This is a genomic window from Streptomyces sp. NPDC096105 (assembly GCF_044763335.1).
In the GTDB taxonomy this organism is placed as follows: domain Bacteria; phylum Actinomycetota; class Actinomycetes; order Streptomycetales; family Streptomycetaceae; genus Streptomyces.
Genome location: NZ_JBIWGC010000001.1, coordinates 112,089 through 169,654 on the forward strand (window position 1 = coordinate 112,089; position 57,566 = coordinate 169,654).

The 57,566-nt window shown below is 72.7% G+C and carries 49 protein-coding genes (1 of these 49 only partly in view); 15 read left to right on the plus strand and 34 right to left on the minus strand.

From position 1 onward, the window contains the following. The 6 genes in view from priA to hisD are tightly spaced (at most 4 nt apart) and all read right to left on the minus strand, a layout consistent with a single transcriptional unit that may run on beyond the window. Nucleotides 1–402: the 5' portion of a bifunctional 1-(5-phosphoribosyl)-5-((5-phosphoribosylamino)methylideneamino)imidazole-4-carboxamide isomerase/phosphoribosylanthranilate isomerase PriA gene (gene priA / locus ACIQ8B_RS00520; RefSeq protein ID WP_290007142.1), read on the minus strand. It extends 321 nt beyond the left edge of the window; the window shows 402 of its 723 coding nt (coding positions 1–402); the start codon lies at nt 400–402; its stop codon lies beyond the left edge, outside the window. 4 nt (nt 403–406) lie between these two features. Further along, nucleotides 407–1,048: an imidazole glycerol phosphate synthase subunit HisH gene (hisH, locus tag ACIQ8B_RS00525; RefSeq protein ID WP_106414667.1), complete on the minus strand. Its 642-nt coding sequence runs from the start codon at nt 1,046–1,048 to the stop codon at nt 407–409. 4 nt (nt 1,049–1,052) lie between these two features. Continuing rightward, nucleotides 1,053–1,211, minus strand: a complete 159-nt coding sequence (locus ACIQ8B_RS00530) for a hypothetical protein (protein WP_403544176.1) — start codon at nt 1,209–1,211, stop codon at nt 1,053–1,055. Then, complete coding sequence (gene hisB / locus ACIQ8B_RS00535) at nt 1,208–1,801, minus strand: imidazoleglycerol-phosphate dehydratase HisB (RefSeq protein ID WP_106414666.1); 594 nt, start codon at nt 1,799–1,801, stop codon at nt 1,208–1,210. Before hisB ends, ACIQ8B_RS00530 begins: the two co-directional genes overlap by 4 nt. Further along, entirely contained in the window at nt 1,798–2,910 is a 1,113-nt protein-coding gene (locus ACIQ8B_RS00540) for a histidinol-phosphate transaminase (RefSeq protein WP_403544178.1), read from the minus strand. The genes hisB and ACIQ8B_RS00540 overlap by 4 nt, the downstream gene beginning before the upstream one ends. After that, complete coding sequence (hisD, locus tag ACIQ8B_RS00545) at nt 2,907–4,232, minus strand: histidinol dehydrogenase (protein WP_290007139.1); 1,326 nt, start codon at nt 4,230–4,232, stop codon at nt 2,907–2,909. The genes ACIQ8B_RS00540 and hisD overlap by 4 nt, the downstream gene beginning before the upstream one ends. Nucleotides 4,233–4,424: 192 nt before the next feature. Here hisD and ACIQ8B_RS00550 point away from each other — a divergent pair, with 192 nt between their 5' ends. From ACIQ8B_RS00550 to ybaK, 4 genes are all read left to right on the plus strand, one after another. After that, nucleotides 4,425–6,002: an oxidoreductase gene (locus tag ACIQ8B_RS00550; RefSeq protein WP_403544179.1), complete on the plus strand. Its 1,578-nt coding sequence runs from the start codon at nt 4,425–4,427 to the stop codon at nt 6,000–6,002. A 211-nt stretch (nt 6,003–6,213) separates the two neighbouring features. Next, on the plus strand, nt 6,214–7,290 hold the full coding sequence (locus ACIQ8B_RS00555) for a hypothetical protein (RefSeq protein WP_403544181.1): 1,077 nt from the start codon (nt 6,214–6,216) through the stop codon (nt 7,288–7,290). Between the two features lie 11 nt (nt 7,291–7,301). After that, entirely contained in the window at nt 7,302–8,042 is a 741-nt protein-coding gene (locus ACIQ8B_RS00560) for an LON peptidase substrate-binding domain-containing protein (RefSeq protein WP_403544183.1), read from the plus strand. Between the two features lie 22 nt (nt 8,043–8,064). Then, the gene (gene ybaK, locus ACIQ8B_RS00565; protein ID WP_403544185.1) at nt 8,065–8,565 is read left to right on the plus strand and encodes a Cys-tRNA(Pro) deacylase; all 501 of its coding nucleotides are present in this window, start codon (nt 8,065–8,067) and stop codon (nt 8,563–8,565) included. Nucleotides 8,566–9,098: 533 nt separating this feature from the next. Here the strand turns inward: ybaK and ACIQ8B_RS00570 are convergent. The 4 genes from ACIQ8B_RS00570 to ACIQ8B_RS00585 all read right to left on the minus strand — a co-directional run bounded on the left by ACIQ8B_RS00570 (nt 9,099) and on the right by ACIQ8B_RS00585 (nt 13,240). Continuing rightward, a complete protein-coding gene (locus ACIQ8B_RS00570) occupies nt 9,099–9,812 on the minus strand; it encodes an AAA family ATPase (protein ID WP_403544187.1) in 714 nt (237 codons plus the stop codon). Between the two features lie 34 nt (nt 9,813–9,846). Beyond that, nucleotides 9,847–10,674, minus strand: coding sequence for an ABC transporter permease (locus tag ACIQ8B_RS00575; RefSeq protein WP_403544189.1), 828 nt, complete (start codon nt 10,672–10,674; stop codon nt 9,847–9,849). An 86-nt stretch (nt 10,675–10,760) separates the two neighbouring features. Then, nucleotides 10,761–11,735: an ABC transporter ATP-binding protein gene (locus tag ACIQ8B_RS00580; protein WP_290007285.1), complete on the minus strand. Its 975-nt coding sequence runs from the start codon at nt 11,733–11,735 to the stop codon at nt 10,761–10,763. A 299-nt stretch (nt 11,736–12,034) separates the two neighbouring features. After that, nucleotides 12,035–13,240, minus strand: a complete 1,206-nt coding sequence (locus tag ACIQ8B_RS00585) for an NYN domain-containing protein (RefSeq protein ID WP_403544191.1) — start codon at nt 13,238–13,240, stop codon at nt 12,035–12,037. Between the two features lie 221 nt (nt 13,241–13,461). Here ACIQ8B_RS00585 and ACIQ8B_RS00590 point away from each other — a divergent pair, with 221 nt between their 5' ends. Further along, a complete protein-coding gene (locus ACIQ8B_RS00590; RefSeq protein WP_290007129.1) occupies nt 13,462–13,629 on the plus strand; it encodes a hypothetical protein in 168 nt (55 codons plus the stop codon). A 92-nt stretch (nt 13,630–13,721) separates the two neighbouring features. On the opposite strand, the gene dnaE is transcribed toward ACIQ8B_RS00590, so the two are convergent. Beyond that, the gene (gene dnaE / locus ACIQ8B_RS00595) at nt 13,722–17,261 is read right to left on the minus strand and encodes a DNA polymerase III subunit alpha (RefSeq protein WP_290007128.1); all 3,540 of its coding nucleotides are present in this window, start codon (nt 17,259–17,261) and stop codon (nt 13,722–13,724) included. 260 nt (nt 17,262–17,521) lie between these two features. Here dnaE and ACIQ8B_RS00600 point away from each other — a divergent pair, with 260 nt between their 5' ends. From ACIQ8B_RS00600 to ACIQ8B_RS00615, 4 genes are all read left to right on the plus strand, one after another. Beyond that, the gene (locus tag ACIQ8B_RS00600; protein ID WP_403544193.1) at nt 17,522–18,868 is read left to right on the plus strand and encodes a DUF2252 domain-containing protein; all 1,347 of its coding nucleotides are present in this window, start codon (nt 17,522–17,524) and stop codon (nt 18,866–18,868) included. 68 nt (nt 18,869–18,936) lie between these two features. Then, nucleotides 18,937–19,644: a hypothetical protein gene (locus tag ACIQ8B_RS00605; protein ID WP_403544195.1), complete on the plus strand. Its 708-nt coding sequence runs from the start codon at nt 18,937–18,939 to the stop codon at nt 19,642–19,644. Between the two features lie 98 nt (nt 19,645–19,742). Further along, the gene (locus tag ACIQ8B_RS00610; protein WP_403544197.1) at nt 19,743–20,555 is read left to right on the plus strand and encodes a DsbA family protein; all 813 of its coding nucleotides are present in this window, start codon (nt 19,743–19,745) and stop codon (nt 20,553–20,555) included. 89 nt (nt 20,556–20,644) lie between these two features. Then, complete coding sequence (locus tag ACIQ8B_RS00615) at nt 20,645–22,327, plus strand: alkaline phosphatase (protein WP_290007124.1); 1,683 nt, start codon at nt 20,645–20,647, stop codon at nt 22,325–22,327. Between the two features lie 21 nt (nt 22,328–22,348). Here ACIQ8B_RS00615 and ACIQ8B_RS00620 read toward each other — a convergent pair whose 3' ends face one another. Continuing rightward, nucleotides 22,349–22,942, minus strand: a complete 594-nt coding sequence (locus ACIQ8B_RS00620; protein WP_290007123.1) for a dienelactone hydrolase family protein — start codon at nt 22,940–22,942, stop codon at nt 22,349–22,351. Nucleotides 22,943–23,049: 107 nt separating this feature from the next. Here ACIQ8B_RS00620 and ACIQ8B_RS00625 point away from each other — a divergent pair, with 107 nt between their 5' ends. Then, nucleotides 23,050–24,171, plus strand: a complete 1,122-nt coding sequence (locus ACIQ8B_RS00625; protein WP_403544200.1) for a mechanosensitive ion channel family protein — start codon at nt 23,050–23,052, stop codon at nt 24,169–24,171. Nucleotides 24,172–24,178: 7 nt separating this feature from the next. On the opposite strand, the gene ACIQ8B_RS00630 is transcribed toward ACIQ8B_RS00625, so the two are convergent. The 6 genes from ACIQ8B_RS00630 to ACIQ8B_RS00655 all read right to left on the minus strand — a co-directional run bounded on the left by ACIQ8B_RS00630 (nt 24,179) and on the right by ACIQ8B_RS00655 (nt 29,636). Then, nucleotides 24,179–24,922 (minus strand): SDR family NAD(P)-dependent oxidoreductase, encoded by a 744-nt coding sequence (locus ACIQ8B_RS00630; protein WP_403544202.1) that lies wholly within the window; start codon nt 24,920–24,922, stop codon nt 24,179–24,181. Nucleotides 24,923–24,973: 51 nt separating this feature from the next. Then, complete coding sequence (locus tag ACIQ8B_RS00635) at nt 24,974–26,566, minus strand: Na+/H+ antiporter (RefSeq protein ID WP_403544204.1); 1,593 nt, start codon at nt 26,564–26,566, stop codon at nt 24,974–24,976. A gap of 82 nt (nt 26,567–26,648) precedes the next feature. Further along, the gene (locus tag ACIQ8B_RS00640) at nt 26,649–27,116 is read right to left on the minus strand and encodes a GNAT family N-acetyltransferase (RefSeq protein ID WP_403544206.1); all 468 of its coding nucleotides are present in this window, start codon (nt 27,114–27,116) and stop codon (nt 26,649–26,651) included. Further along, nucleotides 27,113–28,057, minus strand: coding sequence for an RluA family pseudouridine synthase (locus ACIQ8B_RS00645; RefSeq protein ID WP_290007118.1), 945 nt, complete (start codon nt 28,055–28,057; stop codon nt 27,113–27,115). Before ACIQ8B_RS00645 ends, ACIQ8B_RS00640 begins: the two co-directional genes overlap by 4 nt. A gap of 53 nt (nt 28,058–28,110) precedes the next feature. Then, nucleotides 28,111–28,749 (minus strand): signal peptidase II, encoded by a 639-nt coding sequence (lspA, locus tag ACIQ8B_RS00650; protein ID WP_403544209.1) that lies wholly within the window; start codon nt 28,747–28,749, stop codon nt 28,111–28,113. 65 nt (nt 28,750–28,814) lie between these two features. Then, nucleotides 28,815–29,636 (minus strand): TraR/DksA family transcriptional regulator, encoded by an 822-nt coding sequence (locus tag ACIQ8B_RS00655; protein WP_403544211.1) that lies wholly within the window; start codon nt 29,634–29,636, stop codon nt 28,815–28,817. 583 nt (nt 29,637–30,219) lie between these two features. Between ACIQ8B_RS00655 and ileS the strand changes: the two genes are divergently transcribed. Next, nucleotides 30,220–33,363: an isoleucine--tRNA ligase gene (gene ileS / locus ACIQ8B_RS00660; RefSeq protein ID WP_403544213.1), complete on the plus strand. Its 3,144-nt coding sequence runs from the start codon at nt 30,220–30,222 to the stop codon at nt 33,361–33,363. 215 nt (nt 33,364–33,578) lie between these two features. Here the strand turns inward: ileS and ACIQ8B_RS00665 are convergent, their stop codons facing one another. From ACIQ8B_RS00665 to rsmH, 16 genes are all read right to left on the minus strand, one after another. After that, the gene (locus tag ACIQ8B_RS00665; protein ID WP_403544215.1) at nt 33,579–34,736 is read right to left on the minus strand and encodes a DivIVA domain-containing protein; all 1,158 of its coding nucleotides are present in this window, start codon (nt 34,734–34,736) and stop codon (nt 33,579–33,581) included. Between the two features lie 52 nt (nt 34,737–34,788). Then, nucleotides 34,789–35,079 (minus strand): YggT family protein, encoded by a 291-nt coding sequence (locus tag ACIQ8B_RS00670; RefSeq protein ID WP_106414640.1) that lies wholly within the window; start codon nt 35,077–35,079, stop codon nt 34,789–34,791. 48 nt (nt 35,080–35,127) lie between these two features. After that, nucleotides 35,128–35,769: a cell division protein SepF gene (locus ACIQ8B_RS00675; RefSeq protein WP_106414639.1), complete on the minus strand. Its 642-nt coding sequence runs from the start codon at nt 35,767–35,769 to the stop codon at nt 35,128–35,130. A 128-nt stretch (nt 35,770–35,897) separates the two neighbouring features. Further along, a complete protein-coding gene (locus ACIQ8B_RS00680; RefSeq protein ID WP_403544218.1) occupies nt 35,898–36,617 on the minus strand; it encodes a YggS family pyridoxal phosphate-dependent enzyme in 720 nt (239 codons plus the stop codon). 6 nt (nt 36,618–36,623) lie between these two features. Next, nucleotides 36,624–37,352, minus strand: coding sequence for a peptidoglycan editing factor PgeF (gene pgeF / locus ACIQ8B_RS00685; protein WP_290007104.1), 729 nt, complete (start codon nt 37,350–37,352; stop codon nt 36,624–36,626). After that, complete coding sequence (ftsZ, locus tag ACIQ8B_RS00690; RefSeq protein ID WP_106414636.1) at nt 37,349–38,545, minus strand: cell division protein FtsZ; 1,197 nt, start codon at nt 38,543–38,545, stop codon at nt 37,349–37,351. Before ftsZ ends, pgeF begins: the two co-directional genes overlap by 4 nt. A gap of 288 nt (nt 38,546–38,833) precedes the next feature. Further along, nucleotides 38,834–39,628, minus strand: coding sequence for a cell division protein FtsQ/DivIB (locus ACIQ8B_RS00695; RefSeq protein ID WP_290007102.1), 795 nt, complete (start codon nt 39,626–39,628; stop codon nt 38,834–38,836). 25 nt (nt 39,629–39,653) lie between these two features. Then, on the minus strand, nt 39,654–40,748 hold the full coding sequence (gene murG, locus ACIQ8B_RS00700; protein ID WP_403544221.1) for an undecaprenyldiphospho-muramoylpentapeptide beta-N-acetylglucosaminyltransferase: 1,095 nt from the start codon (nt 40,746–40,748) through the stop codon (nt 39,654–39,656). Between the two features lie 6 nt (nt 40,749–40,754). Next, nucleotides 40,755–42,107 carry a putative lipid II flippase FtsW gene (gene ftsW, locus ACIQ8B_RS00705; RefSeq protein ID WP_290007100.1) on the minus strand — a complete coding sequence of 451 codons (1,353 nt, stop codon included), beginning with the start codon at nt 42,105–42,107 and terminating at the stop codon, nt 40,755–40,757. Between the two features lie 86 nt (nt 42,108–42,193). Then, nucleotides 42,194–43,612 carry a UDP-N-acetylmuramoyl-L-alanine--D-glutamate ligase gene (gene murD, locus ACIQ8B_RS00710; protein WP_403544223.1) on the minus strand — a complete coding sequence of 473 codons (1,419 nt, stop codon included), beginning with the start codon at nt 43,610–43,612 and terminating at the stop codon, nt 42,194–42,196. Further along, entirely contained in the window at nt 43,594–44,667 is a 1,074-nt protein-coding gene (mraY, locus tag ACIQ8B_RS00715) for a phospho-N-acetylmuramoyl-pentapeptide-transferase (RefSeq protein WP_106414631.1), read from the minus strand. The genes murD and mraY overlap by 19 nt, the downstream gene beginning before the upstream one ends. Continuing rightward, nucleotides 44,664–46,094, minus strand: coding sequence for a UDP-N-acetylmuramoyl-tripeptide--D-alanyl-D-alanine ligase (gene murF / locus ACIQ8B_RS00720; RefSeq protein WP_403544226.1), 1,431 nt, complete (start codon nt 46,092–46,094; stop codon nt 44,664–44,666). Before murF ends, mraY begins: the two co-directional genes overlap by 4 nt. Nucleotides 46,095–46,098: 4 nt before the next feature. Next, the gene (locus ACIQ8B_RS00725) at nt 46,099–47,619 is read right to left on the minus strand and encodes a UDP-N-acetylmuramoyl-L-alanyl-D-glutamate--2,6-diaminopimelate ligase (RefSeq protein WP_290007096.1); all 1,521 of its coding nucleotides are present in this window, start codon (nt 47,617–47,619) and stop codon (nt 46,099–46,101) included. 219 nt (nt 47,620–47,838) lie between these two features. Continuing rightward, nucleotides 47,839–49,797: a penicillin-binding protein 2 gene (locus ACIQ8B_RS00730; protein WP_290007095.1), complete on the minus strand. Its 1,959-nt coding sequence runs from the start codon at nt 49,795–49,797 to the stop codon at nt 47,839–47,841. A gap of 5 nt (nt 49,798–49,802) precedes the next feature. After that, nucleotides 49,803–50,297 carry a hypothetical protein gene (locus ACIQ8B_RS00735; protein ID WP_403544229.1) on the minus strand — a complete coding sequence of 165 codons (495 nt, stop codon included), beginning with the start codon at nt 50,295–50,297 and terminating at the stop codon, nt 49,803–49,805. A gap of 89 nt (nt 50,298–50,386) precedes the next feature. Continuing rightward, on the minus strand, nt 50,387–51,391 hold the full coding sequence (gene rsmH / locus ACIQ8B_RS00740) for a 16S rRNA (cytosine(1402)-N(4))-methyltransferase RsmH (RefSeq protein ID WP_290007093.1): 1,005 nt from the start codon (nt 51,389–51,391) through the stop codon (nt 50,387–50,389). Nucleotides 51,392–51,803: 412 nt separating this feature from the next. Here rsmH and ACIQ8B_RS00745 point away from each other — a divergent pair, with 412 nt between their 5' ends. The 4 genes from ACIQ8B_RS00745 (at nt 51,804) to ACIQ8B_RS00760 (ending at nt 57,425) form a co-directional block, all read left to right on the plus strand. After that, on the plus strand, nt 51,804–52,352 hold the full coding sequence (locus ACIQ8B_RS00745) for a carbonic anhydrase (RefSeq protein WP_106414626.1): 549 nt from the start codon (nt 51,804–51,806) through the stop codon (nt 52,350–52,352). 260 nt (nt 52,353–52,612) lie between these two features. Then, a complete protein-coding gene (locus tag ACIQ8B_RS00750) occupies nt 52,613–53,680 on the plus strand; it encodes a MoxR family ATPase (RefSeq protein WP_241911323.1) in 1,068 nt (355 codons plus the stop codon). Next, nucleotides 53,680–55,041 (plus strand): DUF58 domain-containing protein, encoded by a 1,362-nt coding sequence (locus tag ACIQ8B_RS00755; RefSeq protein ID WP_403544232.1) that lies wholly within the window; start codon nt 53,680–53,682, stop codon nt 55,039–55,041. Before ACIQ8B_RS00750 ends, ACIQ8B_RS00755 begins: the two co-directional genes overlap by 1 nt. Beyond that, nucleotides 55,038–57,425, plus strand: coding sequence for a DUF3488 and DUF4129 domain-containing transglutaminase family protein (locus tag ACIQ8B_RS00760; RefSeq protein WP_403544234.1), 2,388 nt, complete (start codon nt 55,038–55,040; stop codon nt 57,423–57,425). The genes ACIQ8B_RS00755 and ACIQ8B_RS00760 overlap by 4 nt, the downstream gene beginning before the upstream one ends. The last annotated feature ends 141 nt before the right edge of the window (nt 57,426–57,566 follow it).

A 57,566-nucleotide genomic window follows, 5' to 3' on the forward strand; every position in this document is an offset into this window, starting at 1 on the left:
GGTGCCGCGCACGTCGAGGCCGACGGCGATCTTGTCGCCGTGCTCGGCGATGACCTTGGCGACCCACTCGGGGGTCTCCAGGGCGGCCGTGCCGAGGTTGACCCGGGTGCAGCCGGTGGCGAGGGCGGCGGCGAGGGTGTCGTCGTCGCGGATGCCGCCGGACAGCTCCACCTTGATGTCCATCGCCCGGGCCACCTCCGCGATCAGCTCGCGGTTGTCGCCGGTGCCGAACGCGGCGTCCAGGTCGACCAGGTGCAGCCACTCGGCGCCGGAGCGCTGCCAGGCGAGCGCGGCCTCCAGCGGCGAGCCGTAGGAGGTCTCGGTGCCGGACTCGCCGTGCACGAGGCGGACGGCCTGGCCGTCGCGGACGTCGACGGCGGGGAGGAGTTCGAGCTTGGCCATGTCTCTACAGGGTTCCGATCCAGTTGGTGAGGAGCTGGGCGCCGGCGTCGCCGGACTTCTCGGGGTGGAACTGGGTGGCCCACAGGGCGCCGTTCTCCACGGCGGCCACGAAGGGCTTGCCATGGGTGGTCCAGGTGACGAGCGGGGCCTCCATGGCCGGGTTCGCGGTCTCGAACGTCCAGTCGTGGACGGCGTAGGAGTGCACGAAGTAGAAGCGCGCGTCCGCGTCCAGACCGGCGAAGAGCCGGGAGCCCTCCGGGGCGTCCACGGTGTTCCAGCCCATGTGGGGCACGACGTCGGCCTGGAGGGGCTCGACCGAGCCGGGCCACTCGTCGAGGCCCTCGGCCTCGACGCCGTGCTCGATGCCGCGGGCGAAGAGGATCTGCATGCCGACGCAGATGCCCATGACCGGGCGGCCGCCGGCCAGGCGGCGGTCGACGATCCAGTCGCCGCGGGCCTCCTTGAGGCCCGTCATGCAGGCGGCGAAGGCGCCGACGCCGGGCACGAGCAGTCCGTCGGCGTTCATCGCCGTGTCGAAGTCGCGGGTGATCTCGACGTCGGCCCCGGCGCGCGCGAGGGCGCGTTCGGCGGAGCGGACGTTGCCGAAGCCGTAGTCGAAGACCACGACCTTCTTGGTGGCGCTCAAGGGCTCACACCTCCAGTTGCAGCAGGCCCGTGACGATGCAGAGCGCGGCGCCGATGGACAGCAGCACGATCAGGCTCGGCGGCATCTTCTGCTTGGCGAAGGAGATGATCCCGCCGACGAAGAAGAGGCCGAGGACGATCAGGACGGTGGACAGTCCGTTCACAGCGCGCCCTTCGTGGAGGGCAGGATGCCGGCCGCGCGCGGGTCGCGCTCACAGGCGTAGCGCAGGGCCCGGGCGAGGGCCTTGAACTGGCACTCCACGATGTGGTGGGCGTTGCGCCCGTAGGGCACGTGCACGTGCAGCGCGATCTGCGCCTGGGCGACGAAGGACTCCAGGATGTGCCGGGTCATCGTCACGTCGTAGGAGCCGATCATCGGCGCCATGTTCTCGGGCTCGGTGTGCACGAGGTAGGGGCGGCCGGAGAGGTCGACGGTGACCTGGGCGAGCGACTCGTCCAGCGGGACCGTGCAGTTGCCGAAGCGGTAGATGCCCACCTTGTCGCCGAGCGCCTGCTTGAAGGCGGCGCCGAGCGCGAGGGCGGTGTCCTCGATGGTGTGGTGGGAGTCGATGTGCAGGTCGCCCTCGGTCTTCACGGTCAGGTCGAACAGACCGTGCCGGCCGAGCTGGTCGAGCATGTGGTCGTAGAAACCGACCCCGGTGGAGATCTCCGTCCTCCCGGTGCCGTCGAGGTCGATCTCGACGAGCACGGAGGTTTCCTTGGTGGTGCGTTCCACGCGTCCTACGCGGGTCATGCGCTCTGCTCCTTCTTGATCTCACGTACCGCGTCGAGGAACGCGTCGTTCTCGGACGGGGTGCCCGCGGTGACCCGCAGCCATCCCGGTACGCCGTTGTCCCGGACCAGGACGCCCCGGTCGAGGATCCGCCGCCATACGGCGTGGGAGTCGGGGAAGCGTCCGAACTGGACGAAGTTGGCGTCGGAGTCGGTCACCTCGTAGCCCAGGGAGCGCAGTTCGGCGACCAGCCGGTCGCGCTCCGCCTTGAGCTGCTCGACGTAGCCGAGCAGGGTGTCGGTGTGCTCCAGGGCGGCCAGCGCGGTCGCCTGGGTGACCGCCGACAGGTGGTACGGCAGCCGCACCAGCTGGACGGCGTCGACGACCGCGGGGTGCGCGGCCAGGTAGCCGAGGCGCAGGCCGGCCGCGCCGAACGCCTTCGACATGGTGCGGGAGATCACCAGGTGGGGGCGTCCGTCGAGCAGCGGCAGCAGCGAGTCGCCGTGGCTGAACTCCACGTACGCCTCGTCGACGACCACGATCGAGGGCCTGGCGGCCTGGGCGGCGTCGTACAGCGCGCGCACCGCGTCGGCGGGGACCGCGGTGCCGGTGGGGTTGTTGGGGGTGGTGACGAAGACGACGTCCGGCCGGTGCTCGGCGATCGCCTTCTCCGCGGCGGGCAGGTCGAGGGAGAAGTCCTCGCCGCGCGGCCCGGGGATCCAGCCGGTGCCGGTGCCGCGCGCGATCAGACCGTGCATCGAGTACGAGGGCTCGAAGCCGAGCGCGGTGCGGCCGGGCCCGCCGAAGGTCTGCAGCAGTTGCTGGATGACCTCGTTGGAGCCGTTGGCCGCCCACACGTTCTCCAGGGCGACCGGGTGGCCGGCGGTCTTCGTCAGGTACGCGGCCAGCCGGGTGCGCAGCTCGACCGCGTCCCGGTCGGGGTAGCGGTTGAGGTCCCGGGCGGCCTCGCGGACCCGCTCGGCGATCCGCTCGACCAGCGGCTCGGGCAGCGGGTAGGGGTTCTCGTTGGTGTTCAGCCGTACGGGGACGTCCAGCTGGGGCGCGCCGTAGGGGGACTTGCCGCGCAGCTCGTCCCGCACGGGCAGATCGTCGATGCTCACGTCGCTCACTTGTCCTCGGGCACCTTCCAGCCGAACCTGGCCTTGATCGCCGCGCCGTGCGCGGGCAGGTCCTCCGCCTCCGCCAGCGTCACCACGTGGTGCGCGACCTCGGCCAGCGCGTCCTCCGTGTAGTCGACGACGTGGATGCCGCGCAGGAAGGACTGCACGGACAGGCCCGAGGAGTGGCAGGCGCAGCCGCCGGTGGGCAGCACGTGGTTGGAGCCGGCCGCGTAGTCGCCGAGGGAGACCGGGGACCAGGGGCCGACGAAGATCGCGCCGGCGTTGCGCACCCGGTCGGCGACCGCGGCGGCGTCGGCGGTCTGGATCTCCAGGTGCTCGGCGCCGTAGGCGTCGACGACCCGCAGGCCCTCGTCGACGCCGTCGACCAGCACGATGGCGGACTGCCTGCCGCCGAGGGCGGGCGCGATCCGCTCCTCGACGTGCTTGCTGGCCCTGACCTGAGGCTCCAGCTCCTTCTCCACCGCGTCCGCGAGGTCCGGGGAGTCGGTGACCAGGACGGCGGCGGCCAGCGGGTCGTGCTCGGCCTGGCTGATCAGGTCGGAGGCGACGTGCACCGGGTCGGCCGTGGCGTCCGCGAGGATCGCGATCTCGGTCGGACCGGCCTCGGCGTCGATGCCGATCCTGCCGGTGAAGTACCGCTTGGCGGCGGCGACCCAGATGTTGCCCGGGCCGGTGACCATGTTGGCGGGCGGGCAGGACTCGGTGCCGTACGCGAACATCGCGACGGCGGTGGCGCCGCCGGCCGCGTAGACCTCGTCGACGCCGAGCAGGGCGCAGGCGGCCAGGATGGTCGGGTGCGGCAGGCCGCCGAACTCGGCCTGGGCCGGCGAGGCGAGCGCGATCGACGGGACGCCGGCCTCCTGGGCGGGCACCGCGTTCATGATCACGGAGGACGGGTAGACGGACCGGCCGCCGGGCGCGTACAGCCCGACGCGGTCGACGGGCACCCACTTCTCGGTGACCGTGCCGCCGGGCACGACCTGGGTGGTGCGGGTGGTGCGGCGCTGCTCGCGGTGGACGAGGCGGGCGCGGCGGACGGACTCCTCCAGGGCGGCGCGCACGGCCGGGTCGAGCTCCTCCAGGGCGCGCTCCAGCGCGGCGGCGGGCACCCGGACCTGGTCCAGCTTCACGCCGTCGAAGCGCTCGGCGAAGTCGATCAGCGCCGCGTCGCCGCGATGATGCACGTCCTCGCAGATGGGCCGCACCTTCTCCAGGGCGGCCGCGACGTCGAAGTCGGCACGGGGCAGCAGGTCACGCAGGGCGGAGCCCTCGGGGAGGGCGTCGCCGCGCAGGTCGATTCGCGAGATCACGTGCTCAATTCTCTCAGACCCGCTCCGGAGCACGTCCGCCTGTTCCAGTGGCTGATACGTCACCCTTCTCGTGACGGTCCGCGCTCGCTTTCGAGATCCTCTTCACTTTCCGTGTTCAACACGTCACCGTACCGGGCATGAACGGCTGTACGAAGCGATGAACCCGTGAGTAATGAGGAGGAGGGGAGTTCCGTGGCCGAGGGGGTGAGATCGCAGGACGGCGAGCCGCCGGAGCACCTGACCGCCGCGGAGGCAGGGATGTGGCAGGCCTTCCGTAACGGCAGCGTGTACGACCTGAGCTGCGGCGACGCGCTGGTCGACGACCCCCACGGAGGGCACCCCTGGGGGCCCGAGCGCACCGTCCGGGCCCGGGTGGTGTGCTGGCTGCTGCTGGACGGCCCGCCCCCGCTGGCCGGCCGCGTCTCCTCGCTGAAGCTGGTGGGCGTGCGGATCAGCGGCCCGCTGGACCTGGCCGGGGGCACGGTCGAGCCCTACGTGGAGATGCGCGGCTGCCGTTTCGAGCGGGACGTGCTGCTGCCGGAGGCGCGGTTCACCACGTTGCGGCTGGTGGACTGCTCCGTACCCCGGCTGGAGGCCGCCCGGCTGAGCACCGAGGGCGATCTGCACCTGCCGCGCTGCCGCTTCCTGGGCGGCATCCGGCTCACCGACGCCCGGATCGGCACGGACCTGCTGCTCAACCAGGCGGTCGTGCACCGCGACCGCAGCGGCCGCTCCATAGCCGGCGACGGGATGAGCGTCGGCCAGGACCTCCAGGCGGAGATGCTGGAGTCGTACGGCGAGCTGAGCCTGCGCGGCGCCACCGTCGGTGTGTCCATGAGCCTGCGCGGCGCACGGCTGGTCAACCCGCACGCCCGGCTCGCGCTGAACGCGCCGCAGCTGACCGTCGAGCGCTCGCTGTACCTGACACCGGCCGGGGTGGGGGCGCACGCCCGCAGCGGCATGACCCCCGCGCGGGGCACGCGCATCCAGCGGTTCACGTGCGAGGGCGGGATCCGGCTGGACGACGGACGGTTCGGGGACGCGGTCGACTTCGAGGGGGCCTCGTTCACCTTCATCGACGAGCAGGAGCTGTCGCTGCGCCGGGTGCAGACGCCGGAGCTGCGCTTCCTCGGGCAGCGGCCGGCGCGCGGACGGGTGGTGCTGTCGGGGGCGCGGGTGGTGAACCTGGTGGACCGGGCGGACAGCTGGCCCGGACCCGGCCGGCTGCACATGGGCGGCTTCGCCTACGAGAACCTGGTGCCGCGCGGCCCGTTCCCGCTGGCGCTGCGGCTGCGCTGGGTGGACGTGGCGAGCGCCGAGTACACCCCGGAGCCGTACGAGCGGCTGGCGGCCGTGCTGCGGGGGAGCGGGGCGGACGAGGACGCCCGCGAGGTGCTGCTGGCCAAGCAGCGGCGGCGCCGCGAGAGCCTGCCGCTCGCCGCGAAGCTCTGGGGCTACGCGCAGGACTGGACGGTCGCCTACGGGTACCGCCCGGGCCGGGCGGCGGTGTGGATGGCGGTGCTGTGGGCGGCCGGTTCGGTGGTCTTCGCACGGGCGGACCATCCGCCGCTGAAGGCCGGCGAGCACCCGGCCTGGAACCCGGCGCTGTTCGCCCTGGACCTGCTGCTCCCGGTGATCGACCTGGGGCAGGTGGGGTTCTGGCAGCTGCGCGGCGGCTGGCAGTGGCTGTCGGCGGCGTTCATCCTGCTGGGCTGGGTCCTGGCGACGACGGTGGCGGCGGGGGCGACCCGCACGCTGCGGCGTACGTGAGTGACCGCGCCCCTCCGGGGCGCGGGGGACTGCGCGGCGTCCGAGCGGACACGCGGCGCCTCGAGACCGGGGATGCGTGCGCCGGGTGGGGCCGCCGAGACCCTGGTCACCTGCGGAGCCGTCCGCTTTTTACCGGCCCTTGACCGGCGCCCGTACAACTTTCCATGAGTTCCGCGTGGGGTCTGGCGCGGCCATGACCTGCGGTCTTTCAATGGTCGACACCATGGCTCTGCTGCACGCGTTCACCCGCACGTCACGGGTGCGAGGAAAGCGGACGGGCGCCGCGCCCCCCGCTCCGGTCACGCTGCCCGCCGATGACGAGGTGCTCCTCGACGTGCCGGACGACGCCCTGGGCCGGGCGCTGGTCGGGGCCGCGGCCGGCGACCACGCGCCCGCCGCCGGACTCCTCGTCGCCACCCGCCGCCAGGCCGCCTGGGAGCACCGCGACCGCTACGTGCGCCGACTGGCCGCGTTCGCGCGGTCGCGGCCCGAGTGGCTGGACGCCTGGCGGGCCCGCGCCCCGCGCGACCCGGACGCGCTGCTGGTGGACGCCCAGCGGGCGGTGGACCGGGTCTGGGACTCGCCGGCCCGCGCCGAGCTGCTGCGCGAGGTGAGCCCGCTGATCACCACGGCCGCCCGCGCCGACCACCGCGACCCGGTGCCGTGGCGGCTGGCCCTGGACCACGCGCGCGGCGCGCGCGCCGGACACACCTACTTCGAGGAGCTGTGGGAGGCGGCGGTGCGGCGCGCCCCGCACCATCACGGCTGCCATGTGGCGGCCCTGCGCTACCTGGCGTCCTCCTGGCACGGCTCGCACCGCGAGTGCTTCGACTTCGCCGACACGGCCGCGCAGGACGCGCCGGAGGGCTCGCTCACCCAGGCGCTGCCGCTGCGGGCGGCGTTCGGCTACCTCACCGACGGCTGCGGCCCGGCCGTGGAACGGGCCCGGCTGGACGCGGCCGCCGACCGGGCGGCCGCCCTGTCGGCGCGGCTGCCGACGGCCCAGCCGTGGCCGGCCGAGCTGCGCAATCTGCTGGCCTACGTCCTGGTCCGGCTGGGGCGCCGGCGGGACGCTCTGGAGCAGTTCCGGCTGACCGGCCCGTACGCCACGTCCCTCCCCTGGGACCGGGACGCGGACGACCCGCTGGGGCGGTTCCTGGAGGTCCGTCAGGACGTGCTGCGGGCGGTCGCGTCGGGCGCCGAAGCGACCGGAACGGACGTCTCCAGCGCCGTCCCCGGGCGTCCGGGGAGCGAACGGCGCGGACGGCCGGGCCCCGGCGGCCGTTAGGCTCTTGCGACGTGACCACCGTCCGGCTTCCGCTCTTCCCCCTGAACACGGTGCTGTTCCCGGGGCTCGTGCTCCCGCTCAACGTCTTCGAGGAGCGTTATCGCGCCATGATGCGCGAGCTGCTGAAGACCCCGGAGGACGAGCCACGGCGGTTCGCCGTGGTGGCGATCCGGGACGGCCACGAGGTGGCGCCGAGCGCCCCCGGCCTGCCCGACCCCACGGCCGTGCCCGAGCGGGGCCCGGCGGCCGGCTTCGGCGCGGACCCGCTGCGCGCCTTCCACAAGGTGGGCTGTGTCGCCGACGCGGCGACGATCCGCGAGCGGCCCGACGGCACCTTCGAGGTGCTGGCGACCGGCACCACCCGGGTGCGGCTGCTGTCGGTCGACGCCTCCGGCCCCTTCCTCACGGCCGGTCTGGAGCCGCTGGAGGAGGACCCGGGCGAGGAGGCGGGGACGCTCGCGGAGGGCGTGCTGCGGGCGTTCCGGCAGTACCAGAAGCGGCTGGCCGGGGCGCGGGAGCGGTCGCTGTCCTCCGACACGGAGCTGCCGGACGAACCCAGCGTGGTGTCGTACCTGGTCGCCGCCGCGATGATGCTGGACACACCGACCCGGCAGCGGCTCCTCCAGGCGCCGGACACCGCGTCCCGGCTGCACGACGAACTGAAATTGCTGCGCACCGAGACGGCGATCATCCGTAATCTTCCGTCGTTGCCCGCGTCGGATCTGACGCGGGCGCCGACGAGTCTCAACTGACGCTTACGGAGCGGCGACCGGTATGGCCAAGAAGTCCAAGAAGCAGCAGTCGGGCGGCACGCCCGCCACGGTGGCGCTCACCGCGGCCGGGGTGCCGTTCACGGTGCACTCCTACGACCACGACCCCTCCCACCCGAGCTACGGCGAGGAGGCCGCCGAGGCGATGGGCGTCTCCCCCGGCCGGGTCTTCAAGACGCTGGTGGCGGACGTCGACGGCGCCCTGACCGTGGCGGTGGTGCCGGTCGCGGGCCAACTGGACCTCAAGGCGCTCGCCTCGGCGGCCGGCGGCAAGCGGGCGACGATGGCCGACCCGGCGCTGGCGGAGCGCACCACCGGCTATGTGCGGGGCGGCATCTCGCCGCTGGGCCAGCGCAAGAAGCTGCCGACGGTGCTGGACGAGTCCGCGCGCCGGCACGAGACGATCTGCGTCTCGGCGGGCCGCCGCGGCCTGGAGGTCGAACTCGCCCCCGACGACCTGGCGCACCTGACGTCGGCGACCCTGGCGCCGATCGGCCGGGTGTAGCGCGGCCCCGCGCCGGGCGGGGCCCGACGCCGTCCGGTCCCCGGCCCGTGCGCGGGCCCCGCACGACGACGTCACGCCCGAGCCCGCGACCGGGACGCCCACGCACGGCGACGGCGTCCCGTCGGGCCCGCACGGCGCTCCCCTCGGACCCGGGACGGCACACGCACCCGTCGCGACCGCGACACGCTCCGCGCGCCGAAGCCCTTCACGACAGCGGCCCGTCGAGCCGGACGGCATCCACCGGGCCCGCCGACGACGTCACGCACGGGCCCGAACCGGGCGCCCGGGCCCCGCGAGGGCGCCCCGCCGGCCCCGCACGGCGCGTCGGTCGGGCGCGGCCGCGGACACCACGGGGCGGCGTGCCGCCCGTAAGGCCGCGGCGCGGCCTGTTCCGTACGCGGCCGGCGGCACCCGTGCCCTCGGCCGGGTGCGGAAGGCAGCGCGAAGCGGACGCGCGAGCGCAGGCGGCGGACCAGGGAGCGGCGGCGGACCACGGGTCCGGCCTGGCGAAGGCGCGGTGCCGGGCGGCGCCCTTACGCGGTCCGCTGCGGCTGCTGCGCGTTCGGCGGCGGCCACTCCTCCGGGTCGCGCGGCCCGAACAGCGCCGTCAGGCCGAGGTGGAACACCAGCGCCGCGAACGGCCACGCCAGCAGCGCGCCCTTCGCGTTCAGCTCCAGCGGGGCGTCGAAGGTGACGCCCTTCCCCGCGCTCCTGGCCTGCGCGATCACGTCCTGCGAGGGGCCGAGCCACACCCCGAGCCGCCACGCCAGCACCGACCCGAGCAGCCCGCCGACCGCCAGCGCCACCACCAGCGGGACGCCGCCGCGCCGCCGCACCAGGAACACCGCCAGGGCGCTCAGCGCGCCGCAGGCCAGGGCGAGGAGCGTGAACGTGCCGTCCACCCCGATGCTCTGCTCGCCCTCGGAGTCCCGGAGATAGACCACCCAGGCGTCACCGGACGCGTCGCCCACCAGCGGCACGCGCGGCGCCAGCCACCACCACAGCACCCCGAGCAGCACTCCGCCGAGCGCCACCGCCACGGCCGCCACGGCCGCCTCCCGGATCTCCTTCGCCGTCCCGATGCCGTCCTCGTCGTGCCGCCGGGGGTGCGCGGCGTCGCCGGGCTTCCCATCGTAGCGGTGCGCGCCGGCGGCGGGAGCGCCGGACGGCGGCTGCCACGGGTCGTGCGCGGAGGAGTGGTGCGCGGAGGGGTCGTGCGGTGGCGGGGGTGTCAGAGGTGCGCTCACCCTGCCATCGTGCCAGGCGTGGCTGTGCGGCGCGTCACCGGACGGCGGCCCTGCGGTACGCCCAGGTCGCCACGGCCAGTGAGATCACCCCGACCATTCCGCACACGGCGAGGTCGCCGAGCACGTGGGCCCAGTCGGGGTGCGGGGCGAAGGTCCGGGCGAAGGCCTCGACGCCGTACGTCGACGGCAGCAGGTCGCGGGCGAGGCGGACCGCCTCCGGCATCCGCTCCGGCGGCAGCACGCCGAGCAGCAGCGCCGCGGACATGCCGAGCTGGCCGAGCAGGGTGGCCAGCTCGGGGCGGGGGGCGAGCAGGCCGAGGGCCGCGCCGAGCCCGGCGAGCGCGGCGCCCGCGAGGGGGATGACCGCGCCCAGGATCCACAGGTGGGCGAGCGGCAGCCCGAACAGGGCGCATCCGAAGACGGCGGTCACGACGGTCCCGGGGACGGTGAACGACGCGTAGGCGCCGGCCGCGCCCAGCACCACGGCCGCGGGCGGCACGGGCAGGGTGGCGTAGTGGTCGAGCCCGCCGCTCGCGCGGAGCTGGCCGAAGTACTGCGCGAGCAGGTTGAGCGCGACGAAGGCGACGACCAGCACGGACGAGCCGGCCACCACGGCCCGCGCCTCGCCGCCGCCGTCGACGACCCCGCGCATCAGGATCATGATCCCGACCGACTGGAAGGTCGCCACGAAGAGCAGCGGGATCCGCGCCACCCGGGCCCGGGACAGCTGCGCCCGGTACACGGCCGCCAGGGACGGCCACAGCCGCGCACGGGGGCCGAGCGCGGCGGGTCGCGGCGCGACGGCCTCCTCCTCCGCGGTCAGGACGCCGGCCGGCAGGGCGCCGGCGGGTACGACACTCACGTCGTGCTGCTCCCCTTCGCTCGGGAATCCGTCCGGAGCCGCTCCGGAGGTCGCCCCGTTCCGTACGGATGACACGGCCCGTGTGCTCACGCCTTCACCAGTCCCTGTCGCACGGCGCCGCCCAGCGCCAGGTACACGTCCTCCAGGCTGGGCGTGGCCAGCGTGAAGTCGTCGAGGGCCGCGAAGGCGGCGCCGCCGGTGACGGTGGCGACGACGGTGCGGGCCTCCTCGGGCGCCAGCCGCAGGGTCCAGCGCCGGCCGGACTCGACGGCCCGGTCGCGCAGCGCGGCCACCTCGGGCACGTGCAGCGGCGCGGCCTCGCGCCACACCAGCTCGACCCGGACCTCCCCGGCGACCTGTTCCTTCAGCCCGGCCGGGGTGTCGCAGGCGATGACCCGGCCGCGGTCGAGCACGGCGACCCGGTCGAGCACGGTCTCGGCCTCGATGACGTTGTGGGTGACCAGCAGCACCGTGGTGCCGTGCTCCGCGCGCCGCCGGTCGACGGCGGACCACACGGCGCGCCGCGCCACGGGGTCCATGCCGGTGGTGGGCTCGTCGAGCACCAGCAGGGGCCGCTCCCCCACCAGCGCGGCGGCGAAGCAGGCGAGCCGGCGCTGGCCCCCGGAGAGTCTGCGCAGCGGGCGGGAGGCGATCGTGCCGAGCCCCAGCTCGCCGAGCACGGCGTCGCGCTCGGCGCGCGCCCGCCGGGCGTCGAGCCCGCGCAGCCGGCCGGTGGTCTCGGCGGCCAGGGACACGGTCAGCTCGTCCAGGGCGCTGGACTCCTGCCCGAGGTAGGCGAGGATGCGGGAGGCCCGCTCGGGGTGGCGGACGATGTCGTGGCCGAGGATCTCGACGCTGCCGCTGTCGGGCCGCATCAGGCCGGTCATCTGCCGTACGAGGGTGGACTTTCCGGCGCCGTTCGGGCCGAGCAGGCCGAAGATCTCACCGCGCCCGATGTCGAGGGCGACGTCGTCGGTGGCGCGCACCTCGGGCGTCGCCGGGACCCCGCGCCGTCCGCGCACCGCCGGATAGGTCTTGGTCAGCCCGCGCACCGCGCACACGACGTCACCACCGTGCCGATGTCCCTGTGCCGCGCGCGTACTCACAAGGGACGAGCCTACGGGGTCGCCCCCGTCCCCCCGCCCTCGGGTCACCCCTCCGCCCCGCCCCGGCCGGGGGGACGCACGGGACATCAGGGGAGGGATCGCCCCCCTGGACGGAACGACCGCCTGAACACCGGGCGGGGCGGCGGGCAGCGGGGTCCCGTCCTCCTCGGCCCCGCGCACCCGGCGCCTGACGGGTCGGCACACCGGTGGTCGGCGCGGAACCCGCTGAACCGGCGACGGGAGGCGCCGGGCGCTCACTCCCCCGCGGAGGCCCGTTCCGTGCCGGTGCGGGTGTCCAGCTCACGCCAGAAACCCGCCCGGATGGCGTAGCGGTCGCGTTCGTCGATCTGGTCGTCCTTGTGGGCGAGCAGACCGAAGCGGGCCGCGTAGCGCAGCAGCTCGCCGTCGATGCGGTGCGGGATGCGCGGGTACATGGCGGACAGCTTCCGGACGTGGCTCTGGTCGCCGAGCCGTTCCACCCAGCGGCGGGCGAAGACCTGGCCCACCTCGAACGGGTCGCCGCCGACGGTGGTGATGTCCTCCTCGCGGTCGGCCCAGCGCTGCTCGGCCGTGGTGAGCTGGGCCAGCGTCGGCATGGACGCGGCCTCCGGCGGCTCGGCGACCGGGCGGTCCACCCAGCCCTTGTCGGAGGACCAGCGCAGGGTCGCGGAGGCCGGCTGCTGCGGCTGGTGCGGGCCGGGGTGGCGCAGCGCGGCCAGGTCCTTCGGGGTGGGGACGCCCTTGACGGCGGGCGCGCGCTCGGCCGTGCCGTTGTGCGCGGCGGCCGGGTGGCGCGGCTCGGGCGGGGTGCGCTCGGCGGCCGGGGCGAGGGCGGAGTCGGGCAGCGGGGCGGAGAGGATCGCGGCGATCTCGGGCCGGGGCACGGGCGGCGGGGCGCACACCCCGCCGATCTCCCTGGCGCGGACGGCCTGGGTGATCCACGCCCGGTCCAGCACCCGGCGCTCGTCGGCCTCGGCGACCAGGTCCTCGGACTGGTTGTAGTCGCCGTCGGCGGCCTGCACGGCCCACAGGTGCACGGCGACGCCGTGCTCCTTGGCGGCCATCATGCCCGGCAGCAGATCGCCGTCGCCGGTGACCAGGACGATGTCGGAGCAGGCGCGGTTGCGGGCGAGTTCGGTCAGTTCGGCGTGCATCGCCGCGTCCACGCCCTTCTGCGCCCAGCGCCCGTCGCTGCGGGTCAGCGCGCCGAGCCGGACGGTGACCCGGGGCATCACACGCAGCCGGCGGTGCTCGGGCTGCGGCACGCGGTCGGGGGCGCCGTCGAACCAGTAGATGCGCAGCAGCGGCCGGCGCGTGTCGCCCTCGGCGCGGTCACGCAGTCCCTGGATCAGGGCGGCGTGGTCCACGGTGATGCGGGACCGCGAGGGCTCCCCGGCGAGGAGACTGGCGGCGGCCCCCAGCAGATACCCGGCGTCCACCAGGACGATGCAGCGGTCCACGCGATCCACCCTCTTTCCGGGAGGTTTGGCTTCGGGCTTCTTTCGAGTCTGCCCGACCCCGCCGGTCTTAACGGCCCGAACTCGATCTTCGGCGTGGCGTTTCCACACTTCCTCCCCCGACCACGCCCGTCACGGACGGTAATTGTCCGACATGCGTGGGTCATCGGCTTATGTGAATCTGAATCCGGCCCTGGCCCCTAGTCCCCACAGGAGGCACCACCATGGCCAAGAACAAGAACCGTGACCGTAAGCAGCCCCAGGCCGAGCGCACTCCGCGCGCCGCGCAGACCTCCACCCTGGAGATCCCGGACGAGCAGCTCACCACGCAGGCCGTGCCCGGAGAGGCCGGCCGCGGCAAGGGCCGGCAGAAGCGCTTCGGCCACAACTGACACCGGTGCGAAGGGCCGTTGCGGCCCGGCCGTACAGGAAGAGGGGCGCACCCGGCGCGGGTGCGCCCCTCCGGCGCGTCGGCGGCCGGCGCCTAACCGGTCAGGCAGGACGGGCCGAGCAGCACCTTCAGGTCGCCGAACAGCGCGGGATCGGGCTTGACCCGGTGCCGGTCGAGCCGCAGCACCGTCGTCCTCGTCGGCCCCTGGAGCTTGATGCGGACCTCGCTGTCGCCCTTGTGGTGGGTGAGGATCTCCCCGAGCCGGCTGACCATGGGCGGGGTCACGCGCGTCGCCGGGATGGTCAGCACGACGGGCGCGTTGGCGCCCGCGTTGGACAGGTCGGGGACCATCAGCTCCATGGCGACCAGCCGGGGCACGTCCTCGCGCTTGTCGAGCCGCCCCTTCACGAACACGACGGCGTCCTCGACCAGTTGCGTCGAGACGAGCTGGTAGGTCGCCGGGAAGAACATGCACTCGATGGAGCCCGCGAGGTCCTCCACGGTGGCGATCGCCCAGGCGTTGCCCTGCTTGGTCATCTTGCGCTGGAGGCCGGAGATGATGCCGCCGATGGTGACCACCGCGCCGTCGCCGAAGTCACCGCCGGTGAGCTGGGAGATGCCCGCGTCGGCCTTGTCGGACAGCACGTGCTCCAGTCCGAACAGCGGGTGGTCGGAGACGTACAGGCCGAGCATCTCGCGCTCCTGCGCGAGCAGGTACGTCTTGTCCCACTCCTCGTCGGTGAACTGCACGTCGAGGCCGAAGCCGGGCTCGTCGCTCTCCTCCTCGCCCATGCCGCCGAAGAGGTCGAACTGTCCCTCGGCCTCCTTGCGCTTGACCGCCACCACGTTGTCGATCATCGGCTCGTACTGGGCGGTGAGGCCCTTGCGGGTGTGGCCCAGGGAGTCGAAGGCGCCGGCCTTGATCAGCGACTCGGTGGTGCGCTTGTTGCAGACGACCGCGTCGACCTTGTCGAGGTAGTCCGGGAAGGACGTGTACTTCCCCTTGGCCTTGCGGCACTTGATGATCGACTCCACGACGTTGGTGCCGACGTTGCGCACCGCGGAGAGGCCGAAGAGGATCACGTCGTCGCCCTGCGCGGCGAAGTTGGACTCGGACTCGTTGACGTTCGGCGGGAGCACCCGGATGCCCATGCGGCGGCACTCGTTGAGGTAGACCGCGGACTTGTCCTTGTCGTCCTTCACCGAGGTGAGCAGCGCCGCCATGTACTCGGCGGGGTGGTTCGCCTTGAGGTAGGCGGTCCAGTAGGACACCAGGCCGTACGCGGCGGAGTGCGCCTTGTTGAAGGCGTAGCCGGCGAACGGCACCAGCACGTCCCACAGCGCCTGGATCGCCTCGTCGCTGTAGCCGTTCTTGCGGGCGCCGGCCTGGAAGATGACGAAGTTCTTCTCCAGCTCCTCCGGCTTCTTCTTGCCCATCACGCGGCGGAGGATGTCGGCCTCGCCGAGCGAGTAGCCGGCGATGATCTGGGCGGCCTTCTGCACCTGCTCCTGGTAGACGATCAGGCCGTAGGTGACGTCCAGGACCTCCTTGAGCGGCTCCTCCAGCTCGGGGTGGATCGGGGTGATCTCCTGCTGGCCGTTCTTGCGCAGCGCGTAGTTGGTGTGCGAGTTCATGCCCATCGGGCCCGGCCGGTACAGGGCCGACACGGCGGAGATGTCCTCGAAGTTGTCCGGCTTCATCAGCCGGAGCAGGGAGCGCATGGGGCCGCCGTCGAACTGGAAGACGCCGAGGGTGTCGCCGCGCTGGAGCAGTTCGAAGGTCGTCGGGTCGTCCAGGGGCAGCGACAGCAGGTCGATGTCGATGCCCTTGTTCGCCTTCACCATCTTGACGGCGTCGTCCATGATGGTGAGGTTGCGCAGGCCCAGGAAGTCCATCTTCAGCAGGCCGAGCGACTCGCAGCTCGGGTAGTCCCACTGCGTGATGGTGACGCCGTCGGTGTGCCGGACCCAGACCGGGACGTGGTCGGTGATGGTCTCGCTGGACATGATCACGCCGGCCGCGTGCACGCCCATCTGCCGGACCAGGCCCTCGACGCCCTTGGCGGTGTCGATGACCTTCTTCACGTCCGGCTCGTTCTCGTACATCGACCGGACCTCGCCCGCCTCCGAGTAGCGGGGGTGGTTCGGGTCGGTGATGCCGGACAGCGGGATGCCCTTGCCGAGGACGTCGGCGGGCATCGCCTTGGTGATGCGGTCGCCCATCGCGTACGGGTAGCCCAGCACGCGCGCGGAGTCCTTGATGGCGTTCTTCGCCTTGATGGTGCCGTAGGTGCCGATCATGGCGACCTTGTCGGCGCCGTACTTCTCGGTCACGTAGCGGATCACCTCGACGCGCCGGCGCTCGTCGAAGTCGATGTCGACATCCGGCATGGAGATGCGCTCGGGGTTGAGGAACCGCTCGAAGATCAGGCCGTGCGGGATCGGGTCGAGGTCGGTGATGCCGAGGGCGTAGGCGACGATCGAGCCGGCCGCGGAGCCACGGCCGGGGCCGACCGCGATGCCCTGCTTCTTGGCCCACATGATGAAGTCGGCGACCACGAGGAAGTAGCCCGGGAAGCCCATCGAGATGATGGTGTCCATCTCGTACTCGACCTGCTTCATGCGGTCGTCCGGGATGCCGTCCGGGAAGCGGCGGTGCATGCCGCGCATGACTTCCTCGCGGAACCAGCTGACCTCCGTGTACCCCTCCGGGATGTCGAACTTGGGCATCAGGTCGCGCTTTTCGAACATGCCCGTGGTGTCGACCATCTCGGCGATCAGCCGGGTGTTGGCGCAGCCCTGCTGCCAGGCGTCCGAGGAGTCGATGGCGTACATCTCCTCCGTGGACTTCAGGTAGTAGCCGGTGCCGTCGAACTTGAAGCGGTCGGGGTCGGAGAGGTTCTTGCCGGTCTGGATGCACAGCAGCGCGTCGTGCGCCGCCGCCTCGTGCGCGTAGGTGTAGTGCGAGTCGTTGGTGACCAGCGGGGGGATGCCGAGCTTCTTGCCGATCTCCAGCAGGCCGTCGCGGACCCGGTGCTCGATGTCGATGCCGTGGTCCATCAGCTCCAGGAAGTAGCGGTCCTTGCCGAAGATGTCCTGGTAGTCGGCGGCCGCCTTGAGGGCCTCGTCGAAGTGGCCGAGGCGCAGCCGGGTCTGCACCTCGCCGGAGGGGCAGCCGGTGGAGGCGACGATGCCCTCCGACCACTGGGCGATGGTCTCCTTGTCCATCCGGGGCCACTTCTGCAGCCAGCCCTCGGCGTAGGCGTCGGAGGAGAGCCGGAAGAGGTTGTGCAGACCGGTGCTGTTCACCGCCCACATGGTCTTGTGGGTGTAGCCGCCGGAACCGGAGACGTCGTCCCGCTTCTGGTGCGGCTGGCCCCACTGGATCTTGCGCTTGTTGCGCCGGGACTCGGGGGCGACGTACGCCTCGATGCCGATGATCGGGGTGACCCCGGCCTTCTGCGCGGAATGGAAGAAGTCGTACGCCCCGTGCAGGTTGCCGTGGTCGGACATGGCGATGTGCGTCATGCCCATCTCGTTGCAGGCGTCGAACATGTCCTTCAGCCGCGCGGCACCGTCCAGCAGCGAGTACTGGGTGTGGACGTGCAGGTGCGTGAACGGCGGCTTCGACACGGTGCGGCCTCCAGGTGCTGCGGGCGGCAGAGGGACGGACGGGGACAGCCTCGAAGTCTATGCCCCGGCACTGACACCCGACGCCCGTCCCCGCGTGCCTCCGGGCGGGTCGCGGGCACTCCCGCGGCCCGCCGCGCGTTGGGCCTTTCGTCCGGGTCGGGCCGGATCAGGGCCCGCGGGCCCGGCATGATCCGCACAGCACACCTAGGCAGGGGACGGAGCAGCCGTCCCCGGGATTCCGCACCAGGAGGCACCCAGCGATGTCGGTCCCGCAGCTCAACGACGAGCACCGCGGCGAGGAGATCCTCGCCGTCCTCGACACCGCGTTCGGCGAGCTCCTGGCCGCCGACCCGGCCGCGTTCCGGGTGAAGTTCCGGAAGATGGCGGCGTCGGCGTTCGCGTTCTACCGCGGGACGGCGAGCCTCTTCTACCACGACCTGTCCGCCGAGCACGCCGGGCACGGCGCCGACGCGCACAGCGGCCCGTACCTGGACGAGCGCACCTCGCGCGTGTGGATCCACGGCGACCTGCACGCGGAGAACTTCGGCACGTACATGGACTCCAACGGCCGCCTGGTGTTCAACGTCAACGACTTCGACGAGGCGTACGTCGGCCCCTTCCTGTGGGACCTGAGGCGCTTCGCCGCCTCCATGGCGCTGATCGGCTACGCGAAGGCGCTCAGCGACGAGCAGATCACCGGCCTGGTGTCGGTGTACGCGGCCGCCTACCGGGAGCGGATCCACGCCCTGGCGACCGGCGCGAAGGACGAGGAGGTGCCGCCGTTCACCCTGGACACCGCGCAGGGGCCGCTGCTGGACGTGCTGCGCGACGCCCGCTCGCTGACCCGTTTCTCGCTGCTGGACTCGATGACCGAGATCCGTGACTTCGAGCGCCGTTTCGCGCCCGGCGGCGGCGCGATCGAGCTGGACGCCGCCACCCGCTACAAGGTCCTGGCCGCCTTCGACGGTTATCTGGAGACGCTGCCGGACTCCTCGCTGGCCCGCCCGGACTCCTACCGCGTGAAGGACGTCGTGGGCCGCCGGGGCATCGGCATCGGCTCGGCCGGGCTGCCGTCGTACAACATCCTGCTGGAGGGGCACAGCGACGCCCTGGAGAACGACGTGGTGATCTACGTCAAGCAGGCGCAGACCCCCGCGGTCTCCCGGCACATCACGGACCCGGCGGTGCGCGCGTACTTCCTGCACGAGGGGCACCGCACGGTGATCTCCCAGCGGGCCCTGCAGGCGCACGCCGACCCGTGGCTGGGCTGGACCGAGCTGGACGGCGCCGGGCAGCTGGTCGCCGAGGTCTCGCCGTACGCGGTGGACCTGGACTGGAGCGACCTCGACGACCCGGAGGAGATGGCCCAGGTGGTCGCCGACCTGGGCCGGGCGACGGCGGCGATGCACGCGGCGGCGGACGACACCTCCGGCGAGTCGCTGGTGCCGTTCTCCACGGAGCGGGCCATCGACGCGGCGATCGCGGCCGACGAGGACGGGCTGGCGCCGCTGCTGGTGGACTTCGCCCACGACTACGGGGCGCGGGCCCGCCGCGACCACCAGATCTTCCTCGACCTGTTCCGCAACGGCAGGATCCCGGGACTGTGACCTTCCGCACATTCACAGGACCCCTTTAGGGACCCCTTAACGGAGCACGTGCCACACTCGTAGCCGCCATGGACATATCCGGACCCCAGCTCAGAGCCGTTCGCGCGACGCTGTTCACGGCTGTCGTCGTGACCCTCAGCACCGCGTCGCACGTGCTGCTGTCCGGGGCCCCGCTGCCGCTGAACACGGTGGCCGCGATCGGCGCCGCCGTGTTCCTCCTGGCCTACGCGCTCGCCGGACGGGAGCGTTCCTTCGGGCGGATCGCCGCCCTGCTGATCCCGCTGGAGCTGGCCGCCGACACGGTCTTCACCACCGGCCAGCACGTCTGCTACGGCCGGATGGGCGGCCCGGTGGCCGGTCCGCTGCGCTCCGTCGGGTTCGACGTGCTGTGCGGCGACGGCACCGGTGTGGGCGCGCCGCTGGCCCGGGTCACCGGGCACACCGCGGAGGGCGGCGACCAGGTGGCGGCGGTGCTGGCCGAGGCCGGCCCGGCGACCGCCTGGCTGCTGCTGGGCGCGCACATCGGGGTCGGCCTGTTCGCCGCCGCATGGCTGCGCCGCGGGGAGCGGGCGCTGGCCCAGCTGCTGAGCGCGGTCGCGGCCACGGCCTCGACCGCGGTCCGTCCGCTGCTGCTGGCCGTCGCGGTGGTGACCGTGCGCCGGGCGCCGAAGACGGGCCGCCCGGTCCGCACCCCGCACCGCGCCGCCGTGGCGCGCACCCTGCTCCTCGCGCACTCCCTGGGACGGCGCGGACCGCCGTGCCCCCTCGCCGTCTGAGGCCGGTCGCGCCCCGGGCGGTCGTCCGAGCACCAGCAGTCCCCCCCCCCGTACGAACCGAGCACACGACCGTGTGCGTCCCCTGTGGAGACATCACCATGAGCAAGCGGAACAGCCAGGCGGCCAAGACGGCGGCGCGCGAGCGGCTGCGCCAGGAGCGCGAGCGCCAGGCGAAGAAGTCGAAGGTCAAGCGGCAGCTCGTCGTCGCCGCGACGGTGGTCGGTGTGCTGGCCGCGGCCGGCGGCATCGGCTACGCGGTGGTCCAGGCGAACAAGCCGGACCACTGGGAGGCCGCGAAGGACGCCGAGCTGGTCAAGCCCGCGAACACCAGCGGCAAGGACGGCACGACCGTCGTCATCGGCAAGGCCGACGCGAAGAAGACCCTCGAGGTGTACGAGGACCCGCGCTGCCCGATCTGCGCCTCCTTCGAGCAGGCCGTCGGCGAGACGATCGAGAAGGACGTCGAGGAGGGCAAGTACAAGGTGCAGTTCATAGGCGCCTCCTTCCTGGACCGCAACCTCACCGGCGAGGGCTCGAAGAACGCGCTGAGCGCGCTGGGCGCCGCGCTGGACGTCAGCCCCGAGGCGTTCCTGGCGTACAAGGCGGCGCTCTACTCGGCGGAGTTCCACCCCGAGGAGACGGACGACAAGTTCGCGGACGACGCCTACCTGATCGAGATCGCCGACACGGTGGACGCCCTGAAGAACAACAAGGAGTTCCAGGCGGACGTGAAGGACGGCACCTTCGACCGCTGGGCGCTGGAGATGTCGGACAAGTTCGACAGCAGCGACGTCCAGGGCACGCCGACGGTGAAGATGGACGGCAAGAAGGTCACCGGCTCCGACGGGCAGAACGCGCCCATGACGGCGGCCGAGTTCACCACGGCGGTCGACAAGGCGCTGAAGGGCTGACGCGGAAGGCCGACGGCCGGCTGAAGAGCGGGCGAACTTTTCCCGGGTTCGCCCGCTTCCGCATGTACATGTCAGTAACCTGTTCGGCTGTGACCAGTCGACACAGATCAACCGAGAGCGCCGTCCCCGCCACCGCGGACACCGCCCCCCTCACCCCGCGCCGCCGTACGGTCGTCAAGGCGGCCGCCGCCGGCGCGGTGCTGGCCGGCCCGCTCGCCGCCGCGCTGCCCGCCCGCGCCGCCCGGCAGGCCCCCGCCTTCCTGCACGGCGTCGCCTCCGGCGACCCGCTGCCGGACGGCGTGCTGCTGTGGACCCGGGTGACGCCCACGCCGGACGCCCTCCCGGGCTCCGGCGCCGGCCCCGACACCGAGGTGCGCTGGACCGTCGCCCGCGACCGGGCGTTCACCGACGTCGTCGCGCGGGGCTCGGTCCTCGCCACCGCCGCCTCCGACCACACCGTCAAGGCGGACGTCCGCGGCCTGCGGCCCGCCACCGACTACTGGTTCCGCTTCTCCGCCGGCGGCGCCGACTCCCCCGCGGCCCGCACCCGCACGGCGCCCGCCGCCGACGCCGCCGTGACCGGACTGCGCCTCGGGGTGGTCTCCTGCGCCAACTGGGAGGCCGGGCACTTCGCGGCGTACCGCCACCTCGCGGCCCGCGGCGACCTGGACGCCTGGCTCCATCTGGGCGACTACATCTACGAGTACGGCACCGGCGACTACGGCACCCGCGGCACGGTCGTCCGCCCGCACTCCCCCGCCCACGAGATCGTCACCCTCGCCGACTACCGGGCCCGGCACGCCCGCTACAAGACCGACCCCGACCTCCAGGCGCTGCACGCCGCCGCCCCGGCGATCGCCATCTGGGACGACCACGAGTTCGCCAACGACGCCTGGTCCCAGGGCGCGGAGAACCACACCGAGGGCGCGGAGGGCGCCTGGGCCGCCCGCCAGGCCGCCGCCAGGCAGGCGTACTTCGAGTGGATGCCGGTCCGCCCGGCGGTCGAGGGCACCACCTACCGCCGGCTGCGCTTCGGCAGGCTCGCCGACCTGTCGCTGCTGGACCTGCGCTCCTTCCGGTCGCGGCAGGTCCCGCTCGGCGACGGCGACGTCGACGACCCCGGCCGCACCCTCACCGGCCGCGCCCAGCTCGACTGGCTGAAGGCGGGCCTGTCGGCGTCGGACACCACCTGGCGGCTGGTCGGCACCTCGGTGATGATCTCGCCGTTCGCGCTGGGCTCCCTGCCCGCGAGCCTGCTGAAGCCGCTCGCGAAGCTGCTCGGCCTGCCGCAGGAGGGGCTCGCCCTCAACACCGACCAGTGGGACGGCTACACCGCGGACCGCCGCGAGCTCCTCGCCCATCTGCGCGGCGACGCCATCCGCAACACGGTCTTCCTCACCGGCGACATCCACATGGCGTGGGCGAACGACGTACCGGTGAACGCCGGCACCTATCCGCTGTCGGCGTCCGCCGCCACGGAGTTCGTGGTCACCTCGGTCACCTCCGACAACCTCGACGACATCCTGAAGGTCTCCGAGGGCTCGGTCTCCGCCGTCGCCGCCCCGCTGATCCGGGCCGCCAACCGGCACGTGCACTGGGTGGACACCGACCGGCACGGCTTCGGGGTGCTGGACCTCACCGCCGAGCGGGCGCAGATGGACTACTACGTGCTGTCCGACCGCACGCGGGCGGACGCCTCCGCGGCCTGGGCCCGCTCCTACCGCACCCGCAGCGGCACCCAGAGGATCGAGCGGGCCGACGCGCCCGTCTGACCGCCGCCTCCCCGGCACGGATCAGTCCGCGTCCTCCCCGTCCTCCTCCAGCGCGCCGAGGAAGCCGAGCGCCACCCGCCAGGTGGCCTCGGCGGCCTCCTCGTCGTGGTCGGGCAGGCCGGGGTCGGTGTAGAGGTGTCCGGCGCCCGCGTACCGGTGGACCTCCACGTCGGCCCCGGCCCGGCCCATCCGCAGGTACCAGGCGGTGAGCCAGTCGTCGGTCTCGAACGGGTCGGGCTCGGCGACGTGCAGCTGCACCGGCAGCCCGTCGCACGTGGCGTTCTCCGCGATGTCGGAGGTGCCGTGCAGGAGCAGCAGGCCGCGCGCCTTGTCGTCGCCCAGGGCCAGCGTCTGCGCCACCGAGGCGCCGAAGGAGAACCCGGCGTACACCAGACCGCGCTCCGAGTAGGGCGCGGCCGCCAGGACGGCCCGCCTCAGCAGTTCGTCCTTCCCGGTCTCCTCCCGGTAGGCCATGCCCTCCTCGGCCGTGTCGAACGTGCGCCCCTCGAAGAGATCGGGCGTCCACACCTCGTGGCCGGCCGCGCGCAGCCGGTCCGCGGCCCGGTGCACCGCGGGGCGCAGTCCGTAGGCCGAGTGAAAGAGCATGATGTTCATGCCGCCCATGGTGCCAGCCGGGTGTGACGGAGCCCGCGGGCGGCACTACCCCGGAGCGGGCGGAAGTCACATGTTCATGCCCGTGCGGGCCGGTTAGGTTCGGGAGCATGGAAGACGTGCTGCGCCCGCTGATCGTGGTCGGCGGCTCGGTGGCGCTGACGCTGCTGCTCGGCTGGGCCACCGACCGGCTGCTGCGGAAGGCCGACGACCGCCACCACGAGACACCGCTGTGGGGCCTGCTGCGCCGGGCCCGCGTCCCCTACCAGCTGCTGCTCTGCGCCGCCCTGCTCAGAGGCTCCTACGACGAGGCGCGGCTGCTGACCTCCCACGAGGTGGCCGTCGGCCGGGTGCTGACCCTGGTGCTGATCGGCTCGGCCGCCTGGCTGACGATCCGGATCGCCGCCGCGGTCGTGGAGACCTCGTACACCCGGTACGCCAGCCACCACCGGGAGCGCAACCCGGCCCGGGTGCGCCGGGTGCGCACCCAGGTGACGCTGATCCGCCGGGTGGTGTCGGCGGTGGTGGGCGTGGTGGCGGTGGCCGCGATGCTGCTCACCTTCCCCGCGATGCGGGCGGCCGGGGCCTCGCTGCTGGCCTCGGCGGGCATCCTCGGCATCGTCGCCGGTGTGGCCGCCCAGTCCACGCTGGGCAACCTGTTCGCCGGGCTGCAGATCGCGTTCGGCGACATGGTGCGCATCGGCGACACCGTGGTGGTGGACGGCGAGTGGGGCACGGTGGAGGAGATCACCCTGACCTTCCTGACCGTGCGCACCTGGGACGAGCGCCGGATCACCATGCCGGTGTCGTACTTCACCTCCAAGCCGTTCGAGAACTGGTCGCGCGGCACCCCGCAGATGACCGGCACCGTGTACTGGCACGTGGACCACAGCGCTCCGCTGGAACTGATGCGGGAGAAGCTGCGCGACATCCTGCGGGAGTGTCCGGAGTGGGACGGCCGCGCCTACAACCTGACCGTCACGGACAGCACACCGAGCACCCTGGAGGTGCGGGCGCTGGTGACGGCCAAGGACGCGGACGACATCTGGACGGTCCGGGTCGCGGTCCGCGAGCAGATGATGCGCTTCCTGACCGACGAGCACCCCTACGCCCTGCCCCGGGTCAACACGGCCCACGCGGTGCCGCCGCCCCGCACCGGCCGGGAGAGCGCGCCGGACGACGGCGTGCCGATGACGCGCCGGCTCCACACCCGTCCGCCCCGGCAGCGCTGAGCGGTCCTCAGCACCCGCGCTCGGCGCCGCCGTTCACCTGGACGATCTGCGAGGTGATGTGCCCGGCGCCGGGCGAGGCGAGCCAGTGGAGGGTCGCCGCGACGTCACCGGGGCGGCCCGCGCGCCGGTTCGACGTCTCGGCGATCAGCGCCGCCCGCCGCTCCTCGTCCAGACCGTCGCCGCCGAAGAACGGCGTGTCCTCGACGTAGCCGGGCGCGACCACGTTCACGGTGATGCCGTGCGGCCCCAGCTCCCGGGCCAGGGCGTGGGCGTACGGGTGCAGCCCCGCCTTGGCCGCCGCGTACGACACCCGGCCGGAGCCGCGCCTCGCAGCGATGGAGCTGAGGAACAGCACCCGGCCGCCGGGCACGGCGAGCCGGTGCCGCAGCGCCTCGGTGAGCAGCACGGCGGTCAGCACGTTGAGCCGGAAGTTGACCGTCCAGTCGCGGGCGACGGCGTCGAGCGGGTCGTCGCCGCCCACCGGCGGTTCGAGCAGTCCGTTGCCGCCCGCGCAGTGGACGAGCACGTCCACGGCCCCGAACTCGCGCCCCACGAACCCGGACACGCCCCGCACGGCCTCGGGGTCGGCCAGATCGGCGGCGTGGACGAGGGCGCCGGGCACCCGGGCCCGCTCCAGGACGTCACCGCGCCGCCCGATGAGCAGCACCCGGTCACCGTCGGCGGCGAACGTCTGCGCGGTGGCGAGCCCGATGCCGGTGCCGCCGCCGCTGATCACAACATTGCGTGTCATGCCCCGACCCTACGGAGCGGGAAGCGGGGGGCGGCGGCAACGCGGCGGCGCTCAGCGCAGACTGCGCACGTCCAGATGACGCAGCACCCGGTCCACCACCTCGGGGTCGGCGCCCGGCTCGCTGCGCGCGGCGAGCACCTCGTGCCGGGCGGCGCTCAGCATCTCCTGCTCGATGCGCCGGACCCGCTTCAGCCGCCCGGCCCGCTGCCGGACCGCCTCGCGCCGCTCGTCGTCCGCCATGTCCGGGCTGATCCGCACCCCCACGTCGAACGCCCTGCGCAGCAACTGCTCGGACAGTTCCTCCGGCAGGTCCTCGGCGTCCTCGATCTCCCGCAGCCTGCGCCTGGCGGCCTTCGCGGCCCGGACCGCGAGCCGGCGCTCCAGCTCCTTCTCCCGCCCGGTGTCGCCGCGCACCCCCAGCTTGCCCACCAGCCACGGCAGCGTCAGCCCCTGCACCAGCAGCGTCCCCAGCACCACGCCGAACGCAATGAAGACGATCTCCGCGCGGGCGGGGAAGCCGCCCCCGGAGTCGGTCTCCAGCGGGATGGCGAGGGCCAGTGCGACGGACGCCACCCCGCGCATCCCGGACCACCACATCACCACGGTCTCGCGCCAGCTCAGCGGGATCTCCTCGCCGACGTCCCGCTCGGTGTGCAGCCGCTTGGTCAGCCAGGTGGCCGGCAGCAGCCACGCCAGCCGGACCAGCACGACCACCCCGACGACCATCCCCGACCAGCCCAGCAGCTCGCCCCAGTGACCGGCCGCGGCCTTGACCGCGTTGTGCAGCTCCAGGCCGACCAGCCCGAACGCCACACCGGTGACGAGGGTGTCCACGATGTCCCAGAAGGTGTGCCCGGCGAGCCGCGCCATCACGTCGTCGGCGCTGGTGGCGTACTCCATCAGGAACAGCGCGGTGACCAGCACCCCGAGGACGCCCGAGCCGTGCAGCTCCTCCGCGAGGACGTACGCGGCGAACGGCACCAGCAGGGTCAGGGCGACCTGGAGGGTGGGGTCGCCGAGCAGGTCCATCGCCTTGTTGGTGGCCCAGCCGAGCACCAGCCCGACGGCGATCGCCACCACCGCCGACAGGATCAGGTCGAGCCCGGCCGACCAGGGCGAGAAGGTGCCGCTCACGGCGGCGGTCACGGCCACGTGGTACAGCACGATCGCCGTGACGTCGTTGAACAGCCCCTCGCCCTCCAGGATGGACACCAGCCGGCGGGGCAGCCCCAGCTTGCCCGCGACGGCGGTCGCCGCGACCGGGTCGGGCGGCGCGACCAGCGCGCCCAGGGCGACGGCGGCGGCCAGCGGCAGCCCCGGCACGATCGCGTGGGCGACGACGGCGACGCAGAAGGCGGTGACGAAGACCAGCGCCACGGCCAGCAGCAGGATCGGCCGGACGTTGGCCGCGAACTGGCGCCAGGAGGTGCGGCGCACGGCGGCGTAGAGCAGGGGCGGCAGCAGCAGTGGCAGGATCAGTTCCGGCGGGACGTCGACGTTCGGCACGAACTCCAGCAGCGCCAGGACGATCCCGAACACCGTCATCAGCACCGGCGCCGGCAGCTTCAGCCGCTCCCCCACGGGGACGCTCACGACCGCCCCGAGCAACAGCACGAACAGCAGGGCCAGCTGATCCACGGTCACCGCTCCCGGGGGTCGGACGGTCGGTCAGGCAGTCTCCAGCCTGCCACGCGCCCCGCCCGCCGGCGCGCCCGCCCGGGCCCGGCTACAGGGCGCGCCGCATGGCCCGGTGCGGCATACCCGCGTCCGGGAACTCCGGCCCGTGGGCCGCGTAGCCGAGCCGCTCGTAGAAGCCGAGGGCGTGGGTCTGCGCGTGCAGGCCGACGCCGGTGAGGCCGCGCTCCCGGGCCGCCTCCTCGACGGCCCGCACGAGCGCCGCGCCGACCCCGAGACCGCGCGCCCGCCGCAGGACCGCGAGCCGGCCGAGCGAGCCGGCCGACGGGTCCCCGCCGTTCTTCGCCGCCGCGGCGGCGCCGTGCAGCAGCCGGGCGGTGCCGAGCGGGGTGCCGTCGTCCGCGACCGCGAGCAGGTGCACGGCGTCCGCGTCGTGGGCGTCGTACTCGATGTCCTCGGGCACGCCCTGCTCGGCGACGAAGACCTCCTTGCGGACCGCGAAGCAGGCCTCGCGGTCGGCGGGGTCCTCCGCGCCCCGGACCGTGACCGCCGGGCTCATGCGTACGTCTCCTCGCGGACCCGGTCGAGGGCCTGCCGCAGGTCGTCCGGGTAGTCGCAGGAGAACTCGGCCCACCGGCCGTCGCCGGGGTGCTCGAAGCCGAGGCGTACGGCGTGCAGCCACTGCCGGGTCAGCTTCAGCCGCTTCGCGAGGGTGGGGTCGGCGCCGTAGGTCAGGTCACCGACGCAGGGGTGGCGGTGGGCGGCCATGTGCACGCGGATCTGGTGGGTGCGGCCGGTCTCCAGCTTCACGTCCAGCAGGGACGCGGCACGGAACGCCTCGATCAGGTCGTAGTGGGTGACGGACGGCTTGCCGTCGGCGGTGACCGCCCATTTGTAGTCGTGCTGCGGGTGGCGGCCGATGGGGGCGTCGATGGTGCCGCTGGTCGGGTCGGGGTGGCCCTGCACCAGCGTGTGGTAGCGCTTGTCGACCGTGCGCTCCTTGAACTGGCGCTTCAGCGACGTGTACGCGTACTCGGACTTGGCGACCACCATCAGGCCGGAGGTGCCGACGTCGAGGCGGTGCACGATGCCCTGGCGCTCGGCGGCGCCGGAGGTCGAGACGCGGAAGCCGGCGGCGGCGAGACCGCCGATCACGGTCGGGCCGGTCCAGCCCGGGGAGGGGTGGGCGGCGACGCCGACGGGCTTGACGATCACGACCACGTCGTCGTCGTCGTGCACGATCTCCATGCCCTCGACCGGCTCGGCGACGACCTGCACCGGGGCGGGCGCCTGCGGCATCTCCACCTCGAGCCAGGCGCCGCCGCTGACCCGCTCGGACTTGCCGACCACCGACCCGTCGACCGTGACCTTCCCCGCGGCGGCGAGCTCGGCCGCCTTGGTGCGGGAGAAGCCGAACATGCGGGAGATGGCGGCGTCGACGCGCTCGCCCTCCAGGCCGTCGGGCACGGGCAGGGTACGGATCTCGGGAATCGTGCTCACCCGTCGAGTATGCCGGACGGGTCCGTCACTCCCGCACGGGAGTGACGGGGTCCTCAGTCCTTGTGGACCGTGCCGTCCGGGTCGAGACCCCGGAACGACAGCAGCACGATCAGGATGCCGCCGCACACGATGGCCGAGTCGGCCAGGTTGAACACGGCGAAGTGCTTGGGCGCGATGAAGTCGACGACCGCGCCCTCGAAGACGCCCGGCGAGCGGAAGATCCGGTCGGTGAGGTTGCCGAGGGCGCCGCCGAGGAGCAGGCCGAGCGCGATCGCCCAGGGCAGGCTGTAGAGCTTGCGGGCCAGGCGGAAGATCACCACGATCACCGCCGCCGCGATGACCGTGAAGATCACCGTGAACGCCTCGCCGAAGCCGAAGGCCGCGCCCGCGTTGCGGATCGCCTCGAAGCGCAGCCAGTCGCCGATGACCTCGATCGGCTCGTGGTGCTCCAGCTTGGCGACCACGATCATCTTGCTGACCAGGTCGAAGGCGTAGGCGACGGCGGCCACGGCGAACAGCACGGCGATCCGCCGCTTGCCGCGCGGCCGCTCCGCCTCCGCACCGTCGGCGGCACCGGCCGGCTCCCGGCCGTCCCGGTCCCGCAGGTCCCGGTCCTCTCCGTCCCGGTCCTGCCCGTCCCGGTCCGCGTCCGGAGTGTCCGGCGTACCGATGATGCGCTCCGCCTCTGCCACGTGAGTCCCTCAGCCTAGGTCCTTGACTGAGGACGAGGGTACGGCACGACCTGCGCGGCCGCCCCTCAGTACCGGCGCTCCTGCTTCTGCTTGCACCCGACGCACAGGGTGGCCCTCGGGAAGGCCTGCATCCGGGCCTTCCCGATGGGTTCGCCGCAGTTCTCGCACAGGCCGTAGGTGCCGGCGTCGAGCCGCTGGAGCGCCCGCTCGAACTGGTCGAGCATCTCGCGCGCGTTCGCGGCGAGGGCCAGTTCGTGCTCGCGCGTGATGTTCTTGGTGCCGGTGTCGGCGTCGTCGTGGCCCGCGCCGTCGCCGGGGTCGCGCATCAGGCCGGCCAGCGACCGCTCGGAGGAGCTGATCTCCTCGCGCAGCCGCAGTACCTCCGACATCAGCTCGGTCCGCGCCTCCTCGACCTCTTCCCCGGTCCACGGCTCCTCACCGGGACGCACCGCGAGCTCGCCCGGCTCCACCGCGCCGTGCCGGGCCTTGGGCACGGCGGTCGCCGCCGCTGTGGCCGCCGGGCCAGGAGTCTTCTTCGCACCCACCGTCGTCACTCCCGTCTGCGCCGCGGCGTCGGCCGCGCCCGCGTCGTCGGCCGCGCTGTGCCCGGCCCCATCCTGAGCGGACCCACTGGTCCTGACAGCACCGTTCCCCGCACGAGCGCCCTGACGGCCGCCCGCCCCCTGACCTCCGGCCGCCGCCTCGCCGGCGGCGGCCCGCGCCGGTTCCTCGCCGGCGGGCTTCCTCCCGGCGGCCTTCTCGCCGGCGGCCTTCGCGGTGGCCCTCCTGGAGGCCGTCGTCCCGGACGCCGCCGTCCCGGACACGGTCCCGGCCGCACCGGCCTCCGTACCGGCGGCCTCGGCCGCCGCACCCTTCTTCGCCACCATGGCCGCGGCCCCTTCACATTTTATGATCTTGCGCGCGAATCGTGCTGGGACGATAAATCGACTCGAGGCCCGCGGCAACGGGGCACACCGCCCGATTCCCTCGCCCCGCTCACGCCGCGCGGCGACCTGCATGCGTTGTGCCCAGCTACCCGCCGGGTATGCCACCCGCACACACGCCCCGTCGCTCCGAACAGACGTACTACGCCATTCGGGGCATCCCCGCGCGTACCGCCCCGGGAAAAGCGGTCGGCCGCCCACCGCGCCGCGCCGTACACTGGGCGGAGCGAAAAGCGTGGATGGGGACGAGTAGCGGCGTACGCAGCCCAGAGCGACCCGGGGACGGTGTGAGCCCGGGGGCGAGCGCGACGTGAAGATCACCCCGGAGCCGCCGGAAGAAAGCCGCAGCACACCGCGGTGGCGAGTAGAACCGGCATCGCGACCCGAATGAGGGGGCTCACCGGAGCGTACGGCGCACCGGGGGCCAAGGAGGGTGGTACCGCGGGAGCGCGCCGACGGCGGCGCAAGGACACAGCTCTCGTCCCTCCGGTCGGAAGGCAGCAAGTCCGCCGGAGGAAGCCCGCTGATGACAACGCCGACGTACCGCCCGGTACCCGCCCAGGTCGACCTGCCCGCCCTCGAGCACGCGGTGCTCGACTTCTGGCGCGAGCAGAAGATCTTCGCCAAGAGCCTGGAGCAGTCCGAGGGCCGCCCCGAGTGGGTGTTCTACGAGGGTCCGCCCACCGCCAACGGCATGCCCGGCGCCCACCACATCGAGGCCCGCGTCTTCAAGGACGTCTTCCCCCGCTTCCGCACCATGCGCGGCTACCACGTGGCCCGCAAGGCCGGCTGGGACTGCCACGGCCTCCCGGTGGAGCTCGCCGTCGAGAAGGAGCTCGGCTTCTCCGGCAAGCAGGACATCGAGGCGTACGGCATCGCCGAGTTCAACGCCAGGTGCCGCGAGTCGGTGACCCGGCACACCGACGCCTTCGCCGAGCTGACGACCCGCATGGGGTACTGGGTCGACCTCGACGAGGCCTACCGCACCATGGACCCGGAGTACGTCGAGTCCGTCTGGTGGTCGCTGAAGGAGATCTTCAAGAAGGGCCTGCTGGTCCAGGACCACCGCGTCGCCCCCTGGTGCCCCCGCTGCGGCACCGGCCTGTCCGACCACGAGCTGGCGCAGGGCTACGAGACGGTCGTCGACCCGTCGGTCTACGTCCGCTTCCCGCTCACCTCCGGCCCGCTGGCCGGCGAGGCGGCCCTGCTGGTGTGGACGACCACCCCGTGGACCCTGGTGTCCAACACCGCGGTCGCCGCGCACCCCGAGGTCGCCTACGTCGTCGCGACCGACGGCGAGGAGAAGCTGGTCGTCGCCGAGCCGCTGGTCGAGAAGGCGCTCGGCGAGGGCTGGGAGACCACCGGCGAGACCTTCACCGGCGCCGAGATGGAGCGCTGGACGTACCGGCGCCCCTTCGAGCTGGTGGAGTTCCCCGCCGAGGCCCACTACGTGGTCAACGCCGAGTACGTCACCACCGAGGACGGCACGGGTCTGGTCCACCAGTCCCCCGCCTTCGGTGAGGACGACCTCAGGGTCTGCCGCTCCTACGGCCTGCCCGTGGTCAACCCGGTCCGCCCCGACGGCACCTTCGAGGAGGACCTGCCGCTGGTCGGCGGGGTCTTCTTCAAGAAGGCCGACGAGCAGCTCACCGAGGACCTCCAGCAGCGCGGTCTGCTGTTCCGGCACCTGCCGTACGAGCACAGCTACCCGCACTGCTGGCGCTGCCACACCGCGCTGCTCTACTACGCGCAGCCGTCGTGGTACATCCGCACCACCGCCGTCAAGGACCGCCTGCTCCAGGAGAACGAGAACACCAACTGGTTCCCGGACACGGTCAAGCACGGCCGCTACGGCGACTGGCTGAACAACAACATCGACTGGGCGCTGTCCCGCAACCGCTACTGGGGCACTCCGCTGCCCATCTGGCGCTGCGAGAACGACCACCTCACCTGCGTCGGCTCGCTCACCGAGCTGACCGAGCTGACCGGCGCCGACCAGTCGGGGCTCGACCCGCACCGCCCGTACATCGACGAGGTCGCCTTCGCCTGCCCGCAGGACGGCTGCGGCGCCACGGCCACCCGCGTCCCCGAGGTCATCGACGCCTGGTACGACTCGGGCTCCATGCCGTTCGCGCAGTGGGGCTACCCGTACAAGAACAAGGAACTGTTCGAGTCCCGGTACCCGGCGCAGTTCATCTCCGAGGCCATCGACCAGACCCGCGGCTGGTTCTACACGCTGATGGCGGTCGGCACACTGGTCTTCGACAAGTCCTCCTACGAGAACGTCGTCTGCCTCGGCCACATCCTCGCCGAGGACGGCCGCAAGATGTCCAAGCACCTGGGCAACATCCTGCAGCCGATCCCGCTGATGGACCAGCACGGCGCGGACGCGGTCCGCTGGTTCATGGCGGCCGGCGGTTCCCCCTGGGCGGCCCGCCGCGTGGGCCACGGCACCATCCAGGAGGTCGTCCGCAAGACGCTCCTCACGTACTGGAACACGGTCGCCTTCCAGGCCCTGTACGCCCGCACGTCGAACTGGGCGCCGAGCGAGGCCGACCCGGCCCCCGCCGAGCGTCCGGTGCTGGACCGCTGGCTGCTGTCCGAACTGCACGCCCTCACCGACCAGGTGACCCAGGCGCTGGAGAACTACGACACCCAGCGGGCCGGCAAGCTGCTGTCGGCGTTCGTCGACGACCTGTCCAACTGGTACGTCCGCCGCTCCCGCCGCCGCTTCTGGCAGGGCGACAAGGCCGCGCTGCGCACCCTGCACGAGGTCGTGGAGACGGTGACGAAGCTCATGGCCCCGCTCACCCCGTTCATCACCGAGCGGGTCTGGCAGGACCTGGTCGTCCCCGTCACGCCGGGCGCGCCGGAGTCGGTGCACCTGTCCTCGTGGCCGGAGGCGGACCTGTCCGCCGTGGACCCGGAGCTGTCCCGCCAGATGGCGCTGGTGCGCCGCCTGGTGGAGCTGGGCCGCGCCACGCGCGCCGAGTCGGGCGTCAAGACCCGTCAGCCGCTGCGGCGCGCCCTGGTCGCGGCGGCCGGCTTCGACGGCCTCGGCCCGGAGCTGCACACGCAGATCACCGAGGAGCTGAACGTCGAGTCGCTGGCGCTGCTGTCCGAGGTGGGCGGCTCGCTGGTGGACACCACCGCCAAGGCCAACTTCCGCGCGCTCGGCAAGCGGTTCGGCAAGCGGGTCCAGGACGTGGCCAGGGCGGTCGCCGGCGCGGACGCCGCCGCGCTGTCCCTGGCCCTGCGCGAGGGCACGGCCTCGGTGGAGGTCGACGGTGAGACGATCACCCTCTCCCCGGACGAGGTGATCATCACGGAAACCCCGCGCGAGGGCTGGTCGGTGGCGTCCGACGCGGGCGCCACGGTCGCCCTGGACCTGGAGATCACCGAGGACCTGCGCCGCGCCGGTCTGGCCCGTGACGCGATCCGGCTGATCCAGGAGGCCCGCAAGAACAGCGGCCTGGACGTGGCCGACCGGATCGCCCTGCGCTGGACGTCGGACGACGCCGCCACGGTGGCCGCGCTGACCGAGCACGCGGAGCTGATCGCCGACGAGGTGCTCGCCACGGACTTCGCCCAGGGCGAGGCGGACGACGCCTACGGCGCCCCGTTCACCGACGAGGGCCTGTCGCTGACGTTCCGCCTGCGCAAGGCGTAACCACCGTCACACGCCGAAGGCCCGGCCCCGAGCGGAGAAATCTCCGGGGGCCGGGCCTTCGGCGTTGCGCACGTCGGACATGTCCGCCGCATCCGAACAAACGGCACGAACAACGTGAACACGCGTAGCACAAGGGCGGGGCCCCGGGTTGGTGAACCCGGGGCCCCGCCCTGAACGCTGCCGACTTCTACGCCGTACCTATGACCGCGGGGCCGTCAGTTGTCGTCCTCGTCGATCAGGAAGCCACGCATCGGCGAGGGCGCCTGGCCCATCGGCGACGGGCCCTGCGGACGGACCGGAGCCATGGGCTGGGTCATCGCCGGCTGCATCTGCTGCTGACCGCCGTACGACGGGCCGGACTGGCCGCCGGGGCCGCCGCCCATCCCCTGGTTGCCGTAGGACGAGGCACCCGCGCCGGCCGGGGCCATCGAGGGCGCCGGGAGGGACGGAGCCGCGCTCGCGGGCTGGCGCGGCGGGGCGAGCGAGTCGTCCGCCTGCGTCTCCAGCTGACGCAGCTGCGACTCCAGGTAGGACTTCAGCCGCGTGCGGTACTCGCGCTCGAAGCCGCGCAGGTCCTCGACCTTGCGCTCCAGCGTGGCGCGGGCGGACTCCAGGGAGCCCATCGCGACACGGTGCTTCTCCTGCGCGTCCCGCTCCAGGGCGTCGGCCTTGGCACGGGCGTCACGCTCGAGACCCTCGGCACGCGAACGCGCCTCGCCCACGATCTTGTTGGCCTCGGAACGGGCCTCCGCGATCGCCTGGTCGGCGGTCTGCTGGGCCAGCGACAGGACGCGCGCGGCGCTGTCGCCACCGGGGCCCCCCTGACCGGGGAGACCGGGACCGCCCATGGGACCGCCCATCGGGCCGCCAGGGCCCATCTGCCCCTGCATCGGGCCGCCCTGGCCCATCGGGCCGCCCTGGCCCATCGGCCCGGGACCCTGGCCCATGGGGCCGGGACCCTGCGGGCCGCCCTGTCCGCCGGGGCCGGCGGGCAGCTGAGGAGCACCGCTCGGCAGCTGGGGCGGGCCACCCATGGGGCCGCCCATCTGCTGCTGCGGCGGGCCCGATATGCCGGCGGGCACCGGACCACCGGGACCTCGCATGCCCTGCTGCGGCATGCCGGGAGGCGGACCCTGCTGTTGTTGCTGCTGGTCCGGCCCCTCCGGAGGCTTGCGCATGTTCTGCTGGTTCTGGGCGGCGGCGCGGGTGGCCGCGGCCAGCTTGGCGCGCAGGTCCTCGTTCTCGCGGAGCAGGCGCGTCAGTTCGGCTTCGACCTCGTCGAGGAAGGCATCGACCTCGTCCTCGTCATAGCCTTCTCGGAGGCGGACGGTCGTGAACTGCTTGTTCCGCACGTCCTCGGGGGTCAACGGCATCTCTTCACCTCAACGTAGTCATCGGCAGTCGGCAAGACCGTATCGTCCACTGTCACCTCGCGAGATTGCCCACGATCGAGATGAGGACGTAGACGATGATCATCAGTACGAAGAAGGACAGGTCGAGCGCCACGCCCCCGAGACGCAGCGGCGGGATGAACCGCCGCAGAAGCTTCAGCGGTGGATCGGTGACAGTGTAGGTGGCCTCCAGGACGACCACCATCGCCTTGCCGGGTTGCCATGAGCGGGCGAACTGGAACACGTAATCCATGACCAAACGGAAGATCAGCACGATGAGGAACACCATCAGCGCGATGTAGATCACCTGCGCGAACACGCTCATGGTCTGTTTTTCCCTCTCCCCTGCGCCGCTCTTGTCCGGTCCTGCGTCTCAGCTCTGGTTGAAGAACCCGCCCTCTGCGATGCGGGCCTTGTCCTCCGCCGTGACATCGACGTTAGCAGGCGACAACAGGAACACCTTCTGCGTCACCCGCTCGATACTGCCGTGAAGACCAAACACCAAACCGGCCGCAAAGTCGACAAGTCGCTTCGCGTCTGTGTCATCCATCTCAGTCAGATTCATGATCACCGGAGTGCCCTCACGGAAGTGTTCCCCGATGGTACGGGCCTCGTTGTAGGTCCGGGGGTGGAGCGTGGTGATCCGGTAAGGCTCTCGTTCCGACACGACCTTGGGCATGATCACCGGTGCGTTCTTCTCCAGGCTGGCGCGTTCTTGTGTGATGGATGCCACGGGCGCGATCCGCGCCGGGCGTGGCGATTCCGCGGGCAGCGAAGCGGAACGGGACACCGGTTCGCGGGGCGCGGGTGGGTGAACGACTCGTACCTCTTCGTCCCTTTGGGGCTGATGTGCGCCGTGGGACTGGTGCGACGACTCGTGCCGCCGGTGGTCCCGCTCCGGCTCCGGGTCGAGTTCCGGTTCGAAATCGTCGTCTGGGTCGAATCCGCGGCCGTCGTACCCATCGTCCTCCACGAGGCCGAGGTAGACCGCCATCTTGCGCATCGCGCCGGCCATGCTTCGAGTCCTCCGCTCTGTGGTGGATCCGCTGACGACCGCCAAGTGCCCGCGATCCACTGGGTCCTTACTCCGCCATTGGGCGGAAATGACCATATTTTCTGCTGTGGTCCGACTTCTTGGCGACGTTACCCGAGCCTGGGGCGGACTCCGAGTACCGCGCTGCCGACGCGCACATGTGTCGCTCCGGCGGCCACGGCCTGTTCGAGGTCCGCGCTCATCCCTGCCGAGACCATGTTCGCAGCCGGATGGGTCCGGCGCAGGTCGGCCGACAGATCCATCAACCGCTCGAAGGCCGCCTGTTGACGGCCGGCGTACTCCCCGGTGAGCGGCGCGACGGTCATCAGGCCGTCCAGCCGCAGCCCTTCGGCCCCGGCCACCAGGCCGGCCAGCTCCGCGACGCCCGGGGGCGCCACGCCGCCGCGCTCGCCCCGGCCGTCGACGCCGGCGTCGAACGCCACCTGGATGAGGCAGCCGACCTCGCGCCCGGCCCGGACGGCCTCCTTGGAGAGCGCCGACACAAGACGGGCACGGTCGACGGACTGCACGACATCGGCATAACCGACCACCGAACGCACTTTGTTGGTCTGGAGCTGACCGACGAAATGCCACGCAAGGGGCAGATCCGCGCATGCCGCCGCCTTCGGGGCGGCGTCCTGGTCGCGGTTCTCGGCGACGTGCCGCACGCCGAGCTCGGAGAGGATGCGCACGTCGCTCGCGGGCCAGGTCTTGGTGACCACGATCAGCGTCACTTCGTCACGGCCGCGACCGGCCGCGTCGCACGCGGCGGCGATCCGCTCCTCCACTCTCGCCAGGTTCGCTGCGAGTTCGTCCTTACGGTCCTTCATGTCCCATCAGTCCAGCCACACATAAGCCGCGAGCCGCCCGGTGGTGCGGTCACGGCGGTACGAGAAGTGATCGCCCGACTCCCGTGTGCACACGGGCGAGCGCTCGCGGGCGAGGACGCCCAGCCGCTCGAGTTGCGCGTGCACACCCGCGACGACGTCGACCGCCGGGGTGCCCCAGCCGGTCTCGGCGTACGCCGCCGGCTCGGCCGCGGCCACGTCGGCGCGCATCCCCTCGGGTACCTCGTAGCACCGGCCGCACACCGCGGGTCCGGTGCGCGCGACGATCCGGGCCGGGTCCGCGCCCAGACCGGTCATGGCCCGTACGGCGGCCGGGACCACGCCGGCGACCAGTCCGGGCCGGCCCGCGTGCGCCGCGGCCACGACGCCCGCCACGGGGTCGGCCAGCAGCACCGGCACGCAGTCGGCGGTGAGCACGGCGAGGGCGAGTCCGCGCCGCGCGGTGACGATCGCGTCCACCTCGGGCACGGGACGGTCGCCCCACGGCTCGTCGACGACGACCGCGTCGGCCCCGTGCACCTGGTTCATCCAGACCACGCGGGCCGGGTCGACGCCGAGCGCCTTGGCGGCCAGGTCCCGGTTGGCGCGCACGGCTTCGGGGTCGTCCCCGACCGCGCCCCCGAGGTTGAGCTCCTCATACGGAGCGGCGCTCACCCCGCCCCACCGGTCGGTGAAGCCGAAGTGCGCGCCGCTCACGTGTCCGCGCTGTCCTATCACTTCAGGAAGTCCGGGACGTCCAGTTCCTCGGCCGCGCTGTCGTAGCTCCGGGACGGCGGGACGGGGGGCTGGACGGCCGGGATGTCGGCCACGGGCTCGGGGGCCGGGGCCGGCTCCGGGTCCTCCTTCGGCGTGACGCTGCCGAGCGAGCCGAAGGAGGGGCGGCTCTCCGGCCGGGCGGCCGGGGCGGGCTCCTCGCGCTTGACCGAGGAGGAGCCGAGGACGTTGTCCCGCTTGGCGGGCGGCTGGCCGCCGTCGAAGCCGGCGGCGATGACGGTGACCCGGACCTCGTCACCGAGGGCGTCGTCGATCACCGCGCCGAAGATGATGTTGGCCTCCGGGTGGGCGGCCTCGCTGACCAGCTGGGCGGCCTCGTTGATCTCGAACAGGCCGAGGTCGGAGCCGCCGGAGATGGAGAGCAGCACCCCGCGGGCGCCGTCGATGGACGCCTCCAGCAGCGGGGAGGAGATGGCCATCTCGGCCGCGGCCACCGCGCGGTCGTCGCCGCGGGCCGAGCCGATGCCCATGAGGGCCGAACCGGCCTCGGACATGACCGACTTGACGTCGGCGAAGTCGAGGTTGATGAGGCCGGGGGTGGTGATGAGGTCGGTGATGCCCTGCACGCCGGAGAGCAGGACCTGGTCCGCCGACTTGAAGGCGTCGAGAACCGACACCTGGCGGTCGGAGATGGACAGCAGCCGGTCGTTGGGGATCACGATGAGGGTGTCGACCTCTTCGCGGAGCTCCGCGATGCCGTCCTCGGCCTGGTTCGCGCGGCGCCGTCCCTCGAAGGTGAACGGGCGCGTGACCACGCCGATGGTGAGAGCACCGAGGGAACGGGCGATGTTGGCCACGACGGGCGCGCCGCCGGTGCCGGTGCCGCCGCCTTCACCGGCCGTCACGAAGACCATGTCGGCCCCCTTGAGGACCTCCTCGATCTCCTCGCGGTGGTCCTCGGCGGCCTTGCGGCCGACGGCCGGGTTCGCTCCGGCGCCGAGTCCGCGGGTGAGTTCACGGCCGACGTCGAGCTTGACGTCGGCGTCGCTCATCAACAGCGCCTGCGCGTCGGTGTTGATGGCGATGAACTCGACGCCCTTGAGACCGACCTCGATCATCCGGTTGATGGCATTGACACCACCGCCGCCGACACCGATGACTTTGATGACTGCGAGGTAGTTCTGCGGTGCTGCCACGTCGAAGGCCTCTCGCCTCGAGTTACGTGTCGCCGGAGCGCCGGAGCACCTGCTGCCCCGCGACCCGACGACTGATGCCGAATGGGACGGTCCGTATCGCCGACCCGAACCCTAACGTTGAAGTTTAGGGTTACCAGTGTGTCTGTTCCCTGGAGTCTTCTGAACAGGACACTAAGTCGACACGTGGCGCACGTTCAACGAACACGCCGAACCTCCCGTTTTTCTTTTCACCCTATGTGATCAGCCGTGTCGCTGCCCAACCAGGGTGCTGGCCTGCGCTGATGTGCGTCAACTCCCTGATGACGCGGGGGCGCTGGGAACGCTGACGTCGAAGTGCCGTGCGCCGGGCTCCGCTTTCATCAGCGCGGTGAGGGCGCGCCCCTTCCGCGCCCCTTGCTCACTGCTGCCCCAGTCGACGGTACGGCCGTCCTCCAGTTCCAGCGAGATGTCGTCGTAGGAACGGACCTTGACGCTGCGGGTCCCGGACGCCAGGGACTCGGGGACGGAGCCGGCCACGCGCACCGCCTCCCGCACCAGACGGTCCTCGCCGAAGCGCCGGAGGCTGGCCGCCGCGGAACCGGAACGGGAGAGGTCCATCTCCAGCGCGGGCACCCCCTCGGGCGCCTCGGCGACGGTGGCGAACCGGACGCCGTCGTCGTCCACTTCGACGAACCTGCCGCCCTGGTGGACGAGGAGGACGGCGGTGCGTTCGGTGACCTCGAGCTCGATCCCGTCGGGCCAGGAGCGGACCACGTCGATGGTGTCGATCCGGGGCAGCGCCTCGGCGGCCCGCTTCTCGATGGCCCCGGTGTCGACGGAGACGAGCTGTTCCCCGAGCGGCACGTCGGCCGCCTCGCGCACCTGGTCCGGAGTCAGTACGGCGGTCCCGGACACCGAGACGCGCTCGACGCGGACCAGATCGGAGCCGTACAGCAGCCAGAAGGCGCCGCTGCCGAGGAACAGGAGGACGACCGCCGATGCGATGATCAGACGAAGACGCCGTCGCCGTACGGCTCGTACGGGTGGCGGGCCGGACGACTCCCGCCTGCGTCCGCCGCGCTCGGCGGTCGTCGATCCGGCCACGTCCCCTGCCTTCCGTCACATGCCTCTACCTGTGGGCACGGGCGGCGATCGCCTCGTGCACCATGCCGACGAGCAGGTCGTCGGCGTCCCGGCGGCCGAACTCGCTCGCGGCGCGGGACATCTCGTACAGCCGGTGCGGGTCGGCGAGCACGGGCAGGACGTTCTGCTGCACCCACTCGGGGGTGAGGTCCGCGTCGTCGACCAGCAGTCCGCCGCCGGCCTTCACCACCGGCTGGGCGTTGAGCCGCTGTTCGCCGTTGCCGATGGGCAGCGGGACGTAGGCGGCCGGGAGCCCGACGGCGGAGAGTTCGGCGACGGTCATCGCGCCCGCGCGGCAGAGCATCATGTCGGCCGCGGCGTACGCGAGGTCCATCCGGTCCAGGTAACTTACCGGGATGTAGGGGGGCATGCCCGGCATCTGCTGCACCTGCGGCAGTTCGTTCTTCGGGCCCACCGCGTGCAGGATCTGGATGCCGGCCTGCTGCAGCCACGGGGCGACCTGCTGGACCACCTCGTTGAGCCGGCGGGCGCCCTGCGAACCGCCCGAGACCAGCAGGGTCGGCAGGTTGGGGTCGAGGCCGAACGCGGCGCGCGCCTCGGGGCGTACGGCGGCCCGGTCGAGGGTGGCGATGGAGTGCCGCAGCGGGATGCCGATGTAGCGCGCGTTGCGCAGCTTGCTGTCCGGGGTGGCGACGGCGACCTGGGCGGCGTACCGGGAACCGATCTTGTTGGCGAGGCCGGGGCGGGCGTTGGCCTCGTGGATGACGATCGGCACGCCGAGCCGCTTGGCCGCGAGGTAGCCGGGCAGGGCGACGTAGCCGCCGAAGCCGACCACCACGTCGGCCCGGGTGCGCTCCAGGATCTGCTCGGCCGCCTTGATGGTGCCGCGCAGCCGTCCCGGAACGGTGATCAGTTCGGGGGTCGGCTTGCGTGGCAGCGGAACGGCGGGAATCAGCGCCAGTTCGTACCCGCGCTCGGGTACGAGACGGGTCTCCAGGCCTCGCTCCGTGCCCAGGGCCGTGATGCCCACGGTCGGATCCTGCCTGCGCAGCGCGTCCGCGAGGGCGAGCGCGGGCTCGATGTGGCCCGCGGTTCCTCCGCCGGCGAGTACGACATGCACCGAAATTCACCGCTCTCCGGACGAACGCGCCCCCGGGGCACGCCGTCGCATCGTGTTCCATCTCCGGGGCCGCTGAGAACCCCTGATCCGCTTTTTACCAAAGCGGGGTTGCCGCATCGCAAGCGCCATCCGCGCTGCGGGGTCCTCACGCGCGAAGGCGATCAGCAGCCCGACGGCGAACATGGTCGGCAGCAGGGCGGACCCGCCGTAGGAGAACAGCGGGAGCGGGACTCCGACGATCGGCAGCAAGCCGAGCACCGCACCGATGTTGATCACGGCCTGCGCCGTGATCCAGGTGGTCACGCCTCCCGCGGCATACCTGACGAAGGGGTCCTCCGTGCGTCCGGCCACGCGGATACCCGCATAGCCTAGAGCGGCGAACAGGGCGAGCACCGACAGCGTCCCCGCCAGGCCCAGTTCCTCACCGGTGACGGCGAAGATGAAGTCCGTGTGCGCTTCGGGCAGTTCGCCCCACTTCTCCAGACTCGCACCGAGTCCGGAGCCGAAGATCCCGCCGGACGCCAGGGCGTAGATGCCGTGCACGGCCTGCCAGCAGTCGACCGGACCGGTCTGCGGCTCGGTGGCGCCGAGACAGGCGAGCCGGGCCATGCGGTTCTCGCTGGTGCGGATGAGGATCGCGGCGAGCACCACGGCGACCGCCAGCACCCCGGCGAACAGCCGGGTCGGCGCCCCCGCCAGCCACAGCAGGCCGAAGAGGATCGCGGTGAGGATGATGGCGGTGCCCATGTCGCCGCCGAGCATGATCAGCCCGAGCAGCATGAACGCGGCCGGCACCAGCGGCACCAGCATGTGCTTCCACTGGGCCAGCAGCCGCTTGTCCTGTTTGCGGGCGAGCAGGTCGGCGCCCCACAGCACCAGCGCCAGCTTGCCGAACTCGCTGGGCTGGAGCTGGAAGGAGCCGCCGAGGGCGATCCAGTTCTGGTTGCCGTTGACCGCGACCCCTATCCCCGGCACCTGCACCAGGGCCATCAGGACGACGGCCCCCGCGAGGATGGGGTAGGCGAGCGCCCGGTGCAGCTTCACCGGCATCCGGGAGGCCACCAGCAGCAGCACGGCGCCGATCACGGCGGCCAGCAGCTGCTTGCGGAAGAAGTACGAGCCGGGCAGCGACATCTGCAGCGCCGTGATCTGGGAGGCCGAGTAGACCATCACCAGGCCCAGCACGGTGATCAGCAGGCTGCCGCCGAGGATGACGTAGTACGCGGTCAGCGGCCGGTCCCAGGCCCTGCGCGCCCGGGTCACCAGGGTGCGCAGGGGATTCTCGCGCGGGGGGCGGGGCACGACGGGGCGCCGGGCGGCCCGCTGGACGGGCGGCCGGCCGGTACGGCTACTGGACATCACGACCTCCGCGGTACGCCGGCCAACAGGTCTCGGACGGTCCCACGCGTCCCTCCCAGGGTCGCCCGGCGCCGGGGCGGCCGGGGTCAGGCGCCGAGCTCGCGCACCGCCTGTGCGAACGCGTCACCGCGCTTGTTGTAGTTGGCGAACATGTCCATCGAGGCGCAGGCCGGGGCCAGCAGCACCGTGTCACCGGGGCGTGCCAGCCGCCGCGCCTCCTGGACGGCCTGGAGCATCGCCCCAGTGTCGGTCCGCTCGAGGTCGACCACGGGGACTTCGGGGGCGTGTCGCGCGAGGGCTTCGCGGATCAGGGCGCGGTCCCGGCCGATCAGCACGGCGCCGCGCAGCCGCTTCGCCGACGCGGCGACGAGTTCGTCGAAGGTGGCGCCCTTGGCGAGTCCGCCCGCGATCCACACCACGGAGTCGTACGCGGCCAACGAGGCCTGCGCGGCGTGGGTGTTGGTGGCCTTGGAGTCGTCGACCCAGGCCACGCCGTCCACGTCGGCCACGTGCGCGATGCGGTGGGCGTCCGGGGTGAAGTTCCGCAGACCGTCCCGTACGGCGCTCGCGGGCACCCCGTAGGCGCGCGCGAGGGCCGCCGCGGCGAGGGCGTTGGCGATGTTGTGCGGGGCCGCCGGCTTCACGTCGGAGACCTCGGCGAGCTCCTGGGCGTTCCTGTGCCGGTTCTCCACGAAGGCGCGGTCGACCAGCAGGCCCTCCACGACGCCGAGTTGGGAGGGACCCGGGGCGCCGAGGGTGAAGCCGACCGCCCGGCAGCCCTCCTCCACGTCGGCCTCACGGACCAGGTCCTCGGTGGCCTTGTCGGCCACGTTGTAGACGCAGGCGATCCGGTTTCCCTCGTAGACACGGCCCTTGTCCCTGGCGTACGCCTCCATGGAGCCGTGCCAGTCGAGGTGGTCGGGCGCCAGGTTGAGGACGGCGGCGGAGTGGGCGCGCAGGGAGGGCGCCCAGTGGAGCTGGTAGCTGGACAGCTCCACGGCGAGCACGTCGTACTCCTCGTCGCCGAGGACCGCGTCGAGGAGGGAGACGCCGATGTTGCCGACGGCGGCGGTGCGCAGGCCTGCCGCCTCCAGGATGGAGGCGAGCATCTGCACGGTGGTGGTCTTGCCGTTGGTGCCGGTGACCGCGAGCCAGTCCGCCGCCCCTGGCTTCCTGAGCCGCCAGGCGAGTTCGACGTCGCCCCACACCGGCACCCCGGCCGCGTCCGCCGCCGCGAACAGCGGCTTGTCCGGCTTCCAGCCGGGCGCGGTGACGATCAGTTCGGTGCCGTCGGGCAGGGTGGCGCCGTCCCCGAGGCGGACGGTGACGCCGAGCGCCTCCAGTTCCGCGGCCTGCTCGCGGGCGCGGGCGTCGTCGCCGTCGTTGACGACGGTGACCTTCGCGCCGAGTCCGTGGAGCGCCTTGGCCGCCGGGACGCCGGAGACGCCGAGCCCCGCGACGGTGACGTGCTTGCCCTGCCAGTCGGTCACTTGTCCGCTGCCCATCCCGCGTAGAAGAGGCCGAGTCCGACGATCACGCAGATGCCCTGGATGATCCAGAAGCGGACCACCACAAGGACCTCGGACCAGCCTTTGAGTTCGAAGTGGTGCTGGAGCGGCGCCATCCGGAAGACCCGCTTACCGGTGAGCCGGAACGAACCGACCTGGATGACCACCGACATCGTGATGAGGACGAACAGGCCGCCGAGGATGGCGAGCAGCAGCTCGGTGCGCGAGCAGATCGCGAGACCCGCGAGCACGCCGCCGAGCGCCAGCGAACCGGTGTCGCCCATGAAGATCTTGGCCGGGGAGGTGTTCCACCACAGGAAGCCGAGGCAGGAACCCATCAGCGCGGCGGAGACCACGGCGAGGTCGAGCGGGTCGCGCACCTCGTAGCAGGCGCCCGGGTTGGTCAGCGTCTCGCCGTTGGCGCAGGACTCCTGGAACTGCCAGACGCCGATGAAGGTGTAGGCGCCGAAGACGAGCACGGAGGCACCGGTGGCCAGGCCGTCCAGACCGTCGGTCAGGTTCACGCCGTTCGACATCGCGAGGATCATGAACAGCGCCCAGAGCACGAACAGCACCGGGCCGATGGTCCAGCCGAAGTCCGTGATGAACGACAGCTTCGTGGAGGCCGGGGTGTTGCCGCGGGAGTCCGCGAACTGCAGCGAGAGCACCGCGAAGGCGATGCCGACGATCAGCTGGCCGGCCATCTTCGCCTTGGCCCGCAGACCGAGCGAGCGCCGCTTGACGATCTTGATGTAGTCGTCGAGGAAGCCGACCAGGCCCATGCCCACCATGAGGCCGAGCACCAACAGACCCGAGAACGTCGGGGGTTTGCCGGTGATCACCTTGGACAGGAAGTAGGCGGCGACCGTCGCCAGGATGAAGGCGATGCCGCCCATCGTCGGCGTACCGCGCTTGCTGGCGTGCTCGCGCGGGCCGTCGTCACGGATGTACTGCCCGTATCCCTTGCGGGCGAGCAGCTTGATCAGCAGCGGCGTGCCGACCAGCGTCAGGAAGAGGCCAATGACTCCTGCGAACAGGATCTGATTCATCATCGGGCGGCGACCTCACCCTCGGCACCGGTCTCGAGCAGCGCCTGCGCCACGCTCTCGAGCCCGACCGAACGGGACGCCTTCACGAGTACGACATCCCCCGGGCGCAATTCGCTGCGCAACAGGTCGACCGCCGCCTGTGCGTCGGACACGTGCACCGACTCCTCACCCCACGAACCCTCGTTATATGCGCCCAGTTGCAGCCAGGCGGCTTCCCTGCCCCCGACCGCGACGAGCTTGCTGACGTTGAGCCGGACGGCGAGCCGTCCGACCGCGTCGTGCTCGGCGAGCGCCTCGTCCCCGAGCTCGGCCATCTTGCCGAGCACCGCCCACGTGCGTCCCCCTCGTGCCCGTGAGGCTTCACCCATGGCCGCCAGCGCACGCAGCGCGGCCTTCATGGACTCGGGGTTCGCGTTGTAGGCGTCGTTGACGACCGTCACGCCGTCCGGTCGCTCGGTGACCTCCATGCGCCAGCGGGAGAGGGAGCCCGCCTCGGAGAGCGCGCGGGCGATCTCGTCTGCGGACATGCCCAGCTCGTGGGCGACGGCGGCCGCGGCGAGCGCGTTCGACACGTGATGCTCACCGTACAGGCGCATGGTCACATCACTTGCACCGGAGGGTGTGTGAAGCCTGAAGGAGGGCTGTCCGCTGTCCGTGAGTCGCACGTTCTCGGCGGAGACGTCCGCTTCGCCGGACTCTCCGAAAAAGATCACCTTCGCCTTCGTACGGGTGGCCATGGCACGGACGTAGGGGTCGTCCGCGTTGAGGATCGCGACGCCCCCCTCCTCGGCCGGCGGCAGCGACTCCACGAGCTCGCCCTTGGCCTGGGCGATCTGCTCGCGGCCGCCGAACTCGCCGATGTGCGCGGAGCCGACGTTCAGCACGAGGCCGATCCTCGGCGGGGTCAGTCCGGTGAGGTAGCGGATGTGGCCGATGCCCCGCGCCCCCATCTCCAGCACGAGGAACTTCGTCTCCTCGGTGGCGGTGAGCGCGGTCAGCGGCAGCCCGATCTCGTTGTTGAGGGAGCCGGGCGTGAAGACGGTGGGGGCCTTGCTGCGCAGCACCTGGGCGATGAGGTCCTTGGTGCTGGTCTTGCCGGCCGACCCGGTGAGGGCGACGGGGGTGGCGCCGAGCCGGGCGACGACGTGCCGGGCGAGGGCCCCGAGGGCGGCCTGGACGTCCTCCACGACGATCGCGGGCACCCCGACCGGCCGGGAGGCGAGCACGGCGACCGCGCCCGCCTCGACGACCTGGGCCGCGAAGTCGTGGCCGTCCACGCGCTCGCCGACGAAGGCGACGAAGAGGCTGCCCGGACTCGCCTCCCGCGAGTCCCGGACCACCTCGCCGGTGACCCGGACGGAGGGGTCCGGTATGTCGTGCGTCTGCCCGCCGACGACTTCTGCGATCTCGGCGAGGGAGAGGGCGATCACAAGTTCATCCCTGGGTCTTCTTGATGGCTTCGCGAAGCACCTGGCGGTCGTCGAACGGACGCACCACCCCGGCGATGTCCTGTCCCAGCTCGTGGCCCTTGCCGGCGACCAGCACGGTGTCGCCGGGCTCGGCCCGGGCGACGGCGGCGGCGATCGCGGCGGCCCGGTCCTCGAAGACCTGGACCTCGCCGCGCTGGTGGGCCGGCACCGAGGCCGCGCCCTGGAGCATCGTGGCCAGGATCGCCAGCGGGTCCTCGGAGCGGGGGTTGTCGGAGGTCAGTACCGCGGTGTCGGCGAGCCGCGCGGCGGCCGCGCCCATCGGCTCCCGCTTGGTGACGTCACGGTCGCCGCCGCAGCCGAGCACGACGTGCACCCGGCCCTCGGTCACCTTGCGCAGGGCGCGCAGCACCGACTCCACGGCGTCCGTCTTGTGCGCGTAGTCCACGACCGCCAGGTAGGGCTGCCCCTCGTCGACGCGCTCCAGGCGGCCGGGCACGCCCGGCACGGCGGCGACGCCGTCGGCGGCGGACTGCGGGTCGAGTCCGGCGGCGGCCAGCGCGACGACCGCGGCCAGGGTGTTGGCCACGTTGAACGGGCCGGGCAGCGGCGAGCGGGCGGTGATCCGCTCGCCTCCCGGCCCGACCACGGTGAACGTCGAGTCCAGCGGGCCGACGTGGACGTCCTCGGCGCGCCAGTCGGCGTCCGGGTGCCCCTCGGCGGAGTACGTGACGACCGGGACGCCGGCCTCCTTGACCAGGCGGCGGCCGTACTCGTCGTCCACGTTGACCACGCCGAGCCGGCTGCGGGCGGGCGTGAACAGCTGCGCCTTGGCCTGGAAGTAGTCCTCCATCCCGGAGTGGAACTCCATGTGCTCCGGGCTGAGGTTGGTGAAGACGGCGATGTCGAAGACGCAGCCGTCGACCCGGCCGAGGACCAGGGCGTGGCTGGAGACCTCCATGGCCACGGCCTCGGTGCCGCGCTCACGCATGACCGCGAACAGCGCCTGGAGGTCGGTGGCCTCGGGCGTGGTGCGCTCGGACTTGATGCGCTCGTCGCCGATACGCATCTCGACCGTGCCGATCAGTCCCGTGCTGCGGACGGTCCGCAGACCACCCTCGACGAGGTAGGCGGTGGTGGTCTTGCCGGAGGTGCCGGTGATGCCGATCTGGAGCAGATCGCGACCGGGGTGGCCGTAGATGGTGGCGGCCAGTTCGCCCATCCGCGCCCGCGGGTCGTCCACCACCAGCGCGGGCAGACCGGTCGCGGCGACGCGTTCGGCGCCCGCCGGGTCGGTGAGCACGGCGGCGGCGCCGAGGCCGGCGGCCTGGGTGACGAAGTCGGCGCCGTGGGCGCGGGCGCCCGGAAGCGCGGCGTACAGGTCCCCGGGCCGGACGGCGCGCGAGTCATGGGTGATGCCCGTGACCTCGGCGGCCTGCGCGGGTGCGGGGACACCCAGCTGACCGGCGAGTTCCGCGAGCGGTGTGGCGGAGACCTGGTCCGGACGGGGCGGCCCCGGATATGTCACGGGTTGGCCCTTCTGGGTGGTTTGGGACTGATCAGCGTGTGGCACGGCGGTGAGCGTACCGGGCGTACCGGCCGGCGGGGAAAAGAGGGGGCCGCGCGCGGTGCGGTCGGGCGGGGGCGGGCGACGGTCGGGCGAGGGGCGGGGGGTGTGGTGGTTCCCCGGGCCGGGGGTGATCGTTGTCACGAGGTGGTTCCTGGTGGCTCGGTGCTCGGTACGGGATCAGGGCTCGAAGGTGACCGGCAGGGCGGCGGGGGCGGCGCCGGTGGGCGGCACCTGGAGGCTCTTCAGGGCGAACGCCATGACCTGCTTGAAGACGGGGCCGCAGATCTGGCCGCCGAAGTAGCTGCCCTGGGTGGCGTTCTGGATGACGCAGTAGACGGTGATCCGGGGCTTGTCGGCGGGCGCGAACCCGGCGAAGGACGAGGTGTAGCCGTGGTACTTGCCGGTGGCCGGATCCACGCGGTTCGCCGTACCGGTCTTGCCCGCGACCCGGTAGCCCGGGATGCGCGCCTTGGTGCCGGTGCCCTCCTCGTCGTCGACGACCGACTCCAGCATCTGCGCGAGGGTCTTCGCCGTCTTCTCGCTGACGACCCGCGTCCGCTCCGGCTTCGGAGCGGGTGTGAAGCGCCCGTCGGGCCCCTTGGAGCCGCGGACGAGGGTGGGTTCGACGCGGACGCCGCCGTTGGCGATGGTCGAGTAGATGGAGGCGGCCTGCATCGCGTTGACGGACACGCCCTGGCCGAAAGGAATCGTGTACTGCTGCGAGGTGGACCACTGGTCGGGCGGGGCCAGGATGCCCTTGGTCTCGCCCGGGAAGTCCAGTCCGGTGTGGCTGCCGAGGCCGAACTCGCGCATGTAGTCGTACAGCACCTTGTTGGCCTGGGCCTGGGTCCTGCCGAGCTGGCCGGTGGCGAGGATGGTGCCGATGTTGCTGGACTTGGCGAGGACGCCGTTGAGCGTCAGGTACCAGGTCGGGTGGTCGATGTCGTCCTTGAACAGCCGGTCGCCCCGGTGCAGCCGGTTGGGCACCACGACATGGGTGCCGGGGGTGGCGACGTTCTCCTCCAGCACGGCCGCCATGGACAGCACCTTGGCCGTGGAGCCCGGTTCGAAGGCGTCCTGGAGGGCGGCGTTGCCGAGCGTCCTCGGGTCGGCGGCGGACAGGTCGTTGGGGTCGAAGCCGGGGGCGTTGGCCATCGCCAGGACCTCGCCGGTGCGGGTGTCCTGCACGATGACGTAGCCGCGGTCGGCCGCGGACTCCTCCACCTGCTCGCTGATGGCGTTCTGCGCCGCCCACTGGATGTCGCGGTCGATGGTGAGCTCGATGTCGTCGCCGGGCACGGCCGGGGTCTCCGTGGAGCCCGCGGTGGGCACCAGACGGCCGCCGGACTGGGCGTAGCGGATCTTGCCGTCCTCGCCGGCCAGCCGCTTGTCGAGCTGGAGCTCGACGCCGCCGCTGCCCTTGCCCTCGGCGTTGACCCAGCCCAGTATCCCGGCGGCGAGCTCGTTGTTCGGGTATACGCGCTTGCTGGTGGGCACGGAGAAGACGCCGGCCAGCACGTTGACGGTCGAGGTGTCGGTCTCGGCCTTGGTGGCCAGGGCGGCCTTGAGGTCCTTGATCTGCTTCCAGACCTGGGGGGTCTGCCGGCCAGCCAGCTTCACGTAGCGCAGCGACGGGTTGTCCGGGCGCAGCTTGCGGACCAGGTCCTCCTGGTCCGCGCCGAGGATGGGGGCGAGCAGCGCCGCGGCCTGCTCCGGCCCGTCGTCGATCTCCAGCTCGTCGGGGGCGAACATCGTGGGGTCGGCGGTGATGTCGTAGGCGTCCTCGCTGGTGGCGAGGGCGACGCCGTTGCGGTCGGTGATCTCGCCGCGCTCGGCGGCCAGCACCTGGCCCACGTAGCGGTTGCGCTCGGCCTTGCCGGCGTAGGTGCTCGCGTCGACGGCCTGGACCTGCACCAGGCGGACGACGAACGCGAGCATCACGAGGGTGAGGGCCACGCCGACCAGGCGCAGCCGCGGGCGCGGGCTGCCCAGCCGGATGGTCTTCGGGGTGCCGGGGCGCGGTCCTCCGGGCCGGCGGACCGGGCGGGCGCCGGGGCCGGAGCGGCCGCGGGCGGCCGGACGGACGGGCCGGGCGGGTCCGGGCACCCGGCGGCGGGGCGGTTGCCTGTCGGACACTTCCGTCACCTGCCGGGGGTCGAGACGTGCGAGGAACGGGGGGCGGGTTCGGACCCGGGCGGCGGGGCCGTCGCCGTGGCCAGCGCCTCGGGCGCGAGGACCAGGGGGGCGCGGGCCGCGGAGGCTTCGCTGGGCACGCCCTTGACCTTGCCGTCGGGGGCGAGGAAGGCGGGGTCGCCGCCGGGCACCATGCCGAGCTCGCGGGCGCGGCGCTGGAGCGCGTCGGGGGCGGAGTGGGCGTCGATGTCGCGCTGCAGGGCCTGCTCCTCGTCCGTGAGCTCCTTGGTCTCCCGCTGGAGGTCGTCGAGGCGGAACGCGCCCTCGCTGAGCGCGGAGTTCAGCACCAGCAGGCCGATCAGACCGCCGCCGAGGAGCAGGACCACGAGGAGCACGAAGGGGGTGCGGGCCGCCTGGGCGCGGCCGGTGGGCAGGAGCTGCGCGAGCCGCGCCGCCCTCCCCCGCAGCTCGGGCCGCCCCTTCAGTTCGGGTTTCCTACTCACTCACGCTCCCCTGAGTTCGCTCGTCCCGTCCGTCCGTCCGCCCGGCCGTCGCCCGCCCGGGGTCCGGCCCGTGTCTCACCGCCGCCGCCTCACCCGGCGTCCTCCCGGATGCGCTCGGCGCCGCGCAGCCGCGCGGGAGCCGCACGGCGGTTCCCGGCGATCTCCTCCTCGGTGGGAAGTTCGGCACCGCGCGTCAGCAGCTTGAGCCGCGGCTGGTACTGCTCGGGGACGACCGGGAGCCCGGGCGGGGCGGTGGTGGCGGCGCCCGCCGCGAACACCTGCTTGACCAGCCGGTCCTCCAGGGAGTGGTACGACAGCACGGCGATGCGTCCGCCGACGTCGAGGGCCTTCACGGCCGCCGGGACGGCCCGCTCCAGCACCGACAGCTCGCCGTTGACCTCGATCCGCAGGGCCTGGAAGGTGCGCTTGGCCGGGTTGCCGCCGGTGCGCTTGGCGGCCTGCGGCAGCGCGTCGCGGATCAGCTCGACCAGGCGGGCGCTGGTGGTGAAGGGCTCCTTCTCGCGCTCGCGCACGACGGCGGCCACGATCCGCTTGGCCTGCTTCTCCTCGCCGTAGGCGCGCAGGATGCGGACGAGCTCGCCGGGCGGGTAGGTGTTGAGGACCTCGGCGGCGCTGACGCCGGTCGTCTGGTCCATCCGCATGTCGAGGGGGGCGTCCTGGGCGTACGCGAAGCCGCGGCCGGCCTCGTCGAGCTGCATCGAGGACACCCCGAGGTCGAACAGGACGCCCTGGACACGAGGGACGCCGAGCCGGCCGAGGACGTCGGGCAGCTCGTCGTAGACCGCGTGCACCAGGGTGGCCCGGTCGCCGAAGGGGGCGAGCCGTTCGCCGGACAGGCGCAGCGCCTCCTTGTCGCGGTCCAGGGCCACGAGCCGGGCCTCGGGGAAACGGGTGAGCAGCGCCTCGCTGTGGCCGCCGAGGCCGAGCGTGCAGTCGACGACCACCGCGCCGGGCCGCTCCAGGGCGGGCGCCAACAGGTCCAGGCACCGCTGGAGCATCACCGGGACGTGTCGGCTCTCGCCCTCCCGTCGCCCGCCACCGCCCTCGTGCGGAAGCGCTTCGCGCCCTTTCACTTCGGCCCTCTCAGATCCGGCGTGACACTCACGCACCGCCGGTTCCCCGCCCTCCCCGGTGAGGGGGCGGCCGGCGCCGGAGGCGTCGGCCGGGCGGCGGCGGGAGGAGGCCGAGCCGTACGTACGCGCCGCGCACGCGGGAGATCCCCTGGCCGTGGCCGGGGATCCGGGGAAGTCACAGCGGCGGGCGGTCTCGCCTCCCGCTTCGCGTCACTTTAGTCCACGGTCCGGCCCGGTCAATCAACCGGACTGCGCGTCGCGGCCCGCGCGGGTCAAGGGACGGATCGGACACATCACCCGTAGGAAGGGGGTCACACCACTCCTGTGGGTTACCTCACACCAAGGTTCGTCGGCATTCTTTGTGCCCTCTCACAACGGGCCCGACGCCCTCATGACCAGTACGGTCAGTCGTATGACGACTTCTGCATCCGTGCCCGCCGGTGCCGGGAGCACCGCCGCCGGCCCCGGCACCGTGACCGACCGTCTGGTCGAAGCCAACGAGCGTTACGCGGCCGCGTTCACCGATCCCGGGATGGACGCCCGCCCGGTCCTCCACGTCGCGATCGTGGCCTGCATGGACGCCCGCCTCGACCTGCACGACGCGCTGGGCCTGTCGCTCGGCGACTGCCACACCATCCGCAACGCGGGCGGCGTCGTCACCGACGACGTGATCCGTTCGCTGACCATCAGCCAGCGGGCGCTGGGCACGCGCAGCGTGGTCCTTATCCACCACACCAACTGCGGCCTGGAGTCCCTCACCGAGGAGTTCCGGCACGATCTCGAGATGGAGGTGGGACAGCGCCCGGCGTGGGCCGTCGAGGCCTTCCGGGACGTGGACCAGGACGTCCGCCAGTCGATGCAGCGGGTGCGGACCTCGCCGTTCCTGCTGCACACCGACGACGTGCGCGGGTTCGTCTTCGACGTCAAGACGGGTCTGCTGCGCGAGGTCGACCCCGCCTGACCCGGCCGTCCGTCCCGGGGCCGGCCGCACCCGGAGAGCCGTCGAACGCCGCAGGAGCTGACATATCGCTGTCAGTTGTCCACAGGCGAGTGACACGAAACGGTAACGACGGCAAGAATGCGGAAGTGGTGTCACCCGGAACTTTTTCCGGGTGACGCCCGTGATTCGGGGAGGGCCGGTCCGCTGGACGAGGGGTCGGCCGGGACATGTGGGGAACCCCCGCTTCATCACGGAGCGCGGGAAAGGCCGAGGAGGGCCGGGTGACGACCTATGACGATCGTGCGAGCCATGGGGGCGCCCCCGACCGGGCATACGGGGCGGTCGGGGAGGACCTGACCGCCGTCGTGGAGCGCGTGCGCGGTTCGGTGGAAGGCGTGATCGAGGGGAAGCCCGAGGTCGTACGGCTCTCGCTGACCGTGCTGCTCGCCGAGGGACATCTGCTCATCGAGGACGTCCCGGGAGTCGGCAAGACGATGCTGGCGAAGGCACTGGCGCGGTCGATCGACTGCTCGGTGCGGCGCATCCAGTTCACACCGGACCTGCTGCCCTCGGACATCACCGGTGTGTCCATCTGGGACCAGCAGCGCCGTGACTTCGAGTTCAAGCCGGGCGCCATCTTCGCGCAGATCGTGATCGGCGACGAGATCAACCGCGCCTCGCCGAAGACGCAGTCGGCCCTGCTGGAGTCGATGGAGGAGCGCCAGGTCACCATCGACGGCAAGACCTACGAACTGCCCAGCCCCTTCATGGTGGTGGCGACGCAGAACCCGGTCGAGATGGAGGGCACCTACCCGCTGCCGGAGGCCCAGCGCGACCGTTTCATGGCCCGCGTGTCGGTCGGCTACCCGAGCGCGGAGGCCGAGCTGCAGATGCTCGACGTGCACGGCGGCGTCTCCCCCCTGGAGGACCTCCAGCCGGTGGCGCACGCGCACGAGATCGTGAAGCTGATCGAGGCGGTGCGCGGCGTGTACGTGGCCGAGCCGGTCCGGCGGTACGCGGTCGACCTGGTCGCCGCCACCCGCACGCACCCGGACCTCAGACTCGGGGCGTCGCCGCGCGCGACGCTGCATCTGCTGCGGGCGGCGAAGGCGGCGGCGGCCCTGGAGGGCCGTGACTACGCGCTGCCGGACGACGTGCAGGCGCTCGCCGTCGCCGTGCTCGCCCACCGTCTGCTGCCCACCGCGCAGGCCCAGCTCAACCGCCGCACCGCCGAGCAGGTGGTGCAGGAGATCCTGCAGCGCACCACGGTGCCCGGGGCGGCCGGCCAGCCCGCCGGGTTCGGCCTGGGCAGCGGAGGCTACGGCCAGCAGCCGCCCCGGAGGCTGTGATGAGCACCGCCGGCGCGGTCCACGCCGACGACGACCGGGACGACCGGAGCGGGCTGAGGACCGCCCTGGCGGGGCTCACCACCCGGGGGCGCTCCTTCCTGGCGGCCGGGATCGCGGCCGCGATCTGCGCGTACGTGCTCGGGCAGAGCGACCTGCTGCGGGTCGGGCTGCTGCTGGCGGTGCTGCCGCTGGTGTGCGCGGCCGTGCTCTACCGCACCCGCTACCGGGTCGCGGGCAGCCGCCGGCTCTCCCCCGGCCGGGTGCCGGCGGGGACCGAGGCGCGGGTGCACCTGCGCATGGACAACGTGTCCCGGATGCCCACGGGCCTGCTGATGCTCCAGGACCGGGTGCCCTACGTGCTCGGGCCGCGCCCGCGGTTCGTGCTGGACCGGATGGAGACGGGCGGGCGCCGTGAGGTGTCCTACCGGGTCCGCTCCGACCTGCGCGGCCGCTACCCGCTGGGCCCGCTGCAGCTGCGGCTGTCCGACCCGTTCGGGATGTGCGAGCTGAACCGCTCGTTCTCCTCGTACGACACGCTGACGGTGACCCCCCGCGTGGAGGCGCTGCCGCCGGTGCGGCTGAGCGGCGACTCGAAGGGGTACGGCGACGGGCGGCAGCGCTCGCTGGCGCTGGCCGGCGAGGACGACGTGATCCCGCGCGGCTACCGCTACGGCGACGATCTGCGCCGCGTCCACTGGCGCTCCACCGCCCGCTACGGCGAGCTGATGGTGCGCCGCGAGGAGCAGCCGCAACGCGCCCGCTGCACGGTGCTGCTGGACACCCGCGCCGTCGCCTACGAGGGCGCGGGGCCGGACTCGGCGTTCGAGTGGGCGGTGTCGGGCGCGGCCTCGGTGCTGGTGCACATGCTGGAGCGGGGCTTCTCGGTGCGGCTGCTGACCGACACCGGCGCCTCGGTGCCCGGCGAGGGCGCCGACGGGTTCTCAGGGGTGCACCAGGAGTCGGCGGACGCGGCCGGGCTGATGATGGACACCCTGGCCGTGGTGGACCACTCCGACGAGGAGGGCCTGTCCCGCGCCCACGACGTGATGCGCTCCGGGGGCGAGGGGCTGCTGGTGGCGTTCCTCGGCGACCTGGACGACGAGCAGACCGCGGTGCTGGCCCGGATGCGGCAGCGCACCGGAGGCGCCGTCGCCTTCCTGCTGGACAGCCACGACTGGCAGCGGGAGCCGTCGGACGTGCCCGGACCCGCGGAGCCGGGCGAGGAGCGGCTGCGGATGCTGCGCGAGTCGGGCTGGACGGCCGTGGCGGTGCCGCGGGGCGCCTCGCTGGAGCAGCTGTGGCGGCAGGCGGACCGTGAGCGCTCGGGCCTGGTGGCGGCGAGCGGTGGGGAGGGACCGTGATCAGCTCACTGGCCAGGCTGACGGTGCGCGCCTGGGCGGCCACCCTGCTGGCGGCGTGCGCGCTGCTGCCGCTGGTGGAGTCGACCGCCTGGATACTGCAGGTGGCGCTGCTGCTGGGCGTGCAGGCGGGCGTGGGCGCGGCGGCGCGGCGGGTGCCGCTGGCGCGGTCGCTGACGGTGACGGCGCAGGTCGTCGTCACGCTGCTGCTGCTCACCCTGATGTTCGCGCGGGAGCACGCCGTCGCCGGGCTGATACCCGGCCCGGACGCCGTGCGCTTCTTCGGCCAGCTGCTGGAGCAGGGCGGCGAGGACGTCAACCGGTACGCGATACCGGCGCCGTTGACCGACGGCATCCGTCTGATGCTGGTCGGCGGGGTCCTGATCATCGGCCTGCTGGTGGACGCCCTCGCGGTGACCTTCCGCAGCGCGGCCCCGGCCGGACTGCCGCTGCTCGCCCTGTACTCGGTGGCCGCGGGCCTGACGGACAACGGCATCGAGTGGCTGTGGTTCCTGCTGGCGGCGGCCGGTTATCTGATGCTGCTGCTCGCCGAGGGCCGGGACCGGCTCTCCCAGTGGGGCCGGGTGTTCGCCGGACCGCCGCGCGGCCGGGGCAGGGAGACGCCCGGCACGCCGGCGCCGGTGCGCTTCGGGCACCGGATCGGCGTGGTGGCGCTGGGCATCGCCCTGGTGGCGCCACTGGCGCTGCCCGCGATGGACGGCGGTCTGCTGGACCCGGACGGCCGGGGCATGGGCGTGGGGAGCGGCGGGGGCGGCACCATCTCCGCGGTGAACCCGCTGGTGTCGCTGCGCGACTCGCTGAACAACGACGACGACCGCCAGGTGTTCTCGGTGCGCACCGAGATGGAGAACACCTCGGACCTGTACCTGCGCATCGTGTCCCTGGACGACTTCGACGGCACCACGTGGAAGCCGTCGAAGCGGGCCATCACCCAGGTGCCCGAGGGCTTCCCCGCCCCGCCGGGCCTCGGCCCCGACGTGGAGTTCACGGAGGTCGGCACGTCGATCTCGGTGGCGAAGACGTACGGCCAGACCTGGCTGCCGATGCCGTACCCGCCGAGCCGGGTGAGCGTGCAGGGCGACTGGCGCTACGAGCCCGTCGGCATGACGCTGGTCGGCGACCACGGGCAGAGCACCAGCGGCCTGACGTACGAGGTGCGCAGTCTCGACGTGCGGCCCACGGCGGAGCAGCTGGCCGGGGCGCCGGAGCCGTCGGCCGGGGTGCTGCGCGAGTACACCGAGCTGCCCGACTCGCTGCCCGCCGTGGTGCACAGGACCGCGCGTGACGTGACCGACGGCGCGGAGAGCGCCTACGACCGGGCGGTCATGCTGCAGGACTGGTTCACGCTGAGCGGCGGCTTCCAGTACGACACCCAGGTCGACGTCGGCAGCGGCTCGCAGGCGATCGCCCGCTTCCTGCAGGACAAGCGGGGCTTCTGCGTGCACTACTCCTTCGCGATGGCGTCCATGGCGCGGTCGCTGGGCATCCCGGCGCGTATCGCGGTGGGCTTCGCGCCCGGCGCCCCGCAGGCCGACGGCACGATCTCGGTCGCGATGCGGGACGCGCACGCCTGGCCCGAGCTGTACTTCGAGGGCGTGGGCTGGACGCGGTTCGAGCCGACCCCGACCCGTGGTTCGACGCCGGACTACACCGTGCAGGACGTCGAGGACAACGGGCCGGCGGATCCGGCCCGGCCGTCGCAGGCCACGCCCTCGGACCCGTCGGCCGCGCCGTCGCAGAGCACGGACTGCCGGGCGGACGGCAGCGGCCCGGGGGCCTGTGAGAGCGAGTCGCCGCAGGCGGCCCTGCCGGTGGACGACGACGGTCCGAAGTGGCACGTGGTGCTGCTGTGGGCGCTGGCCGGGCTGCTGGTCCTGGCGCTGCCGCTGGCACCGCTGTTGTGGCGGACGCGGATGCGGACGCGGCGGCTGGGCGGCCACGGCCGCTCGGAGGAGGACGTCGCACCGTACGTGCTGGCCGCCTGGGAGGAGCTGACGGACGCGGCCTGGGACCACGGCATCGTGCCGGACGAGTCGCTGACCGCGCGCGGGGCCGCCGGCCGTCTCGTGCGGCAGGGCCGGCTCGAGGGGGACGCGGCGGCGTCGGTGCACCGGCTGGCGGGGGCGGTGGAGCAGGTGCTGTACGCGCCGCGGCCGCGGCCGGCCGCGGGCCTGACGGACGACGTGCGGCGCGCGACGGCCGCGTTGCGGGCCTCGGCGTCGCGCCGGGCCCGCCTGCGGGCGGTGCTGGCGCCGCGGTCGGCCGTGCGGGTGGTGTGGGCGGTGTCCGACCGGTGGACGGCCCTGCGGGACCGTCTCACCGCCCTCCGCCCGAACTGGCGCCTGCCGTCCCGCCAGCGTGGCTGAGGCCGGATGCGGCTGCGGGCCGTCCGTAGTCGTTGGGGGGGGGGGCCCCCCCCCCCCCCCGGGGCCGGGGCGCCCCCCCCCCCCCACCGCGCGCCCCCCGGGGGGGGGGGCGCCCCGGGCGCGCGGGGGGCCCGCGGGCGC

Coding starts and splice junctions, on each gene's coding strand:
- hisB (WP_106414666.1), bottom strand. CDS start 1,801: ATGACCCGCGTAGGACGCGTGGAACGCACCACCAAGGAAACCTCCGTG.
- ACIQ8B_RS00555 (WP_403544181.1), top strand. CDS start 6,214: ATGGTCGACACCATGGCTCTGCTGCACGCGTTCACCCGCACGTCACGG.
- ybaK (WP_403544185.1), top strand. CDS start 8,065: ATGGCCAAGAAGTCCAAGAAGCAGCAGTCGGGCGGCACGCCCGCCACG.
- ACIQ8B_RS00590 (WP_290007129.1), top strand. CDS start 13,462: ATGGCCAAGAACAAGAACCGTGACCGTAAGCAGCCCCAGGCCGAGCGC.
- ACIQ8B_RS00600 (WP_403544193.1), top strand. CDS start 17,522: ATGTCGGTCCCGCAGCTCAACGACGAGCACCGCGGCGAGGAGATCCTC.
- ACIQ8B_RS00605 (WP_403544195.1), top strand. CDS start 18,937: ATGGACATATCCGGACCCCAGCTCAGAGCCGTTCGCGCGACGCTGTTC.
- ACIQ8B_RS00610 (WP_403544197.1), top strand. CDS start 19,743: ATGAGCAAGCGGAACAGCCAGGCGGCCAAGACGGCGGCGCGCGAGCGG.
- ACIQ8B_RS00620 (WP_290007123.1), bottom strand. CDS start 22,942: ATGAACATCATGCTCTTTCACTCGGCCTACGGACTGCGCCCCGCGGTG.
- ACIQ8B_RS00625 (WP_403544200.1), top strand. CDS start 23,050: ATGGAAGACGTGCTGCGCCCGCTGATCGTGGTCGGCGGCTCGGTGGCG.
- ACIQ8B_RS00630 (WP_403544202.1), bottom strand. CDS start 24,922: ATGACACGCAATGTTGTGATCAGCGGCGGCGGCACCGGCATCGGGCTC.
- ACIQ8B_RS00640 (WP_403544206.1), bottom strand. CDS start 27,116: ATGAGCCCGGCGGTCACGGTCCGGGGCGCGGAGGACCCCGCCGACCGC.
- ACIQ8B_RS00655 (WP_403544211.1), bottom strand. CDS start 29,636: ATGGTGGCGAAGAAGGGTGCGGCGGCCGAGGCCGCCGGTACGGAGGCC.
- ileS (WP_403544213.1), top strand. CDS start 30,220: ATGACAACGCCGACGTACCGCCCGGTACCCGCCCAGGTCGACCTGCCC.
- ACIQ8B_RS00665 (WP_403544215.1), bottom strand. CDS start 34,736: ATGCCGTTGACCCCCGAGGACGTGCGGAACAAGCAGTTCACGACCGTC.
- ACIQ8B_RS00670 (WP_106414640.1), bottom strand. CDS start 35,079: ATGAGCGTGTTCGCGCAGGTGATCTACATCGCGCTGATGGTGTTCCTC.
- ACIQ8B_RS00675 (WP_106414639.1), bottom strand. CDS start 35,769: ATGGCCGGCGCGATGCGCAAGATGGCGGTCTACCTCGGCCTCGTGGAG.
- ACIQ8B_RS00680 (WP_403544218.1), bottom strand. CDS start 36,617: ATGAAGGACCGTAAGGACGAACTCGCAGCGAACCTGGCGAGAGTGGAG.
- ftsW (WP_290007100.1), bottom strand. CDS start 42,107: ATGTCCAGTAGCCGTACCGGCCGGCCGCCCGTCCAGCGGGCCGCCCGG.
- murD (WP_403544223.1), bottom strand. CDS start 43,612: ATGGGCAGCGGACAAGTGACCGACTGGCAGGGCAAGCACGTCACCGTC.
- mraY (WP_106414631.1), bottom strand. CDS start 44,667: ATGATGAATCAGATCCTGTTCGCAGGAGTCATTGGCCTCTTCCTGACG.
- ACIQ8B_RS00745 (WP_106414626.1), top strand. CDS start 51,804: ATGACGACTTCTGCATCCGTGCCCGCCGGTGCCGGGAGCACCGCCGCC.
- ACIQ8B_RS00755 (WP_403544232.1), top strand. CDS start 53,680: ATGAGCACCGCCGGCGCGGTCCACGCCGACGACGACCGGGACGACCGG.